Source organism: Caldicellulosiruptor naganoensis (assembly GCF_026914285.1).
Lineage (GTDB): Bacteria > Bacillota > Thermoanaerobacteria > Caldicellulosiruptorales > Caldicellulosiruptoraceae > Caldicellulosiruptor > Caldicellulosiruptor naganoensis.
The window spans coordinates 2,007,480-2,065,150 of record NZ_CP113864.1 but is presented as its reverse complement, the minus strand read 5'-3'; the positions used below and the strand labels follow the sequence as shown (position 1 = coordinate 2,065,150).

55 protein-coding genes, 2 pseudogenes and 2 riboswitches (1 of these 59 only partly in view) are annotated in these 57,671 nt (G+C 35.7%); of the genes and pseudogenes, 37 read left to right on the top strand and 20 right to left on the bottom strand.

Going from position 1 to position 57,671, the window contains the following annotated elements; genetic code table 11:
• Positions 1-268: pseudogene (locus OTJ99_RS10330) on the top strand (IS481 family transposase); it begins 936 nt to the left of the window's first position.
• On the opposite strand, the gene OTJ99_RS10325 reads toward OTJ99_RS10330, so the two are convergent.
• Positions 171-1,292: a DUF362 domain-containing protein gene (locus OTJ99_RS10325; RefSeq protein ID WP_045166294.1), complete on the bottom strand. Its 1,122-nt coding sequence runs from the start codon at positions 1,290-1,292 to the stop codon at positions 171-173. The pseudogene OTJ99_RS10330 and the gene OTJ99_RS10325 overlap by 98 nt on opposite strands.
• 217 nt (positions 1,293-1,509) lie before the next feature.
• Here OTJ99_RS10325 and OTJ99_RS10320 point away from each other — a divergent pair, with 217 nt between their 5' ends.
• The 3 genes from OTJ99_RS10320 to OTJ99_RS10310 are packed head-to-tail and all read left to right on the top strand — an operon-like array spanning position 1,510 to position 4,192.
• Positions 1,510-2,076: an anthranilate synthase component II gene (locus OTJ99_RS10320; RefSeq protein WP_045166295.1), complete on the top strand. Its 567-nt coding sequence runs from the start codon at positions 1,510-1,512 to the stop codon at positions 2,074-2,076.
• Between the two features lie 13 nt (positions 2,077-2,089).
• Entirely contained in the window at positions 2,090-3,412 is a 1,323-nt protein-coding gene (pabB, locus tag OTJ99_RS10315) for an aminodeoxychorismate synthase component I (RefSeq protein ID WP_108720947.1), read from the top strand.
• 18 nt (positions 3,413-3,430) lie between these two features.
• Positions 3,431-4,192, top strand: coding sequence for an aminotransferase class IV (locus tag OTJ99_RS10310; protein WP_045166297.1), 762 nt, complete (start codon positions 3,431-3,433; stop codon positions 4,190-4,192).
• A 163-nt stretch (positions 4,193-4,355) separates the two neighbouring features.
• Here OTJ99_RS10310 and OTJ99_RS10305 read toward each other — a convergent pair whose 3' ends face one another.
• Positions 4,356-4,961, bottom strand: a complete 606-nt coding sequence (locus tag OTJ99_RS10305; RefSeq protein WP_045166298.1) for a TetR/AcrR family transcriptional regulator — start codon at positions 4,959-4,961, stop codon at positions 4,356-4,358.
• Between the two features lie 242 nt (positions 4,962-5,203).
• Here OTJ99_RS10305 and OTJ99_RS10300 point away from each other — a divergent pair, with 242 nt between their 5' ends.
• Both OTJ99_RS10300 and OTJ99_RS10295 read left to right on the top strand, forming a co-directional pair.
• The gene (locus OTJ99_RS10300) at positions 5,204-5,902 is read left to right on the top strand and encodes a 4Fe-4S binding protein (RefSeq protein ID WP_045166299.1); all 699 of its coding nucleotides are present in this window, start codon (positions 5,204-5,206) and stop codon (positions 5,900-5,902) included.
• Between the two features lie 212 nt (positions 5,903-6,114).
• The gene (locus tag OTJ99_RS10295) at positions 6,115-8,202 is read left to right on the top strand and encodes a ribonucleoside triphosphate reductase (protein ID WP_045166300.1); all 2,088 of its coding nucleotides are present in this window, start codon (positions 6,115-6,117) and stop codon (positions 8,200-8,202) included.
• 61 nt (positions 8,203-8,263) lie between these two features.
• On the opposite strand, the gene OTJ99_RS10290 is transcribed toward OTJ99_RS10295, so the two are convergent.
• Positions 8,264-8,698, bottom strand: coding sequence for a hypothetical protein (locus tag OTJ99_RS10290; protein ID WP_045166301.1), 435 nt, complete (start codon positions 8,696-8,698; stop codon positions 8,264-8,266).
• A 202-nt stretch (positions 8,699-8,900) separates the two neighbouring features.
• Between OTJ99_RS10290 and OTJ99_RS10285 the strand changes: the two genes are divergently transcribed.
• Positions 8,901-9,851: an ROK family protein gene (locus OTJ99_RS10285; protein ID WP_045166302.1), complete on the top strand. Its 951-nt coding sequence runs from the start codon at positions 8,901-8,903 to the stop codon at positions 9,849-9,851.
• Between the two features lie 28 nt (positions 9,852-9,879).
• Positions 9,880-10,524 carry an SGNH/GDSL hydrolase family protein gene (locus OTJ99_RS10280; protein WP_045166303.1) on the top strand — a complete coding sequence of 215 codons (645 nt, stop codon included), beginning with the start codon at positions 9,880-9,882 and terminating at the stop codon, positions 10,522-10,524.
• Between the two features lie 71 nt (positions 10,525-10,595).
• Here OTJ99_RS10280 and OTJ99_RS10275 read toward each other — a convergent pair whose 3' ends face one another.
• A complete protein-coding gene (locus OTJ99_RS10275; protein ID WP_232841518.1) occupies positions 10,596-11,000 on the bottom strand; it encodes a hypothetical protein in 405 nt (134 codons plus the stop codon).
• A 292-nt stretch (positions 11,001-11,292) separates the two neighbouring features.
• On the opposite strand from OTJ99_RS10275, the gene OTJ99_RS10270 reads away from it, so the two are divergent.
• Positions 11,293-12,996, top strand: coding sequence for an IS1634 family transposase (locus OTJ99_RS10270; protein WP_045164485.1), 1,704 nt, complete (start codon positions 11,293-11,295; stop codon positions 12,994-12,996).
• A gap of 373 nt (positions 12,997-13,369) precedes the next feature.
• Here the strand turns inward: OTJ99_RS10270 and OTJ99_RS10265 are convergent, their stop codons facing one another.
• From OTJ99_RS10265 to glgB, 6 genes are all read right to left on the bottom strand, one after another.
• Complete coding sequence (locus OTJ99_RS10265) at positions 13,370-13,969, bottom strand: amidase domain-containing protein (protein ID WP_045166305.1); 600 nt, start codon at positions 13,967-13,969, stop codon at positions 13,370-13,372.
• Positions 13,970-14,305: 336 nt separating this feature from the next.
• On the bottom strand, positions 14,306-16,768 hold the full coding sequence (locus tag OTJ99_RS10260; protein ID WP_045166306.1) for a glycogen/starch/alpha-glucan phosphorylase: 2,463 nt from the start codon (positions 16,766-16,768) through the stop codon (positions 14,306-14,308).
• A gap of 30 nt (positions 16,769-16,798) precedes the next feature.
• Positions 16,799-18,232: a glycogen synthase GlgA gene (gene glgA / locus OTJ99_RS10255; protein ID WP_045166307.1), complete on the bottom strand. Its 1,434-nt coding sequence runs from the start codon at positions 18,230-18,232 to the stop codon at positions 16,799-16,801.
• A complete protein-coding gene (gene glgD / locus OTJ99_RS10250; RefSeq protein WP_045166308.1) occupies positions 18,229-19,371 on the bottom strand; it encodes a glucose-1-phosphate adenylyltransferase subunit GlgD in 1,143 nt (380 codons plus the stop codon). The genes glgA and glgD overlap by 4 nt, the downstream gene beginning before the upstream one ends.
• 19 nt (positions 19,372-19,390) lie before the next feature.
• Positions 19,391-20,566, bottom strand: coding sequence for a glucose-1-phosphate adenylyltransferase (locus tag OTJ99_RS10245; RefSeq protein WP_045166309.1), 1,176 nt, complete (start codon positions 20,564-20,566; stop codon positions 19,391-19,393).
• A 31-nt stretch (positions 20,567-20,597) separates the two neighbouring features.
• Positions 20,598-22,535, bottom strand: coding sequence for a 1,4-alpha-glucan branching protein GlgB (glgB, locus tag OTJ99_RS10240; protein WP_045166310.1), 1,938 nt, complete (start codon positions 22,533-22,535; stop codon positions 20,598-20,600).
• Between the two features lie 462 nt (positions 22,536-22,997).
• Between glgB and OTJ99_RS10235 the strand changes: the two genes are divergently transcribed.
• The 4 genes from OTJ99_RS10235 to radC all read left to right on the top strand — a co-directional run bounded on the left by OTJ99_RS10235 (position 22,998) and on the right by radC (position 25,854).
• Positions 22,998-23,384 carry a DMT family transporter gene (locus OTJ99_RS10235; protein WP_235375017.1) on the top strand — a complete coding sequence of 129 codons (387 nt, stop codon included), beginning with the start codon at positions 22,998-23,000 and terminating at the stop codon, positions 23,382-23,384.
• Entirely contained in the window at positions 23,381-23,827 is a 447-nt protein-coding gene (locus OTJ99_RS10230) for a DMT family transporter (RefSeq protein WP_235374989.1), read from the top strand. The genes OTJ99_RS10235 and OTJ99_RS10230 overlap by 4 nt, the downstream gene beginning before the upstream one ends.
• Before the next feature lie 30 nt (positions 23,828-23,857).
• The gene (locus OTJ99_RS10225) at positions 23,858-24,769 is read left to right on the top strand and encodes an MFS transporter (protein ID WP_083943583.1); all 912 of its coding nucleotides are present in this window, start codon (positions 23,858-23,860) and stop codon (positions 24,767-24,769) included.
• A gap of 392 nt (positions 24,770-25,161) precedes the next feature.
• Positions 25,162-25,854 carry a RadC family protein gene (radC, locus tag OTJ99_RS10220; protein ID WP_045166311.1) on the top strand — a complete coding sequence of 231 codons (693 nt, stop codon included), beginning with the start codon at positions 25,162-25,164 and terminating at the stop codon, positions 25,852-25,854.
• Between the two features lie 90 nt (positions 25,855-25,944).
• Here radC and OTJ99_RS10215 read toward each other — a convergent pair whose 3' ends face one another.
• From OTJ99_RS10215 to OTJ99_RS10175, 9 genes are all read right to left on the bottom strand, one after another.
• Positions 25,945-27,468, bottom strand: a complete 1,524-nt coding sequence (locus tag OTJ99_RS10215; RefSeq protein WP_045166312.1) for a LysM peptidoglycan-binding domain-containing protein — start codon at positions 27,466-27,468, stop codon at positions 25,945-25,947.
• 151 nt (positions 27,469-27,619) lie between these two features.
• On the bottom strand, positions 27,620-28,087 hold the full coding sequence (ribH, locus tag OTJ99_RS10210; protein ID WP_083943590.1) for a 6,7-dimethyl-8-ribityllumazine synthase: 468 nt from the start codon (positions 28,085-28,087) through the stop codon (positions 27,620-27,622).
• Entirely contained in the window at positions 28,074-29,282 is a 1,209-nt protein-coding gene (gene ribB, locus OTJ99_RS10205) for a 3,4-dihydroxy-2-butanone-4-phosphate synthase (RefSeq protein WP_045166314.1), read from the bottom strand. Before ribB ends, ribH begins: the two co-directional genes overlap by 14 nt.
• A gap of 5 nt (positions 29,283-29,287) precedes the next feature.
• Positions 29,288-29,866, bottom strand: coding sequence for a riboflavin synthase (locus OTJ99_RS10200; RefSeq protein ID WP_045166315.1), 579 nt, complete (start codon positions 29,864-29,866; stop codon positions 29,288-29,290).
• A complete protein-coding gene (gene ribD / locus OTJ99_RS10195) occupies positions 29,859-30,974 on the bottom strand; it encodes a bifunctional diaminohydroxyphosphoribosylaminopyrimidine deaminase/5-amino-6-(5-phosphoribosylamino)uracil reductase RibD (protein ID WP_052671532.1) in 1,116 nt (371 codons plus the stop codon). Before ribD ends, OTJ99_RS10200 begins: the two co-directional genes overlap by 8 nt.
• Positions 30,975-31,097: 123 nt before the next feature.
• Positions 31,098-31,226, bottom strand: a riboswitch (FMN riboswitch).
• A gap of 73 nt (positions 31,227-31,299) precedes the next feature.
• A complete protein-coding gene (locus tag OTJ99_RS10190) occupies positions 31,300-31,620 on the bottom strand; it encodes a hypothetical protein (protein WP_235374990.1) in 321 nt (106 codons plus the stop codon).
• 68 nt (positions 31,621-31,688) lie between these two features.
• Positions 31,689-31,820: a hypothetical protein gene (locus OTJ99_RS10185; protein ID WP_268748530.1), complete on the bottom strand. Its 132-nt coding sequence runs from the start codon at positions 31,818-31,820 to the stop codon at positions 31,689-31,691.
• Positions 31,813-32,019 (bottom strand): hypothetical protein, encoded by a 207-nt coding sequence (locus OTJ99_RS10180; RefSeq protein WP_157841378.1) that lies wholly within the window; start codon positions 32,017-32,019, stop codon positions 31,813-31,815. Before OTJ99_RS10180 ends, OTJ99_RS10185 begins: the two co-directional genes overlap by 8 nt.
• Positions 32,020-32,032: 13 nt before the next feature.
• The gene (locus OTJ99_RS10175; protein ID WP_045166319.1) at positions 32,033-32,299 is read right to left on the bottom strand and encodes a DUF4176 domain-containing protein; all 267 of its coding nucleotides are present in this window, start codon (positions 32,297-32,299) and stop codon (positions 32,033-32,035) included.
• A 208-nt stretch (positions 32,300-32,507) separates the two neighbouring features.
• Between OTJ99_RS10175 and OTJ99_RS10170 the strand changes: the two genes are divergently transcribed.
• The 24 genes and pseudogenes from OTJ99_RS10170 to OTJ99_RS10055 all read left to right on the top strand — a co-directional run.
• Positions 32,508-33,503 (top strand): LacI family DNA-binding transcriptional regulator, encoded by a 996-nt coding sequence (locus tag OTJ99_RS10170; protein ID WP_235374992.1) that lies wholly within the window; start codon positions 32,508-32,510, stop codon positions 33,501-33,503.
• Positions 33,504-33,546: 43 nt separating this feature from the next.
• Positions 33,547-35,055, top strand: coding sequence for a xylulokinase (gene xylB, locus OTJ99_RS10165; RefSeq protein WP_045166321.1), 1,509 nt, complete (start codon positions 33,547-33,549; stop codon positions 35,053-35,055).
• Between the two features lie 135 nt (positions 35,056-35,190).
• Positions 35,191-36,687, top strand: coding sequence for an HD-GYP domain-containing protein (locus OTJ99_RS10160; protein ID WP_235374993.1), 1,497 nt, complete (start codon positions 35,191-35,193; stop codon positions 36,685-36,687).
• Positions 36,688-36,749: 62 nt separating this feature from the next.
• On the top strand, positions 36,750-37,331 hold the full coding sequence (locus OTJ99_RS10155) for an ANTAR domain-containing response regulator (protein WP_045166322.1): 582 nt from the start codon (positions 36,750-36,752) through the stop codon (positions 37,329-37,331).
• A gap of 104 nt (positions 37,332-37,435) precedes the next feature.
• Positions 37,436-38,041 (top strand): gamma-glutamyl-gamma-aminobutyrate hydrolase family protein, encoded by a 606-nt coding sequence (locus OTJ99_RS10150; RefSeq protein WP_235374994.1) that lies wholly within the window; start codon positions 37,436-37,438, stop codon positions 38,039-38,041.
• The gene (locus tag OTJ99_RS10145; RefSeq protein ID WP_045166323.1) at positions 38,038-38,820 is read left to right on the top strand and encodes a mechanosensitive ion channel family protein; all 783 of its coding nucleotides are present in this window, start codon (positions 38,038-38,040) and stop codon (positions 38,818-38,820) included. The genes OTJ99_RS10150 and OTJ99_RS10145 overlap by 4 nt, the downstream gene beginning before the upstream one ends.
• A 48-nt stretch (positions 38,821-38,868) precedes the next feature.
• Positions 38,869-40,587: a proline--tRNA ligase gene (locus OTJ99_RS10140; protein ID WP_045166324.1), complete on the top strand. Its 1,719-nt coding sequence runs from the start codon at positions 38,869-38,871 to the stop codon at positions 40,585-40,587.
• 121 nt (positions 40,588-40,708) lie between these two features.
• On the top strand, positions 40,709-41,335 hold the full coding sequence (locus OTJ99_RS10135) for a cyclase family protein (protein ID WP_045166325.1): 627 nt from the start codon (positions 40,709-40,711) through the stop codon (positions 41,333-41,335).
• A 112-nt stretch (positions 41,336-41,447) separates the two neighbouring features.
• Positions 41,448-42,074: a phosphoribosyltransferase gene (locus OTJ99_RS10130; protein ID WP_045166326.1), complete on the top strand. Its 627-nt coding sequence runs from the start codon at positions 41,448-41,450 to the stop codon at positions 42,072-42,074.
• 99 nt (positions 42,075-42,173) lie between these two features.
• Complete coding sequence (locus tag OTJ99_RS10125; protein WP_045166426.1) at positions 42,174-42,698, top strand: helix-turn-helix domain-containing protein; 525 nt, start codon at positions 42,174-42,176, stop codon at positions 42,696-42,698.
• 20 nt (positions 42,699-42,718) lie between these two features.
• On the top strand, positions 42,719-43,627 hold the full coding sequence (locus OTJ99_RS10120) for a hypothetical protein (RefSeq protein WP_045166327.1): 909 nt from the start codon (positions 42,719-42,721) through the stop codon (positions 43,625-43,627).
• A gap of 114 nt (positions 43,628-43,741) precedes the next feature.
• A complete protein-coding gene (locus tag OTJ99_RS10115; RefSeq protein ID WP_235374996.1) occupies positions 43,742-44,077 on the top strand; it encodes a hypothetical protein in 336 nt (111 codons plus the stop codon).
• Entirely contained in the window at positions 44,065-44,520 is a 456-nt protein-coding gene (locus tag OTJ99_RS10110; RefSeq protein ID WP_235374997.1) for a hypothetical protein, read from the top strand. Before OTJ99_RS10115 ends, OTJ99_RS10110 begins: the two co-directional genes overlap by 13 nt.
• 8 nt (positions 44,521-44,528) lie before the next feature.
• Positions 44,529-44,621, top strand: a riboswitch (NiCo riboswitch).
• Positions 44,622-44,718: 97 nt separating this feature from the next.
• Positions 44,719-45,576, top strand: coding sequence for a cation diffusion facilitator family transporter (locus OTJ99_RS10105; protein ID WP_045166328.1), 858 nt, complete (start codon positions 44,719-44,721; stop codon positions 45,574-45,576).
• Positions 45,577-45,725: 149 nt separating this feature from the next.
• On the top strand, positions 45,726-46,214 hold the full coding sequence (gene greA / locus OTJ99_RS10100; protein WP_083943584.1) for a transcription elongation factor GreA: 489 nt from the start codon (positions 45,726-45,728) through the stop codon (positions 46,212-46,214).
• Between the two features lie 23 nt (positions 46,215-46,237).
• On the top strand, positions 46,238-47,725 hold the full coding sequence (lysS, locus tag OTJ99_RS10095; RefSeq protein WP_045166330.1) for a lysine--tRNA ligase: 1,488 nt from the start codon (positions 46,238-46,240) through the stop codon (positions 47,723-47,725).
• A gap of 113 nt (positions 47,726-47,838) precedes the next feature.
• The gene (locus OTJ99_RS10090; protein WP_045166331.1) at positions 47,839-48,840 is read left to right on the top strand and encodes an acyl-CoA dehydratase activase-related protein; all 1,002 of its coding nucleotides are present in this window, start codon (positions 47,839-47,841) and stop codon (positions 48,838-48,840) included.
• 17 nt (positions 48,841-48,857) lie between these two features.
• Positions 48,858-50,009, top strand: a complete 1,152-nt coding sequence (locus OTJ99_RS10085; protein WP_045166332.1) for a 2-hydroxyacyl-CoA dehydratase — start codon at positions 48,858-48,860, stop codon at positions 50,007-50,009.
• A complete protein-coding gene (locus OTJ99_RS10080) occupies positions 50,006-50,965 on the top strand; it encodes an acyl-CoA dehydratase activase (RefSeq protein ID WP_045166333.1) in 960 nt (319 codons plus the stop codon). The genes OTJ99_RS10085 and OTJ99_RS10080 overlap by 4 nt, the downstream gene beginning before the upstream one ends.
• A 168-nt stretch (positions 50,966-51,133) precedes the next feature.
• A complete protein-coding gene (locus OTJ99_RS10075) occupies positions 51,134-51,856 on the top strand; it encodes a M20/M25/M40 family metallo-hydrolase (RefSeq protein WP_045166334.1) in 723 nt (240 codons plus the stop codon).
• Between the two features lie 256 nt (positions 51,857-52,112).
• Positions 52,113-52,994 carry a branched-chain-amino-acid transaminase gene (gene ilvE, locus OTJ99_RS10070; RefSeq protein ID WP_045166335.1) on the top strand — a complete coding sequence of 294 codons (882 nt, stop codon included), beginning with the start codon at positions 52,113-52,115 and terminating at the stop codon, positions 52,992-52,994.
• Between the two features lie 30 nt (positions 52,995-53,024).
• The gene (gene ilvD, locus OTJ99_RS10065) at positions 53,025-54,683 is read left to right on the top strand and encodes a dihydroxy-acid dehydratase (protein ID WP_045166336.1); all 1,659 of its coding nucleotides are present in this window, start codon (positions 53,025-53,027) and stop codon (positions 54,681-54,683) included.
• A gap of 27 nt (positions 54,684-54,710) precedes the next feature.
• Positions 54,711-56,369, top strand: coding sequence for a biosynthetic-type acetolactate synthase large subunit (gene ilvB / locus OTJ99_RS10060; protein WP_045166337.1), 1,659 nt, complete (start codon positions 54,711-54,713; stop codon positions 56,367-56,369).
• Positions 56,370-56,793: 424 nt separating this feature from the next.
• Positions 56,794-56,907 (top strand): annotated as a pseudogene (locus OTJ99_RS10055) (transposase); the annotation flags it as partial.
• 48 nt (positions 56,908-56,955) lie between these two features.
• Here the strand turns inward: OTJ99_RS10055 and OTJ99_RS10050 are convergent.
• Positions 56,956-57,540, bottom strand: a complete 585-nt coding sequence (locus tag OTJ99_RS10050) for a VanZ family protein (RefSeq protein WP_045166338.1) — start codon at positions 57,538-57,540, stop codon at positions 56,956-56,958.
• Positions 57,541-57,671 lie beyond the last annotated feature (131 nt).

The window sequence follows — 57,671 nt, the reverse complement described above, 5'->3', positions numbered from 1 at the left end:
GAGGACACCATTTGAAAAGTTCAGGGACTTCAAAACTTTGGTCTCCTCCCATGTCTTTCAGTTTCCTACGTTACTTCTTGAGGATATTCTGAAGAAGGTAGGTACTTTCTATTCTCTGTTCTGTAATAAATTAGGTGGTAAATATGTCTTCACCACGTGCCGAATATTCTCTATACCTTCACAAGCTCATACTCTAAACTTCCAAGCCCAATCTCTTGAGCATGCTTTAGTGCAACTCTCCAGTCTGTGTCAGGATGAACGCTCTTAAACCTGTCAATCTTGCCATCAACTTCAATGTGTTTTGCCTTTTCAAACACAGACCCAGCTGGTGTGAATGCAGAGCTATTTACAAGGTCAACACATGCCTTGTCAAGCGCAACAGGGTCAAATGATGCTGCAATACCAATGTCTGGTGCAATAGGAATATCATTGTGTGACCAGCAGTCACAGTCAGGTGATATGTTCATTATAAAGTTTACATGAAAATGAGGCTTATCTTTGAGCACTGCATACGCATACTCAGCAATCTTTTCGCTTGCGATTGATGCTGCCTCATCCCACTTGACTGTTGCCGCTTCAAACTGGCACACTGCAACGCACTGGCCACATCCAACACACTTTTCATAGCTAATTACCGCTTTTTTCTTCTCATTCAAAGTTATAGCAAGCTGAGCACAGCTTTTGACGCACATTCCACAGCCAACACATTTTGATGTCTTTATAACCGGCTTTGAAGATGAGTGCATAAAAAGCTTTCCACCGCGGGAGCCAGAACCCATCCCGATATTTTTGATAGCGCCACCAAACCCTGTCATCTCATGACCTTTAAAGTGGTTCATTGAGATTATAATATCAGCGTCTGCAATGGCAGATCCAATCTTTGCTTTTTGTGTGTGTTTGAGGTTTACCTCAATCTCTCTGTACTCTGTTCCTTTGAGTCCATCAGCAATGATAACGTGACAGCCAAGCACAAGCGGGTTAAACCCATTTTCATACGCAGCTTCTAAGTGATCCAAAGCGTTGCTCCTTCTTCCTGTGTAAAGTGTGTTTGCATCTGTCACAAACGGTTTTCCACCGAGGCTTTTGATGAGTTTCACAATCCTTGCGACATAGTTTGGTCTTATATACGCAAGGTTTCCTGGTTCTCCAAAGTGGACCTTGATAGCAACAAACTTGTTTTTGAAATCGATTGTTTCGATCCCTGCCTTTTTCACAAGATTTTCAAGCTTGTCAAGCATATTATACCCCGGTTTGGTTTTAAAGTCTGTGAAATACACCTTTGATGCAGCCATGTTCTCTCTCCATCCCCTTTCAAAAACTTTCTGTGAGAAAAATTATAATCCTTTTTTTGATTTTTGAATAGCTCATTTTTACACAAAACTACAAATATTTTAAAACTTTTGGTATCAAGCTTCTTGCATTAATAATACAATAGCTGAAATGAAGTTTACAAGAGTGCACTTTTTTGATATAAAGTATTATATATGATACTCTTAGAGTGGGGTAAAAATGGTATTGATTATTGACAACTTTGACTCGTTTACATATAATCTATACAATTATTTTCTAAGATTAGGTGAAAAAACAATTGTAAAAAACAGAGATGAGATTGACATTGGATATATCTATAGCTTAAACCCTACATATATAGTTTTGTCTCCCGGACCGGGAAGACCTGACGATGACAGAATTCTATTTGAAATAATAGATAACTTTAAAGAAAGCAAAAAGATTCTTGGGGTGTGTTTGGGTCATCAGGCAATAGGGATGTACTTTGGTGCAAGGCTTACAAAGGCAAAAAGACCTATGCATGGGATTGTAGATACAATAGATCACGATGGAAAAGGAATTTTTAAAGGATTGAAAAATCCTTTAAATGTCACAAGATATCATTCGCTTATATTGGAAAGAAATAGCATAGACAATACAGATCTTGTAATCACTGCAAAGACAAAAGACGGTGAGGTTATGGGTATAAGGCATAAGTTTTACAAAATTGAAGGTGTTCAGTTTCATCCAGAGTCAATTGCAACTAAACAGGGTCTTTTGATGATAAAAAACTTTTTAAGAGGGTGAAAATTTGTTAAAGATACAAGTTATAAGTGATTTTGGTAAGCCATTTTGTGTATTTTTTAATTTAAAAGAGGATTTTTCTGTTCTTCTTGAGAGCAATCTCTATAACAAAAGCTATGGAAGATATTCGTTTTTATTTTTAAGACCAAAAGAGGTTTTTATATGCCAAGACCATGATGATAGCTTTGAATATTTAGAAAAGCTTTCAAAAGAAGTTTCAAAGAGAAGAAATGATTCAGATTTTATTTTCAATGGCGGGTTTGCAGGGTATTTTTCATACAACTTTGGTGTTGACTTATATAAAGTTGAAAGAAAAAGAGACTTTTCTTGTGTGTATAAAGCCTTTTTTGGATATTATGAGGATTTTATAGTCTTTGACCATCTTAGCAAAGAGATTTATATTAACCTTTCTTCGAAAAAAGACTTAGAAAAAGTAAAAGAGATTATCTGGGCACAAAAAGATTGTACGCAGTATAAAGATTTTGCAAAGCCGGTTGTCTTGTCTGTTTTGCCAAATTTTGAAAAAGAAGAGTATAAAAAGTGTGTAAAGAGGATTAAAGAATATATTTATGAAGGCGATGTGTATCAGGTTAACCTTTCACAGCGTTTTGTGTTCAAAGGAAAGTTTGACCCTGATTATTTATACTTTTGTTTGCGAAACAGAAACTTTGGTGCATACCATGCATACATAAAACTGCCAAATGCAAGCATAATTTCAACATCTCCTGAGCTTTTTTTGAGAAAAAGAGGCTCTGAGATTATAACAAAGCCTATTAAAGGTACAATCAGGCGAGGGAAAAGTGCAGATGAAGACAAGGTTTTAAAAGAAAAACTTTTTAATGATACAAAATGCCGATCAGAGCTTTTGATGATTGTAGATCTTGAAAGAAACGATTTTGCAAAAGTCTGCAAACCCTGGTCAATTGAGGTGCCAAAACTTTTGGAGGTAGAAAGCTACTCAAGTGTATTTCACTTAGTTTCAACAATAAAAGGTGAAATAAACTCTGGGGTCACGCTTTCTGACATAATTAAAGCTACATTTCCGGGTGGGTCTATCACAGGTGCACCAAAATTAAATGCGATAAAGATAATTGAAGAGCTTGAAAAAGATCCAAGAGGAGTTTACACTGGTTCTATTGGTTATATAGCAAATAATTTCAATATGGATTTTAACATTGCAATAAGAACTCTGGTTTTAGAAGGCGAAAGTAGCTATTTTAATGTCGGTGGCGGAATTGTGTGGGATTCTGATGAGGAAGAGGAGTACAAAGAGACCTTGTACAAGGGAAAACCATTTTTTGAGATATTAGGCTGCAGAGAGTTTATAGAAAATATTTGAAATGGGGGAAGTTTAAATTTGCTTTTTTCAGATAGTTTTGATACCTTTAAGTTTGGACTTTTGCCATTTGAAACAATATATTATCAAGAGGGCATACCTTACTTTTTATATGATCATTTTATGAGACTTAAAAGAGCTTTTTGGATTTTAAATCTGCCTTGCAAAATTAGGTATGAAGACTTTGAAAAAAAGGTGCTTGATTTTATCCTGTCATCTTCTAAAAGATTTGGTGCGATTAGGGTAACATATTACAAAAACACCTTGATGATTGAAGAAAAAGGGATAAGATATACAAATGAATTATTTACCCAGGGCTTGAGTCTGATAGTTGCAAGGTCAAGAAAAGATTCAAAGAATATTTTGAACTATATCAAAACATATAACATGGGTATAAATTTTATAGAAGAAATTTGGGCAAAAAAGAAGGGATTTGACAGCTGCTTATTTTTAAACCAGCAAGGTTTTATCTGCGAAGCTGCGTTTGCCAATATATTCTTCAGAAAAGGTTTTACCTTATATACCCCTCACTTGTCATGCGGGCTTTTGCCCGGAATTATGAGAAAAAAGGTGTGTTTATTAGCAGAGAAGTTAAGTTATGAAGTAAAAAAAGAGTTTTTGACTTTAGAAGACATTGCAAAAATGGATGAGTGCTTTATAACAAGTAGCATTGCAGGAATTTTTCCTGTAAAGAGGATTGATAATATTGAATTTTATGGCAGAGAATTTGCAGAGACTATTTCAAAGGAAGAATATTTCAGAAGACCGTGGAATGAGATATAAAAAAAGTTACCCAAATTTTGCATGCACATCTTTTTCCTTGTTTTTAAGTGAGCACTTGATGGCGATTGACAAAGGAAAGTTTCTTCTTTATCAGACAAAAAAAGGGAGGATGTATGAATAAATTGTGAAATGTGTGTGAATAGAAGTTAAGAAAATGTGAAAATCACTTTTCAAGAATTTTTCGAATTGTATCTAAAAGAAGTGGTTTTACCTTTTCAATTGGTGCAGGCTCTTCTTTTACAATACTTGAATATGTGATTGAACTGACAAGCTCTAAAATCATGAACACAACCATCTCAAACTCTTCTTCTGAATACTTTGTTTGAATATTTTTAAGCAGAGTCTCTTTTGCAAGCTTTATCTCAGAGAATTCTTCATTGTCAGTTATCTTTCTGAAAAATACCCATGAAAAATCCTTTTTCAAAAATCTGAATAAAAATCTATTTTTGCTCAAGTAGTCAATTATAAATTCCAAGAAATACAAGAATTTGTCTACAGGTGATGAAAATTCTTTATTTTCAATTTCTACTAAGGCTTTTTTTACAATCTCAGCGCTTTTTCTGAGTATTAACTTTTCAAGGATATCTTCTTTATCTTTAAAGTAAAGATAAAAAGTACCTTTTGCAACCCCTGCTTTTTTAACAATTTCATCTATTGCTGTATTTGTGATTCCTTTTTCAATAAATAAATTATATGCTGCCTCAAGAAGTCTGTTTTCTTTTATCAATTTTTTTTGTTCTCTTCTTCTACCTTCTTTTCTTAGAAGCATTGAGTACCCCTTTCTTTAATGAGTTTTAATATTTGCCTAATCACCATTATACCTTAATTAATTGTGTATGTAAAATCTCAACTTTTAGAAATTTCTTCTTGTGCACAATCTGAAAATGGAAAAATTAAACCATGAAAATTTTCATGAAGCTTTTCTAATTGATCTACAATACCTACCTATGGTATATATTATGCCCGAAGATGGCCACTTACAAAAGATAAGAGCAAGGGGGTATAGACAGCATGGAAGTTTTGCAGAAGAATTTGGGAAAAGGCTACCACAAGAAAACAACAAAAGTGCCCAGTTACAAGACGTTTGTTGCTCTTATTCTGCCCACAGTTATTATAACAGGCTTATTTTATCCTCTAATTGGCCTTTTTGCATTTGTGTGTATGGCAGGGGCAGTAATTTTGAGTTTCTATAAAGGAAGATATTGGTGTTATAAATTCTGTCCAAGAGGTGCTTTTTTGGATGAATTTATTTCAAAGCTCAGCTTCCAAAGGTCAGTTCCTCAAATTTTAAAATCAGTTTTTTCAAAGGCATTTTGGGTTGTATTTTTCATACTTATGATGGCTATGAATTTAATAAGAAGTGGTGGAGATATATATAAGTTTGGCAAGGGTATAGTTTTGCTTTTGTGGCTTACAACTTTATTGGCAATAATTGGCGGAATTTTATCCAAACCAAGGACGTGGTGTATTGTCTGCCCAATGGGGACAATAAGTGGGCTTGTTGGAAAAAATAAAAAGTCTTTGAAGATAGATGTAAACAGATGTGTCGAGTGCAAGCTCTGCAGCAAGAATTGTCCAATGGAAATAGAGGTTTGTTCTTTGAAGGAAAGCGAAAAAGTAAAGAGTATAAACTGTATAAGATGTGAAACTTGTGCTAATGTATGTCCAAAAAACGCCATTACAAGCTCAGAAATAAAAGCAGCATTTTAAAGAGCTGCATTTTGTTTTTTTACTTTTCTCTTACTTTTATTTCCTTAATTTCAATTATAATTCTTTTCGTTCTGCATTGACTTAAAAATGGTGTTGGAATATAATATATTGTGTTCAGGAAATGTTTTAGACACAATATATAGTGGTATAAAATCTTTAAGGCTGTTTAGAATGAGTATTTTAAAGATCGGCATGTGAAAGGGGTAAAAAAAATGATAACAAAAGTTATGAAGAGAGATGGAACAATTGTTGACTTTGACAGAAAGAAAATTGAAAATGCAATATTTAAGGCTGCAAAGGCTGTTGGTGGCTCTGACTATTCAATTGCTGAAAAGCTTACCGACCAGGTAATAGAGCTTTTGGAAAAGAAGTTTGGATACTCAATTCCTCATGTTGAAGAGATTCAGGACATAGTAGAAAAGGTTTTGATAGAAAACGGTCATGCAAAGACAGCAAAAGCATACATTCTTTACAGAAAACAACATCAGGATATGAGAGAGTTCAAAAACCTGTTTTTGGACATTGAGAATACAGTTGACCAATATATTGGGAAGACGGACTGGAGAGTAAATGAGAACAGCAACATGAGCTATTCACTGCAGGGCTTGAATAACCATATCTCAACAGCAGTTATATCTAAGTACTGGTTGAACAAGATATATCCAAAGGAAGTTGCAGAAGCCCATATTAATGGAGATCTTCACATTCATGATTTAGGAGTATTGGGTGTTTATTGCTGCGGATGGGATTTGAGAGATCTTCTTTTAAACGGCTTTACAGGTGTTGAAGGCAAAGTTGCATCAAAACCAGCAAAGCATTTTAGAAGTGCTCTTGGTCAGGTTGTAAACTTCTTTTATACTCTACAGGGTGAGGCTGCAGGTGCACAGGCTTTTTCTAACTTTGACACATACCTTGCACCCTTTATATACTACGACAAACTCACATATTCAGATGTAAAACAGGCTCTTCAGGAATTTGTATTTAACACAAACGTGCCAACAAGGGTGGGTTTCCAGAGCCCGTTTACAAATATAACCTTAGACTTGGTACCTCCTTCTACATTAAAAGATGAGCCTGTTATCATTGGTGGCAAAATAATGGATAGAACCTACAAAGAGTTTCAGCGCGAGATGGATATGTTCAACATGGCATTTGCCGAGGTTATGATGGAAGGAGACGCAAAAGGCAGGATTTTCTCATTCCCAATCCCAACATACAACATAACAAAGGATTTTGACTGGGACAGTCCAGTGGTTGACAAAATTATGGAGATGACAGCAAAGTATGGTCTTCCTTACTTCAGCAACTTTGTAAACTCTGATATGAAACCTGAAGATGCAAGGTCAATGTGCTGCAGACTTAGACTTGACAATCGTGAGCTCAGAAAACGTGGCGGGGGACTTTTTGGCGCAAATCCGCTGACTGGTTCAATTGGTGTTGTTACAATTAACCTGCCAAGAATAGGATACCTGTCAAAGTCCGAAGATGAATACTTTGAAAGACTTGCAAGACTTATGGACATTGCAAAGACAAGCCTTGAAATAAAAAGAGAGGTATTAGAAGATCTTACCAAGAAAGGTTTATATCCGTATTCAAGATTTTATCTCCGAGACATATACGCACGATTTGGGGAATATTGGAAGAATCACTTCAATACAATTGGAATTGTAGGAATGCATGAAAGCCTGCTCAACTTTATGGGTGTTGGAATTGATACAAAAGAGGGAAGAGAGTTTGCTATAAAAGTGCTTGACTTTATGAGAGAAAGAATAAGAAAGTACCAAGAAGAGACAGGTATTCTTTACAATCTTGAGGCAACACCTGCAGAAGGAACATCATACAGGCTTGCAAGAAAAGACAAGCAGATGTTCCCGGACATAATTACATCAGGCAAGGACGAGCCATTTTACACAAACTCAACCCAGCTTCCTGTTGATTACACAGATGACATATTCACAGCTTTGGACCATCAAGAAGAGCTTCAGATTCGCTACACAGGCGGAACTGTTTTGCACGGGTTTGTTGGTGAAAAGATTGATGATATTCAAGTTTGCAAAGAGATAGTCAAAAAGATTGCATACAACTATAGAATTCCATACTACACAATAACACCGACATTCTCTGTATGCCCAGACCATGGATATGTTGCAGGTGAGCACTTTAGCTGTCCGACATGCGGCAAAGAGTGTGAGGTTTACTCAAGAGTTGTTGGCTACTACAGACCCGTTCAGTGCTGGAACAAGGGTAAGCAAGAGGAGTTTAAGTTCAGAAAAGAGTATAAGATTGCGGTGAGAAGGTAAAGATGAAAACTTTACTTTAAAAACAAAGAGAGCTAATCAGATGTGTTTTTTCACACACTGATTAGCTCTTTTTGTTAAATATTGACTTGTAGATTAATTTATCTGCTATCAATACCAGATAAAACAACAAACCACTAATTGGGATACCAAAAAGATAGAAGAAGTTTTTTGTTTCAATTATTTTTAAAATGAAAATAATTACTGCTGTGCAACAGGAGATTAATAATGCTATTTTAGTTAGGTTCCATGGTCTTGTAAAGTCAGGTTTTGTTTGGACTCCAAATTGTTTCCATATATCTTCAAATCCATACCTTCCTATAAGCAATGCTAATTCGGGTAAAAACAAATAGACAATTATAACACTTAACATCAATAGCAGACCGCCAAATGATTTGTTAATAATGGAAAGAATAGTACCCCCAATAAAGCCAATAAAGGCAGGGACTAAAACGAAATATTTAAAAAAGACCTCAAATATTTTACCTATTAACTTCATAGCTTCTCCTCTATTATGTTGCAAATTTTTTTTTCATAATATCAAAAAAAACAATTCTTGTAGCTAACAAAAAATATTTAATTTTTATGCAAACTTATTATGCAAAATATCTAAAAATAGAGACTAAAAAGTATATTTTACTTAATCTCCTTTTGTTGATATAATAAAATCAAAATCTTAAGATTTAGAAAGGAGAGAGAAGGTGTATTACATAGGAATTGACTTAGGGGGAACAAATATTGCGGCTGGGATTGTTGACGAGGAAGGGAAAATTATAAAAAAAGGTTCTGTTCCAACAGGTGCACACAGACATTATACAGAGATTATGAAGGATATGGCTGAGCTTTCTTTAAATCTTGTAAAGGAATGTGGTCTTACACTTGATGATATTCATTCTGTTGGTATTGGAAGTCCGGGCACACCTGACAATGAAAAAGGCATGATTCTTTACAGCAACAACATTGCTTTTTTAAACGTTCCTATGAGAGAAGAGATACAAAAATATATTCCAAAGCCTGTTAACATAGAAAACGATGCAAACTGTGCAGCATATGGTGAATATATAGCAGGTGGCGCAAAAGGCACAAGGATTTCTGTTACAATCACATTGGGAACTGGCATTGGCGGGGGAATTATAATCGATGGGAAAATATACACCGGGGCACATCATGCAGGTGCTGAGCTTGGGCACATGGTGATTTGTGTTGACGGTGAGCAGTGCACATGTGGCCGAAAAGGGTGCTGGGAGGCGTATGCATCAGCAACTGCCTTAATTCGCATGACAAGAGAGGCTGCTGCAAGAAACATAAACAGTACTATCATGAAACTTGTAAATGGCGATATTTCAAAGATTGATGCAAAAACAGCTTTTGATGCAAAGCGAATGGGAGACAGCACTGGTGCAGCAATTGTTGATAAGTATGTAAAATATTTAGCAGAAGGGCTTGTGAATGTTTGCAATATATTTGAACCAGAGGTAATTTGCATTGGCGGGGGAGTTAGCAAAGAAGGGGAATACCTGCTTGGACCGGTAAGAGAATATGTTTACGAAAAATTCTATTGCAAACAAATAACACCTCCTAAAATAATTCCAGCTGTCTTAGGAAATGATGCGGGTATAATTGGTGCTGCGCTTTTGGCAAAGCAGATTTAAAGAACTTATAAAAGAAGGTGAGTTTTTGATGTTAATTGAAAAAGGCTCAAAACTTCTTTTTATTGGTGATTCTATCACAGACTGTGGAAGGGCAAGACCAGTTGGCGAAGGTTTGCATTGGAACAATTTGGGCAGTGGGTATGTTTCTCTTGTTTCAGCTCAGCTTCTTGCAAAGTATCCAGAAAGCAGAATAAGAGTTATCAATATGGGTGTTGGAGGAGATACAGTAAGGCATCTCAAAGCGCGCTGGCAGACAGATGTTTTAGATTTAAAGCCTGACTGGCTTTCTATCATGATAGGTATAAATGATGTTTGGAGACAGTTTGACAATCCACTTATTCCTGAGTGCCATGTGTATTTGGATGAGTACAAGTCTACCTTGGATGAGCTTATAAATCTTACAAAGCCAGACTTAAAAGGACTTGTTCTGATGTCGCCATTTATAATTGATGATAACAAAAATGATGCTATGAGGAAAAAGATGGATGAGTACAGATTTGCAATGAAAGAAATAGCTCAAAAACATAACGCTATTTTTGTAGATGTGCAAGAGGAGTTTGACAGGTTCTTAAAACATTATCATTCATATGCACTTGCGCTTGACAGAATCCATCCAAATTTAACAGGCCATATGATTATAGCCAACGCGTTTTTGAGAGCAATAGAATTTTAAACTAAAAAGGCAGGCTTTTTGGATTTCACTCTGATTTTCAGCCTGCCTTTTATAATTTAATTTTCTTTTTATCAATTTTGTGGGCCTGGGTGATAATCTAAATTTTCTGAAGTTATCTTCCACTCGCCATTTTCTTTTGCTAAATTGTAATAATAGCGAATAACAGCATCTCTATTAATTAAAAAAGTTTTTTTGGGTAATTTTTTAATTTGTTCTTCTATTTCTTTCTTTTTCTTAATAATATCCTCTTCTTTACCAGATGTTGTTTTATAAATATCAATATTGTTTATTTTATTCAACTCTGCAGGAGGAATTTTAGACTCATCTAAACCTGATAACACGGCTTTGTTTTCTTCATATACATCAACTACAACCATTGCAGTGTCTCCATTAATTTTTATTTCTAAAAATTTTATATCATTTATTTTATCTTCTGCTGTTCTAATACTTGATGAGGGATATGCTTCAGCAAGCACAGCGTTTCGGTAAACTTCTAATCTGTTTGCAAGCCATCCAGATTTGCTGCTAAAATATTTTTTGCATTCATCAGTAACTTCCTTAATCTTTTTTCTTGACTTTGTCAGTTAAGAGGTGTTTTTGAGCTAACAAAAAATAACAAAGTCTTAATTTATGCGGGTTTCAAGAAGAGAAAAATAAAAAATTTTAAAAAATGTAGGGACAAATTTTAGCTTAATATATACTGAATTTGCTTGACTTTTTAAATATTTTGTGGTACAATATAACAAACTATCTTCAAGGAGTTGCCATATGTTTGTCAAAATTACTAATGCTGGCGGTTATCAGTATGTTAGGTTAGTCGAAAATTACCGTGAAAATGGTAAAGTAAAGCAAAGAGTACTATTTAACTTTGGTAGACTTGATATTCTCAAAGATGACCCCGCTTTTAAAAACATTGTAAAAAAACTATCTGATATTGTCGCTGAAACAACTACTGAGAATGCAAAAGCTGTTACTATTGAATCTGAAGAAGATATTTCGGATGCAGTTGTAAAAAACTGGGGATACATTGTATACAGAAAGTTATGGCAGGAGCTTGAAATTGATAAGTTTTTAAAAGGGAAAGCAGCAAAAGAGAGAAAGATAAAATTTGATGTAGACAAAGTAAGTTTTTTAATGACCATACAGAGATTGATAGAGCCAATGAGCAAACTAAGAACTTATCATCAGAGAAGCAAATATTTTGGATTTGAAGAGGATATAGATTTGAATCAATTGTACAGGTGTTTAGATTTTCTTGACAGTGTAAAAGAAGATTTAGAGACATACCTGTATCAGAGAAATAAAGACTTATTTAAGATGGTAGTTGATGTAGTGTTTTATGATGTGACGACAATATACTTTGAGAGTTGTAGAGCGGATGAACTTAAAAATTTTGGGTTTAGCAAAGACAACAAGGTAAATGAAGTGCAAGTTGTATTAGGGCTTTTGGTGGACAAAGAAGGCAGACCGATAGGGTATGAACTTTTTCCTGGTAATACGATAGATAGCAAGACGATGGTAAAGATACTGAGGAAGCTGAAGGAAAAATTTAGTATAGATAAGATAATAATAGTAGCAGACAAAGGGCTTAACAGCAGAATAAATTTAAAGATGATAAAAGAAGCTGGGTACGACTATATAGTAGCAAGCAGATTAAAGAATGCAAGTAAAGAAATTTTAGATGAAGTTTTTAATGAAGAAGGATATAAAAGACTTGATGGCAAAAGATGTTTGAATGCTGAAGAAATTTATGGTGATGAATTCAAATATAAGGTATTGGAAAGAACAAATATTGTCAAGGATGAAGAGGGTAAAGAGTTCAAAATAGAAGAGAATTTGATAATAACGTATTCAAGCAAGAGAGCCAAGAAAGACAAAGAAGACAGAGAGAGATTGGTAAGAAAAGCCAAAGAGCTTTTAGAGAACAAAGGAAGCATAACAGCCTTAGAAAAGAAAGGTGCAAGGAAATATTTGAAGAAGAAATCAAAATCAGAAGAATATGTATTGGATGAGGAAGCGATAAAACGAGATGAGAAATTTGACGGTTATTATGCAATTCAAACGAGCAAAAAGGATATGGATGTAGAAGAGGTTTTAGGAGCATATCACGATTTATGGAAGATAGAACAGTCATTCAGAGTAATGAAAAGCTGTTTAGAAGTGCGACCGATATATCACTTTACAGAAAGCAGAATAAAAGGACATTTTGTGATATGTTTTTTGGCATTTTTACTGCAAAGGACATTGGAATATATTTTGAGGAGAAAAGGTAAAGGAATAAGTAGTGAAAGGATAATGGAAGCAATATATTCAATGAACTTTTTTGAAATAGAGATAAAAGGGAAGAAATATTTGATAAAGCAAAAAATTGAGGGAGAAGCTGGAGATATACTGAATGTAATGAAGATAAAGGGTCCAAAAAACTTCATGACATATGAGGAAGGCTTAGAATTTATTGGTATTAGCAAATGATGTAGTGACAAAATTGAGGTCCATATTTTGTCAATCCCAGTCCTCCCAAGCTTTTTGAGCTTCAAACTGACAAAGTCAAGAGATTTGCTGCTAAAATATTTTTTGCATTCATCAGTAACTTCCTTAATCTTTTTTTCTATTACCTCAGCAGGAATTTTTATTTCTGGTGACTTTGTATATTCAGAAGGAAAAACAAGTTTTTCCCAAATCTTCAAAGCACCTATTACTGTTTTCTTTATTTCTTGTTCATTGGTTATATCTTGATTACTTTTGACCCCGATGCTTATTAATATTGCGCCAAACAAAACTAAAATAGAGATAATTGAAACCAAAACTTTCTTTTTATACATTTTTATCCCTCCATTTCATTTTCTTATTTTGGACGAATTGCTGTTATTGTTGTTGAGGATGCTCTGTCATTATATGGTTTTAAATGCCAAATTGCATGATACGTGTCGGTTGTGTGTTGATTTTGAAGATCACCGATAATGTCCGGTCTATAAGCATCACGACCATAATCAACAACGATTGCTGCATGATCGTATGTTCCGTCAGAGTTCCAATCATAGAACAAAATATCACCTCGAGTTATATTATAATTGATATCGCTTTGTTGACTTGGTCCCCATTTGCCTAAAACTGTTCCTCTCGACGGATTTGATAAATATTTATAAAGATCATTGGCAACACTCCAAGCTGTCCCCCAGTTCCACCACCAAAGAACTTTCTCACAGTACCAACCATTTTGTTTGTCAAATGGAAGATTTCCGCCTTCATGCATTGCTTGGGACACAAAATTTGTGCAATCTGCTGAAAAACTTGGGTAATTAGGGTTTCTGTCTAATGCCCATGCATTTGCGTATGAAACTGCACCTTCTGAATTATAAACTGCTTCAGCTTTTATAGAGTAAAAACAGTTTACAATGAAAATACCAAACCTATCCCTCCCGTTATTAGTTTGATTATTTAACATGCCTTATTAAATATTAAATTAACCTTTTTTAATATATTGAAGTATTAATGGAATAATATCACCTCTTTGACAACTAATTTATTTTCATAATATCAAAAAAAAAAAAAAAAAAAATATAAATTTTTTACAAAATTCGAAATTAAATTTTATTGATTTTTACCCTTTTTATGGTTGGTTTTTAAAATAGTATATAGTTATGCACATCAATATTGCAAAGACAGATATAATCTATTGATTTGATTCTGCTGCCGTTATCTTACGTAACTTCAGCCTTCGATAACAGGTATGTTATACCATTTGTATATATCAGAACAATTAGAGAAACTAAAATAAGACCTAATCCGGGATTTCAACCCTTTTTATATGCCAAATTTCATCGGCATACTTTTGAATGGTATTGTCACTTGAAAAAATTCCAGATGCTCCTATGTTGATTATCATCATTTTTCGCCAGCGTTTGGTGTCTCGGTAGAGCTTATCAATTTTCATTTGAGCTTCGTGGTAAGAATCAAAATCTTTCAGCACAAAGTATTCATCGTTATACGTTATCAAGTGATTATAAATATCCATAAACTCACCAGATGGCACGTCAAAAAAGTTTCCGATTAATTGGTCGATGAGCCTTCTGATTCTCAAATCTTTCTGGTAAAGCTGACTGCTACTGTACCCGCCATTTTTATAGTAGTCCAAGACCTCTTCTGCTAAAAGTCCAAATATCACGATATTCTCATCACCAACTGCTTCTTTTATTTCAACATTTGCACCGTCTAAAGTTCCAAGAGTAATTGCGCCGTTCATCATAAACTTCATGTTGCCAGTACCAGATGCTTCTTTTGAGGCTGTTGAGATTTGCTCTGAGACATCAGCTGCAGGGATAATCTTTTCTGCTAACGACACACAGTAGTTTTCTAAAAATACAACTTTTAACTTGTCTTTTACATCTGGGTCTTTGTTGACCTTTTCAGCGATGGAATTTATGAGTTTTATAATCTTTTTCGCAAGGATATAACCAGGTGCTGCTTTTGCTGCAAAGATGAAAGTTCGTGGATAAATATCTAAGTTTGGATTTTCTTTTAACATATTGTAAAGATGCAATATATGAAGAGCGTTTAAAAGCTGGCGTTTGTATGCGTGAAGTCTCTTTGCCTGAATATCAAAGATTGAACATGGGTCAACAACTATGTTGTACTTGTCTTTTATATACTTTGCAAGCTTTACCTTGTTGTTGAATTTAATGTTGCTACATAGCTCTTGGGTGAGTTTGTCATCTGCAAAGTCTTTGAACTTTAGCATAAGCATTGGCTCTTTTATCCACCTGTCTGTCTGAAGACACTCAGAGATAAGCCTTGCCAGGTCTGGATTTGCCTCAACCAGCCATCTTCTGTGTGTAATTCCATTTGTTTTGTTGTTAAATTTTTCTGGATATAAGGTGTAAAAACATTTCAATACTTCATTTTTCAAAATTTCAGTATGAAGCTTTGAAACGCCGTTTACTGACTTACTTCCAATAACAGCCAAGTGTGCCATGTTTATTTGACCATCTTGAATTATAGCGACATTACAAACTTTTTGCCAATCGCCGTTTGTTTTTTCAAGCATCTCGCTGCAAAATCTTCTGTTGATTTCTTCAATAATTGTATATATTCTTGGAAGAAGGGTCCTTACCATGTCAATTGGCCACTTTTCCAGAGCTTCAGCCATTATTGTATGATTTGTATATGCCACAGTGTTAGTAGTAATCTCCCATGCTTCTTCCCAGCCCAAACCTTCTTCGTCGATCAATATTCTCATAAGCTCTGGAATGACAAGTGCTGGGTGTGTGTCGTTAATTTGTATCATTACATAGTTTGGAAGTTCATAAATTGGTTTTCCACGTTTTTTGAACGACCTTATTATACTTTGAACACCGGCTGACACAAAAAAGTATTCCTGTTTGAGCCTCAAAATCCTGTTTTGCTCGTTTGTGTCATCTGGATACAAAACTTGGGTGATAGATTGGACCATATACCTGTATTCCACAGCTTTGATATAATCACCTCTTGAAAACGAAGCAAAGTCAAATACATTTTCAAACGGCTCAGCACTCCAGAGTCTTAAAGTATTTACAGTGTTGCAGCCATATCCAATTATAGGAATATCATAAGGTATTGCCCATACAGGCTCATAGTTTTCGTGGAAGGCCTTCAGTTTTCCATCAACAATGTCAAAACGCACTGTTCCGCCAAACTTTACAATGCAAGCTCTGTCACTTCTTTTTACCTCCCACACATACTCTTCTGAAAGCCAGTTGTCAGGTACTTCCACCTGATACCCGTTTTGAATCTTTTGCTCAAAAAGACCGTAGCGGTATCTGATGCCATTTCCATGACCGGGGAGACCCATTGAAGCCATTGAGTCTAAAAAACACGCAGCAAGTCTGCCAAGGCCTCCATTTCCAAGGCCCGGCTCTCTTTCTGCCTCCTCAATCTCTTCAAGTGAAAGTCCAAGTTCATTTAGTGCCTCTTTGCACACATCACGAATTCCCAAGTTGATTAGATTGTTCACAAGAAGCTTGCCGAGCAAAAACTCAATAGAGAAGTAGTAAACTTGTTTAACATCGTTTTGTTTGTAGTATTTATTTGTTTTTAGCCATCTTTCAAAAGAATATTCCTTTATAACCTCTCCAAGCGCAAGGTACTGCTGGTATGTTGTTGCTTCTTTTGGGTCTATGGCAAAAAGTGATATTATCTTTCGCTGAAAATCATTCTTTATCTTCTCTTTGAGCTCATCTTTGCTAAGTCCTGCAATTCCACCAATCATTTAAAACTTTTCCTCCTGTTTTTTTAAGATTTATTTTAGGAGCTGTTCATAAACTCTATTGTACTCTATTGCTGAGACATTCCACGAATTGTCTCTTGTCATTGCTTGATAGACAATAGACCTCCACTGTGCTTTATCTGAGTAAATAGACAGTGCGTACTTTATAATAGCAAAAAGCTCTGCTGGGTCATAGTTTGCAAATGAAAATCCCCAGCCTTCACATGTGAACTGATTGTATGGTTTTACAGTGTCTTTAAGTCCTCCTGTTTCGCGCACGATAGGAACACTACCATAACGCATTGCAATCAGCTGAGAAATTCCACACGGTTCTACTAAAGACGGCATGAGGTACATATCAGACCCAGCATAAATCTTTCGAGCAAGTTCTTCACTGTAGCATATGTTTGCAGACACTTCAGAGGGGTATGCTGAAGCATAGTGTTTGAACATCTGCTCATAGTGATAATCACCAGCTCCTAAGATAACAAGCTGAACAGGCAGTGTTAAAAGCCTTCTTAAAATTCTCTCAATAAGATCAATCCCCTTTTCCTTTGTCAGTCTTGAGACCATACCAATGAGTACAATTTCATCTGAAACGGGCAAGTTTAACATCTGCTGGAGTCTAAACTTGTTTTCCTTTTTACGCCTTTCAAACGTATTTGCATCATAATTTACAAAGATAAATTTGTCTGTTGCAGGGTTGTAAACTTCATAGTCAATTCCATTGACAATGCCTATTAATTTATCTCCAATTCCAGACAAAAGTCCATGTAATCCTTCGCCGTATGAAAGTGTTCTAATTTCATTAGCATATGTTTTACTAACTGTTACAACTTTGTCTGCAAAGATAATACCACCTTTTAAAAATGAGATTGCATCATAGAACTTGAGTTTGTTTTCGTCGAAGTATTCATCAGGCAAAGAAAGAAGGTCATACATGACCTCTTTTGGGAATACTCCTTGATATCTTAGATTGTGGATTGTAAGTACTGTTTTTATCTTTTGGTGCTTTGGAGAGTGACTGTAATGAGCTTTCAGTAAGACTGGTATTACACTTGTGTGCCAGTCATTTACATGGATTATGTCAACATCAAAGTCAAGATGATAGATAGCTTCACAAACTGCTCTTGAAAAGTAAGAGAATCTCTCACCATCGTCGTAGTACCCATAATAGCCAGGTCTTTTGAAGTAGTATTCATTGTCAATAAAATAGAAAGGTACTCCATCAAAATTGAGATATTCAATTCCACAGTATTGATTTCTCCATCCAACAGGAACAGTAAAGTGGCAAAGGTGTTTCATCTTTGTTGAATAATCAGAGGGGATATCACCATACTTTGGCATAATTACTCTCACATCAACACCAAGCTTTCTGAGGGCTTTTGGAAGAGAGTATGCAACGTCTGCAAGGCCACCTGTTTTTGCAAACGGAAATGCTTCTGATACAGCAAAAAGTACATTCATAGTCTTTTCACCTCTTTGAGAACACTTAAATAAACTTTACTTTGTTTTTCCATCACAAGAGGATTTTTGTTATGTCCAATCAAAGTTGCGTTTGAGTCGATCACAACATTTTTGTCAAGAATCACATTTTTCAAAACTGCCCCGCTTTTGATAATACACTTTGAAAATATTATACTATTTTCTACCACCGCATCTTTTTCAATTACAACCCCACGCGAAATTATACTGTTTTTTACTTTTCCTTTAATTAAACAGCCATTTGAAATAAAAGAGTTTTCAACCTCACATGTAGAAAAGTATCGAGTTGGTGGTGAGTCGTTGGATTTTGTGTAAATTGGCCTTTCTTTTGAAAACAGCTCTGACTGAATATCAACATTTAGCATATCCATTGATACCTTGAAGTATGAAGATATTGAATTTATACACCCAACGTATCCTTTGAACTCATAAGCATTTACATTCATATTTTGGACGTTTTTGTACACAAAATCCCTAAACAAACCACAATTGCCGTTTTCCAAACAGCTTAAAATACATTCGATTAAAAATTCCTTGCTAAGCAAGAATATGTCCAAGGAAATATTAACAAGTGTCCGCCTTCCAATGTTCTTTCCGACTCCTATGACCTTTGAGTCTTGGTCTAAAATCAGGGTTGGTGCATCTAAGAAAAGGTCATCTTCATTGCTTACTTTTTTGTAAACAACTGTAATATCGGCATTTGACTCTTCATGGTATTTTGCAACTTCTTTAAAATCAATATTACAAATCATGTGTGATAAAGTAAATATCACCATTTCTTTTTTGCTGCGAAATAAGAACTCCATATTGCTTTTCAAAAGCTTTATATCACTGATTGAAGATGGGTCATAAGAATAGTTAAAGATGTAAAGACCATCTACTTTTCTATTTAAATTCCATGGCTTGCCAGTACCTACATGGTCAATGAGTGACCTTGACTTAGTTGGAGCTAAAATTCCAACATTTGTGACACCTGCATTGACAAGGTTTGAGAGGACAAAATCAATCACTCTATATCTTCCAAAGATAGGAATTGATCCTAAAGGCCTTGTTGCTGTAAGGCTTTTTAATTTACTATCGTTTTCTGTAAGGCTCACAATGCCCAAGTAATTTGTAAGCATTTTAATTTCCCCCAAAATTTTATTCTAAAATTAAATTTGAGCTTTGGTTTTTATTCTCAGGAACAACAGCAATTTTACCGGGCTTTCCTCTCACAATGCATCCTTTTGAAACCTTTGCTCCAGAGCATATAATTGCATTTTCAACAACCGCACCATCTTCAATGTGGCTATTACTGAGAATTACAGAGTTTATGACCTTTGCATTTTTACCAACGTAGACATTGTAAGACAGAACCGAGTTGCAGACCTCGCCCCAGATACAACACCCCTCAACTATCATGGACTTTTTCACATTTGCACCTGGGGCTATGTACTGAGGAGGATAGGCAATTGATGAAGTATATACCTTAAACTCATCATTATAAAGGTCTAAGCTGCAGCTGGGAGCATCTATTGGACAGCTTTCATTCAAAAGGTCCATATTTGCCTCCCAGTATGACTCAACCGTTCCGACGTCTTTCCAGTATCCTCTGAAAGGATAAGCAAATAGTTTTTCACCACCTTTTAACATCTTGGGGATAATATTTTTACCAAAATCATGGTCAGAATTTTCATCTTTTGCATCTTCTTTTAAATATCTTTTGAGTCTTTCCCAGTTGAAAATATAAATACCCATAGATGCAAGGTTGTTCTTCGGATGTTTTGGCTTTTCTTCAAATTCGTAGATTCTATTATCTTCTTTGGTGTTCATGATACCAAACCTTGAGGCTTCTTGTATCGGCACCTCAATACACGCAATTGTCACATCAGCCTTTTTCTCTTTATGGAATTTGAGCATCTCTTGATAGTTCATGGTATAGATATGGTCGCCTGACAGTACTAAAAGATACTCTGGTGAAAAAAGCTCTACAAAGTTCATATTTTGATAAATAGCATCTGCAGTTCCTTTGTACCAGTTTCCACCACTGTCATTTGTGTGAGGTGGCAGGATGTAAACACCGCCTTTTGTGCGGTCCAAATCCCATGCAGTTCCAATTCCGATGTGACAGTGCAGTGTAAATGGCTGATACTGTGTCAAAACACCGACAACGTCAATTGATGAGTTTGTACAGTTGCTGAGAGTAAAGTCTATTATTCTGTACTTTCCCCCGAACTCCACCGCCGGTTTTGCATTTGCTTTAGTAAGTTCCTTTAACCTGCTTCCTTGACCACCTGCCAAAATCATTGCTATGATTTCACGTTTAAGGCCGTTCATCTTGCACATCACCTCTATTTGTATAACAATTTTATTCATCTGTAGGTTTTTCTTTTGTATCTTCAAAAAGTTCAACTGGTTTGAAGATTAGACATGAAAGAGATGGTAATCTAAATTCAATGCACTGGGGGTATCCGTGCCAAACTTCATCAATAGTTTTTAATTTTTCTGTGTTTACTATATTATTACCACCAAATTCAGCTTTATCACTGTTAAATACTTCCAAATATATACCCTTTTTTGGCACACCTATTTTATAACTCTCATATGAAGCAAGACCAAAGTTACAAATGACAACAAGGAAATCCTCAGGGTCTTTTGAAAACCTCAAGTATGATATGACACTTTGCTCCCAGTTGTGAACATCTATCCATTTAAAACCATCCATTTTATGGTCAAGCTCCCACAAAGCTTTATTCTCTAAGTAAAATCTATTTAAACTTTTGACATAATGCTGAAGCATTCTATGCATGGGATAGTCCAAAAGTAGCCAATCCAAAGATGCATAAAATCTCCATTCAATGAACTGACCAAACTCACTGCCCATGAAAAGTAGCTTTTTGCCCGGATGTGTGTACATATAGCCATAAAGAAGTCTTAAGTTTGCAAACTTTTGGTTATATTCTCCTGGCATTTTATCAAGTAACGATTTTTTCCCATGTACAACCTCGTCATGCGAAAATGGCAGGATGAAGTTTTCTGAAAAAGCATACATTATAGAAAATGTTAGGAGATTGTGATGATGTTTTCTTTCATCTGGGTAAAATTGCATGTATTTCAGCGTGTCATTCATCCATCCCATGTTCCATTTATAGTTAAATCCCAAGCCACCATCATAAGTAGGGTATGTAACAAGTGGAAAAGCAGTAGACTCTTCCGCAATCATCAGAATATTTGGATATTTTGAAAAGATTGCTTTGTTTAGTTTTTTAATAAACTCAATTCCTTCTATATTCTCATGTCCACCATACCTGTTTTTCTGATTGTTGTTCATGTAAATTATGTGCGAGACTGCATCAACTCTTATTCCATCAATATGGTACACATCGAACCAAAACATTGCACTTGAGATTAAAAAGCTTTGTACCTGCGGCTTTGAAAAGTCAAATGTAGCTGTGCCCCACGTATAGTTTTCTCTCAAAAGCTCATCTTCATATTCATACAAGAATGTCCCGTCAAACCTGTAAAGTCCATGCTCATCTTTGCAAAAGTGAGCAGGTACCCAATCGACAATAACCCCAATTCCATTTTGGTGCATAACGTCGACAAAGTACATAAAGTCTTCAGGGCAGCCAAAGCGTGAGGTTACAGAAAAGTATCCTGTTGGCTGGTATCCCCAAGACATGTCCAAAGGATGCTCCAAAACTGGCAAAAGCTCAATGTGTGTATAGTTCATTTCTTTAAGATATTCAACCAGCATGTGAGCAAGTTCACGGTAATTATAAAATTCACCAGCTTTTTCTACAGTGCCATCCTTTTTCATTTTCCATGAAGCAAGTTGAACCTCATAAATATTGATGGGTTTGTCATAAGGAGGGGTAGTTTTTCTTTTTTCCATCCAATCTTGGTCATGCCATTCATAGTCTGGGATGTTTTTGACAATTGATGCTGTGTTAGGTCTGACTTCTGAGTAGATTGCATAAGGGTCTGCTTTTAAGACTCTTTTTCCGTCAGCACCGATAATCTCGTATTTGTAAAGCTCACCTTCCAGAAGCCCTTCGACAAACAGCCACCAAAACCCGCTACCATGTATTCTCATCATCTTGTGATTTTCGCCACACCAATTATTAAAGTCACCTACAACAGATACACTTTTTGCATTTGGTGCCCAAACACAAAAGACAGTGCCAACTTTGCCTCTGTAATTTACAACCCTGCTTCCTAAGAATTTATAGCTTTCAAAATGCTCACCTGCTTCAAATCTTTTAATATCAGACAAATATATTGTAGATTTTACTTTTTTTATCATCAGTTTTACCTCCACTGATAGGAATTTGAGGAGTAAAATAAAATTTGCACAAAGCACAGAAGAAATTAAATACAAATTAGAATAGTAAGGTTGCTAAAAATTTTTACGCATAATTATATAAACCATACAAAACACAATTTGATTATAACATTACTGTAAAATTAAAGCAATGAGAAAATCTTTTCTCTAATTTGTTTATACCCATAAAACAGAACTTTAAATTTGATTTTGACTTGACTTATGTTGAGGACTATAATAGTTATAAAAATGTAACTATTAATTTTTTAACCCAAGCTTTGATAGTTACAATTTTTTCAATAACTTATAAGTTGATAACTATAAAATGTAAAAAATTTGTCAAAAAGAAAAAGTGTTTGAAATATGAAGAAAAGAATCTTGTATTTGATAATTACTCTTATCTTTTTCAGTTCTTAGGAGGTTGTTGGAAAGACTTTGGCAGGCATGGTGAATCCATATCAGTTGAACCTTATCAAATTCTTTTTTGGTGGGCTTATTCTTTTGCCAATTGCAATAAAAAATTTACAGGACAAAAAGATTAAGCTTTCTAAAAGAGACATATTTTTTCTTGCTTTAATCGGTATAGTTAATGTAGTAATCAGGATGTCATGTTTACAATTAGGAATAAATATCACAAGAAAGGCAAGTTTAGCAGCTGTCATATTTAGTTCAAATCCGTTATTTGTAGCATTGTCAGCACATTTTATTTTGAACGAAAGATTGAATATACGAAAGATTATAGGAATGATAATTGGTATTGGAGGAATTGTAATAGTATTTTATAAGGATTTATCATTGGCAAAGATTTTATTAAGGGAATTCTTTTTATGATTTTGTCTGCAATAATATATGGGGTTTACACAACTATGGGGAAGAAATTTACACAGAGAAGTAGCAGTATAATCATGAATTCATTTTCATTTTTATTTGGAAGTATATTTTTATTGCCAATAATTCTGCTTAATCACTTTCCTCTATTTAGTATGCCGCTGAAAGCTATATTTCCAATGTTTTATTTGACCTTTTTTGTCACAGGGATAGCTTATTATACATACTTTTTAGGCATGACATATACAAGTGCAGGAGCTGGTTCTATGATATTCTTCTTAAAACCTATTTTGGCAGGTATATTTGCAAGTATTTTTCTTTCTGAAAAGATTTCTATCAACTTAATTTTAGGGACATTGGTAATACTTTTAGGAATTGGAATTGTTCAGTTTGCAGATAAAAAATCTTCGAAAATCCTGAGTAAACAGCATCCAGTTAAACCTTAACAAAATCTTGACGAAGGGAGTAGGCTCAAGGTGGCAGCATATATTGATGTTAATAATCCGTTTGCAGCTTTAAAATCTAAAAATTTTAGATATTTTTGGATAGGTCAATGTATTTCATTAATTGGAATATGGCTTCAAAATACAGCTCTTTCATGGCTTGTGCTTACTCTGACAAAGTCAGCATTTTTAGTTGGTCTTTTTAATGCGCTGCAATTTACTCCTCAATTATTTTTGTCTTTATTTGCTGGAGCAATTATTGATCATTTTCCAAAGAAGAAGTTATTGATTATAACTCAGAGCTTGCTTATGATAGTGGCTTTTTTACTTTCATTTTTGATATGGACAAAGGTGATAAATTATCCTATCTTGCTTGTATTTGCTTTAGCTTTGGGGATTATAAACACCTTTGATATGCCAGCACGGCAGTCATTTGTAATTGAACTTGCTGGTCAAGAATTGCTAATTAATGCTGTTGCTTTAAACTCACTGAATTTTAACCTTGCAAGAGTGATAGGTCCTGCGATAGCAGGCATACTTCTCAAAAATGTTGGAATGGGTGTATGTTTTTTTCTCAATGGACTGAGTTTCATTGCAGTTTTAATAGGGCTGTTTTTGATTGACGTTGGTCTAAAACCTCTGAGTGAGACAAAGAGCAGAGGAATGTTAAAAGATATTTTGGAGGGTCTAAAATATACTAAAAATAACAGAGTCATACTTCAAACTATGATATTAATTTTAATAATGAATGTTTTCATTATGAATTTCAATGTATTAATACCATTGTATACAAAATATATCTTACATAAAGATGAAGCAGGTTATGGTTTTTTGCTTTCTTCAATGGGCATAGGTGCTCTTTCAGGTGCACTTTTTTGTTGCCTCTACAAGCAGAAAACTTGCTTTAAAAAGATTGTATTTTTCATTAGTGATGTGTTTCCTTGATTCTCATTTTTATAGGAATAAATAGAGATTATAAACTTTCTTCATTTTCTGTTTGCGTCGGTAGGTTTTTTCATGATATTGTTTACAACAACAGCAAACTCAACATTATAACTTTTCTCTGCTGATGAGTACAGAGGGAGGGTAATGAGCTTATATACCTTAGTTTTTGCTGGTACAACACCAATTGGTAGTTTGATTGCAGGACATTTGCCCAGATTTTTAAAGTTGGTGGGGCATTTGTGATATGTGGTATTTTTTGTTTTGTGCTATTTATATTGGAATACTTGATTTTTGAAATTATTTTTGCTAAAGCTTGAAAAGATATATTGAGGAAATGTACAATATAATTAAAAATTGGTTACTTCTTTAAATTAATGGTGGAGAAAGATAGTATGAATAAGAATATTCACGAAGGGCACAGGCAAAGATTAAAAAGAAGATTTGTTGAAGAAGGTCTTGACAGTTTTGAAGACCATCAAGTTTTAGAGCTTCTTTTGTTTTTCAGCATTCCAAGAAGAGATACAAACGAAATAGCACACAGGTTAATTTCTACCTTTGGAAGCATTTCAAATGTATTTGAGGCTCACCCAAAAGAGCTTCAAAAAGTAGAGGGAGTTGGTGAAAACTCAGCAATTTTAATTTCTCTTATATCCCAAATAGCAAGAAGGTATCTTGCTGATAAAACGAAAAAGACATTTCAGCTTAAAAATGTAGAAGTAGCAGCAGAGTACATAAAAAGTCTGTTTGTGGGAAGAAAGAATGAGGTATTCTATGTGATATGTTTAGATACTCAGTTAAACGTTATTCATTCTGTGCCACTTTTTGAAGGGACAGTAAAAGAAGCTGTTGTATATCCACGAAAGGTTGTTGAATGCGTTTTGCGATATAACGCAAGCAGTGTGATTTTAGCTCACAATCATCCAGGCGGTTCTGTAAAGCCTTCCATGGATGATATCAAGACAACTCAAAAGATTGTAAATGCTCTTTCGACAATAGGCGTTGCTGTCAATGACCATTTTATAGTGGCAAAAGGTGAATACTACAGCTTTGCGCAAAATGGAATGCTTCCAGAGCCACAGATTTAATCTTGGTAAGGTGAAAATAAAACGCTTTAACAAAATGGGGCTGCATATATGGATTTTACATTTTTATGCAGCCCTTTTTAAGTAATTTTTTTACCTAAGCCCTGCAGCAATCGAGACTGTCAGCTGATGCTGAGGGTCAATTTGACCATCTTTGTGGCGAAGTCCATTGAATGTATACACATCAAAATGTCCATCCATTCCATTTACAATTGTATCAAGGTTTGGACCGTAGCCATATCCACCGCTTCTGTTTGCGACATTTTGATTGTAAGGAACGCCGTCCACCCCTGCGTGTGGCATGCCAGAAACTGACACGGCTATTCTTCTTCCTTTTACTTCAAGTATGAACGGACGTCTTTCCCATGAAAAGCTGCCACCAAATATCTCTTTCATAATTTGAGTGTCTTTAAGGCTCAAGGTTTCAACATCTGCATGGCTTGCACCCATTGTTCTTTTTGCAAAGAAATATTTTCCTGTCTGGATGTCAATAAACTTGCCAACGCTGCCGATGGAAAATACATAATTTCCTTGTGAAAAACAATCAAGCATTTCGACGCCATTTTCGTTTGAATGCACAGCAACTGTGTGAACCGGCACTTTTAAAATTTGTCCTGCATAGATGTATAAGTTTTGGTTTAGGTTATTTGCCAGCATAAGTTCATAGTCTGGTATTCCAAATTTTACTGCAATCGACCATATTGTATCTCCACTTTGCACCTTGTAATATGTGTAGCTTACATAGTCACCTGAAGTATCAACAGGTAGAAAGGAGTAAAAGTAGCTGCTTGGTTTTGAGGTATCTGCAATATCTTGCTTTATAGCTACTGCCCATATTGAAACATAGCCAATTCCTTTCTGTGTTGAAATTTTATAGAAATCTGCTTGCTTTCCGATAACATTTACGGTTTGCCCTTGAGTAAGATAAAATAGGTTTTGCGAAGATGAAGAAGGCGCAGCTTTTACGTACGTCCACCACTTTATTGTTCCAGTAATTTGAGCCAAATTGAGGTTCACTTTTTTTACAATTAGCTTTTGTCCCACATAGAGTGTATCATTTGTAAGATTATTAAAGCTCTTTATAGCTTCAATAGATGTTCCAAACGTTTGTGATAATATCAAGAGTGAATCACCGCTTTGAACACTGTAGACTATGTAGTTTCCATTTGGCTTGAATATCATCCGCTTTCCGGATGTATAATGACGAAATTCAAACAAGTTTAAGTAAGTTTTGAAAGCAGAGTAAGGAACACAGATTCTATTTTGTATTATTTGCATCGGTCCTTCCATGTAAAAGTTTTTTCCATTGAACATAACAACATTGCTATCGAGTTTGAATATAAGTTCATTTTGGTCAATGATAAGCTTTGATCGAAGAAAGTTATAGTCTTTTGGATCAAAAGCAAAACTTCCACCCAGTATTCTTGAAAGCTCATAAGGAGAGAGATATGCTACTGAACTTTTGTTAATAATGGTAATATAAGATGGGTTGCCATTTGCATCAAAAATTAGAGCCTCTTCTTTTTGAATACCAGAGGCAAACGAAGGAGAAACTATGACTAAAGATAAGACTATAGCAGTAGTAACAAACAGCCAAAGTCTCAATAATCTTTTCATAAAAATCCCGCCTCTTTCAAAAGTTTTAATATATTTTCATTATAAAGCCAGGTTTTTATACAGCTCAAATGAAATACTTTCCAAAGTGACCAAATGTCATTTTTAAAAGTATAAAAGAAAAGTTGGCTCTTTTATTGAGCCAACTTTTTCTCTAAAAAGAAATATTCTTCATCAAATTTGCCATCTCCAGGGCAGAGAGAGCTGCGTCAAATCCTTTGTTTCCTGCTTTTGTACCCGCTCTTTCGATTGCCTGGTCGACTGTGTCACATGTCAGAACACCAAATATAACTGGAACCTCTTGTTCTAAAGAGACGTTTGCAATGCCTTTTGAGACCTCTGCGCTTACATACTCAAAGTGTGGTGTGCTACCGCGAATCACTGCACCAAGTGCAATTATTGCATTGTATTTTTTTGACTTAGCAAGCTTTTTAGCAACAAGTGGAATTTCAAAAGCACCTGGTACGTAATATACGTCGATATTTTCACTGTCAACATCATGCCGAGAAAGACCATCCAGGCATCCTTTTAAAAGCTCATCTGTAATAAATGAGTTAAATCTTGAGACGACAATTGCAAATTTCAAATTTTTTCCACAAAAGCTTCCTTCAAAAGTTCTCAACATTATCCTCTCCTTTTATTAAGATTTCATGCTTTTTCTTTAATATTTTCGAATGTATATATTTCCTGTTATATGGATTTATAACAATCGGAATAGATATTCTCTTTAAAATCTCAATTCCACAATCCTGCAAAAAAGAAACTTTTTCAGGATTGGATGTTGCAAGATTAATTTTGCTTATACCAAAGAATCTCATAATATGCAGAGCATCGAAGTAATCTCTCAAATCATCGTCAAAGCCAAGTAGATTGTTTGCCTCATAGGTATCAAAACCTTGCTCTTGAAGTGCGTAAGCTTTAATCTTATTGGCAAATCCAATTCCTCTTCCTTCCTGGTCAAGGTAAATGAGCATGCAGTTTTTATTCTCTGCCATAAACTGCAAGAAAAATTCAAGCTGCTGATGACAGTCGCACCTCAGGCTATGGAAAACATCTCCTGTTTTGCAGGAAGAGTGTATTCGTACATTTACCGGCTGGCTTGGATTAAAAGTCTGGTTTATCAGCACAGCATGTTCTTTTTGCGAAAAATAGTTTTTGAAAGCAAAAATCTTAAACTTTCCATACTGTGTTGGAAAGTCTGCTTCAGCTTCTTTTTGCACTGTGGGCCGGTTTAATAAAATATATTTTTCAATCTCATCAATTGTAGTAACTGGTATTGAAAATCTCTTTGCCAAGCTTTTTATATACTCTTTGTTGTGACTATCTCCTTTTTCGTCTAAGATTTCAATCATCACCGCAGCAGGAAAAAGCTTTGAGATCCTGCAAAGTTCTACAGCTGCCTCTGTGTGACCTTTCCTTGTCAAAACCCCGCCTTCATGAGCAACAACAGGATTTACATGACCTGGAATTTTAAAGTCAGAAGCCGTTGCGTTTGGATTTGCAAGCTCTTTGCTTGTTTTGCTTCTCTCGATAGCAGTTATACCTGTTTTTGTGTCTTTGTGGTCGACTGTGACTGTAAAAGTACAGCTGTCTTTAGTGTTATAAGGAACGTATAAATTCAAGCGTTCTTGAATTTCTTTGTCTATGGCAACACAGAACATTCCTTTGGCGTGATTCAAAACAAAGCTTATTTTATCTGGTGTTGAAAACTGAGCAGGTAAAATTAAATCTGCTTCATCTTCACGGTTTTGGCTGTCAAATACTATAACAAATTCTCCATTTTTAAAACTTTCTATTACATTTTTCAAGCCATACATTCATATCACCTCAAATTTTCTTTCACAATCTTTGCAATGTAGTCAAATTCAATGTTTACCCAGCTACCTACTTTTTTGTACTTCAAGGTAGTATTTTCAATAGTGTGTGGAATCAAAGATATTGTAAAGTATGTGTCAAAGACATCTACAACTGTAAGAGAAATACCATCAATTGCAACAGAACCTTTTCTGATAACAAGGCCTTTAAAATCTTCAGATGGTTTTATCCCAATTATTCTGCTTTTTCCCTGAATTTTTTGCATGCAAATTGTGCCAATACAGTCAACATGGCCAAGAACAATGTGACCGCCAATTCTGTCTCCCATCTTCAAAGCAGGCTGCAGATTAACAGGCATTCCTTCTTTTAAAAATTTAAGTGTGGTCCTTTCAATTGTCTCAGGTGACAGGTCAAAGTCAAAAATTCCATTTGAGATATTTGTAACTGTCAGGCACACACCATCAACTGCTATGCTGTCACCAATTTTTGCATCTATCTTTTTCACTTCTACACTCAGCTTTACAATATCTTCAATTTTTCTCATTAAAACAACCCTGCCAACCTCTTCAACAATGCCGCTAAACATAACTTATATCTCCTTCAATAATGGTAGAGTTTTTAAAGGTTGTGACTTTTGTATTTACAAGCTTTGGGAAAAACTGTTCAAAGCCTTCTGCACCTATCACGCCTTTTGTGTTCTGTCCACCTATGAAAACATTGAATATCAATGAATACCAGTAATCCACAATTCTTTGCTTCAAAAGAAAAAAGTTCAGTAGACTTCCTCCCTCAACAAGGACTGATACTATCTTTTGCTGTGCAAGTTTTGAAAATGCATCTAAAAGGTCAAGATGACCATCTTCTGACGACGTTGCAAAAATTATTTTTATTCCTTTTTGAGAAAGAAGTTCTATTTTTTGAGTATCATTTACATTTTCACTGCACACAATGTAGGTAGAATACTCGTCAGAGGTTTTTACGATATTGCAATCTAAAGGAATTCGAAGCTTTGAATCAAGCACAACTCTTATAGGCTGCCTTACAATCTGGCCATACCTTGCATTTAAAATTGGGTTATCTGAAATTACAGTATTTACAGAGACCATTGTTGCCATATATTTTTGCCGAAGACTGTGTACAAAGATGTTTTCATCTTCAGTGTTAAACAAAAATCGCTTATTTGAAGGTGTTGCAATTTTGCCATCAATACTCTGGGCAACTTTTATGGCAATGTAGGGAATACCCTTTTTCATGTATTTAAAAAATTCTTTGTTTACACTTTCTGCTTCTTTTTCTAAAATACCTTCTATAACTTCTATTCCGTGCTGTTTTAAAATTTGTATGCCCTTGCCATTGACAAGGGGATTTGGGTCTTTGGTGGCAACTACAACTTTTTTAATGCCACTTTTTATAATTGCATCTGTGCAAGGTGGCTGTTTGCCAAAATGACAGCATGGCTCTAAAGTGACATACATTGTTGCGTTTTTGAGCGAGTTGCCATTTTTTATTGCATCCTCGATTGCCAAAACTTCTGCATGCTTTTCACCATACTTTTGATGATATCCCTTTCCGATTATTATTCCGTTTTTTACAATCACGCATCCAACTCTTGGGTTTGGCAGCACCAAAGGAGAAGCTTTCTTTGCCAGCTCAAGTGCTATGTTCATGTAATAGCTATGTGAAAGACTCCTCAAATGTTTCCTCCTTTCTACGGTGTAATTTGATGGACAAAAAACTAAAGCCTCGAAAGTGGATTTTCCACCTTCGAGGCTTTTTGGGCTTTTGACAAGATGTATAAGAAAATCATCCTTACACATCCATTCCTTCTCCCATCCGGACTGTAACCGTTGGCACCGGAATTCCACCGGTTCTGCAAAAGCCAGAAAGGCTTTTGCTCGCGGGCTTTTACCGCCAGTGGGGAATTTCACCCCGCCCCGAAGGATGGACCTTGACCGCCAAGTTATATTCAGTTTTATATTTCATTATAGTCGTAAACTTACGAAATTTCAATAGCAAAATTTACCTTATCCAAACTTTGTAGACTACAGCAAGGCTTAAGGCTAATAATGGAACGCCAAGATAAATTAGTTCGTATTTTTTGCTTGTAATTCCTACAATCAAAAACACAATTATACTCAAAATTATGCCAAAAGCTAAAAATAACCCTAAAAATTTTTTAAAATTTTTCGCAGACTTTGTTCCAAAAACAAAAGGGAAAAGAATAAACTCTACAATTAAAATCAAAAATACACCAAGAACAATTGTTCCAACTATATAAAAAGCATTTTTTTCAAGAATTGAACTAATTACAGAGCCTATTGTAGCCAATATAATAAACATATAAAAGAAAATCCTATAAATTCTCAATAATTTTTCATTCGTTTGCAGTTTTCCTCCAAAGAACTTTATTACCATCTAATATTTATGAAAACTCCAGCACCTACTTTAGCAGCAAGCCCGCCACCTATTGATATTCCGCTTGATGAAAATTTAAATTTACCTTCTGCTCCCCACGCACCAGCATAACCTTTTTTAGCCAACTTCGACAGTAATGCCACCAATACTAAACCCAAAACTTTGTTTAATTTCAATAGCAGACACCATAGCTTTTCCAATATTAATAGATGCCTCTCCATAAGCTGTAATTTGTCCTTGTTTATTAGTTCCAAAACTTGAAGCGCCAATAGAAAACAAAGAATTTTTATTTGAAGAACCACAGTAGGCTTGAACTGCATACACTTTTTATCACCCCTTATTTTAGCATTTTTCTCATTTCAAATTCAAGTTCATCCTCGTACCCTTTGAATAGTACTTTATCAATGTCTTCCTTGTTAAAGAAAATGTTGTAATCAGCCGAAAGGTTTCCCTCAGGATAAAAACAAGCAACATAATCAAATTCATGCCCTGTTCGCGAATTGAACTGTTTTCGACCATAAATCATTAATGGTTTATTTCCACCTTTTAGAACGACTACACTTCCAATTGGAAGCCATTCGCTTTCCACCTTAATCACCCCCATAACCTTTATTTCCATTTTATCAAAAAAAAGAAACGTCAATAGATGTTTTTGTAATATATAGTTAAAAATTCAAATACCTAACTTGCTATTTTTAAAAATTTTGTTGATAAACCAACTACCAATGTGATAAAGTATATAACAAAGAGAAATCGAAATCGGTTACAATATCTGATGTTTATAAAGATGAGAAAACAAAGAGAATTAGGAGGTGAAATTTTTGCCGTCAATTGAAGATGTTGCAAAAAAGGCTGGTGTGTCAAAAGCCACAGTTTCAAGGGTTTTGAACAACAGTGCAAATGTATCAGAAAAAAAGAGAAAGGCTGTGCTTGATGCAATAAAGGCTTTGAACTATACTCCAAACGTCACTGCAAAGAACTTGGCAAAGAGAAAGACTGAAACGGTTGGAATTATAATCCAGTCGCTGAGCGGTTGGTTTTACGGTGTGGTAGTTGACCTTCTTAACAATTACATATCAAAACGAGGATATGGTGCAATATTTTGCCAAATTTCAGACAATATAGACTATTTTAGATTTCTTGTTGGCAGAGTTGATGGAATAATTGTGTTTGGATACAAAACCATTAACAAAGAGTCACTGAGGCTTTTAAAAGCTAACAATGTGCCAGTGGTGCTTGCAGAGAATAATACTGAATATTCAGATGTGCCGCGGATAAATGTAAACAACTTCCAAGGAGGATACATGGCAACAAAGTATTTAATAGACAAAAGTTGTAAAAAGATTGCTCATATTTTAGGTCCGTCAGATTCTTTTGAAAGCCTTGCAAGGTTTAAAGGGTATAAGGCGGCCCTAAGTGATGCTGGAATTGAATTTGATGAAAGACTTTGCGTTGAAGGAGATTTTATGTTTCAAAAGGCATATGAGAATATCAAAAAGCTTGTCCAAACACAACAGATTGATGGCATATTTGCAGCAAATGATGTAATGGCATATGCAAGCATATATGCTTTAAATGAGATGGACATTAAGGTTCCCCAGCAAGTGAAAGTTGTTGGTTTTGACGATGTAGATATATTTGGGTTGAGACTGAGCAAAATGCCTAAGCTCACAACAGTTCGTCAACCAATTGATTTAATGGTCAAAACTGCCTGTGATATTCTTTTTGACAAAATAAATAACCCTGAGAAAAAATTTGAAAGCGAGTATGTACTGGATACTCAGCTGATTGTCAGAGAGTCTGCTTAAAGAGGATTAAAAATTATTCTTGAAAAAAGGGAGGTTGTTCCAGATGTACTTTATTGGAATTGATGTTGGAACATCAGGTACAAAGACTATTTTGACAGACTCAAAAGGGAACATTTTAGCTACCGCCACTTTTGAGTATCCTCTTTACCAGCCACAGATAGGCTGGGCTGAGCAAAACCCTGAGGATTGGTGGGAGGCAAGTGTAAAAGGAATTAAAGCTGTGCTTGAAAAGTCCAAGGTAAACCCTGAGGAAGTCAAAGCTGTGGGACTTACCGGCCAGATGCACGGGCTTGTTATGCTTGACAAAAGCTACAATGTCATAAGGCCATCAATCATCTGGTGTGACCAGAGGACAGCAAAAGAATGTGATGAGATAACCGAAAGAGTGGGAAAGGAAAGACTTATAGAGATAACAGCAAACCCTGCTTTAACAGGTTTTACTGCTTCTAAGATATTATGGGTTAGAAATAATGAACCGCAAAATTATGAGAGGACTTATAAGATATTACTTCCAAAGGACTATATAAGATTTAAACTCACAGGCGAGTTTGCAACAGATGTGTCAGATGCATCTGGTATGCAGCTTTTGGATATTAAAAATAGGTGCTGGTCTGATGAGGTGTTGCAAAAACTTGAAATAGACAAAGAACTCTTAGGTAGAGTGTATGAATCACCAGAGGTAACAGGCACAGTATCAGAGGAAGCAAGCAAAATAACAGGTCTTGCGAAAGGAACACTTGTTGTTGCAGGTGGAGGAGACCAGGCAGCAGGTGCTGTTGGAAATGGAATTGTAAGAACAGGTGTTGTATCGTCAACAATTGGCTCATCCGGTGTTGTTTTTGCGCACTTAGATGACTTTAGAATTGACCCTGAGGGTAGGGTTCATACATTTTGCCATGCAGTGCCAGGAAAGTGGCATGTGATGGGTGTGACACAAGGTGCAGGGCTTTCTTTAAAGTGGTTTAGAGACAACTTTGCTCACATCGAAAAGGCTGCATTTGAGTTTATTGACAAAGATCCTTACATTTTGATGGACCAAGAAGCAGAGCTTGCAAACCCAGGGGCAGATGGACTTGTATTTTTACCATACCTTATGGGTGAAAGAACACCAATCTTAGACCCATTTGCAAAAGGGATTTTCTTTGGGATAACTGCAAAGCATACACGAAGAGAATTTATAAGAGCTGTTATGGAAGGAGTTGTATTTTCTCTTAAAAACTGTCTTGACATCTTGGTTGAGATGGGGATTGAGATAAAGGAAATAAGAGTCTCTGGCGGTGGTGCAAAGAGCAAGCTCTGGAGGCAGATGCAGGCAGACATATTTGAGATGGATGTATGGACGTTAAATTCCAAAGAAGGTCCAGCATTTGGTGCAGCTATCTTGGCAGCAGTTGGTGCAGGAGAGTATACTTCAGTTGAAGAAGCGTGTGATGCAATGATTCAAAAAGTAGATGTTTGCAGGCCTAATCAGGAGTTGTTTGATGTTTACAGAAAGACTTATAAGCTATACAATAGTATATATCCGCGAGTAAAGGATTTGTTTAGGCAATAAATTCACTAAAAGCAACTGAACTTGATGGAGAATTCAAAAGAGGGGGCTATGAGCCCTCTTTTTTGCTATTTTTCTTAAAGGAGTTTTACGAAGTTTGTCGAAATAAATATTTATGTGAGTTTTTTGGCAGGAGGTTTGAAATTGAAGACACAAAAGAAACTATTAAAACATATTCTTGAATTTTTAGTAATTCTTTTCATCTGTTTTCCTTTGGGTATTCAAATTGCTAAAGTCTTTTGGAAACTTAAAAGTCCGATGTTTGAATATCTTCAACTTGCAAGTCTTTCTTCCGCCATGATTTTCTTTTCTATTTTCTATGTACTCAGATACGGTACTGTTTTAAAACAATATCGACTCTCTGAGAAAAAGCAAAAACTCATCATCGACAAATTAAAGGAAGAGAAAGAAACTATTGAAAAAGGGTATATTAACAGTATCCAGATGAACAAAGAAATGACAAGTATTGTAAAAAGGCTAATTGATACACAGAGAGTGCTAAAGCAAAAAAATGAGTGGCTAAGAAGCTTTTTTGAGCTTACAACAGAGATTTTGAGCCTTTCAGATGCCTATGAAGTAATCAAACTACTGGGTAGTTTTGAAAGTAAGAGCTTAGGATTTTTGAGAATTAGTGTATATTTCAATAATCAAGACAATGTATTTAAACATTTGTGTTATTTCGGGAAAAAAGACCCTGATGAAGAGTTGCTGCTAAAAAAGGCAAGGGAAGATGTCAATATTGCTTACAGAATGGAACAAAAGGACAATCTTCTTAAAATAGCCGTTCCAATGATATCAGAAGACAAGTGTGAAGGTGTTTGCTTTTTTACAATCAGATGTAACTTTTTAGAAAAGGAAGATATAAGTTATTACATAAGTGTGTGCAATTTTATAACAATAGCAATTAAAAATTCAATTTACTATTCAAATCTAAAGAAGCAGAAATTAGAGATTGAGGATTTGTATGAGAAAAGTACATATGTTAACGAAAAATTAAAAGAGACTATCGAGGAGCTAAATAAGTCAAAGGTTGAGCTGGAAAAGAAAAATGCTGAGATAGAGAGATTTTTTTATGAAATAATCCTTTGTCTTTCAAAGGCAATTGAGTACAAGGATTTGTATACAAAAGGACATTGTGAACGGGTACAATCTATTGCTTTAAAGATTGCAGATGAGCTTGGACTTTCTAAGGATGATAAAGATGTTTTAAAGGTTGCCTGTCTTCTTCATGATATCGGTAAGATTGGTATCAAGGAGGAGATATTAAATAAAAAAGAGCCTTTATTACCTCAAGAGTATGAGGAAATAAAAAGACATCCGTTAATCGGATACAACATTCTAAAGGATTTAGACTTTATGAAGAGAATACAAAAAGTTATCTTGCAGCATCATGAAAGGGTGGATGGCAAAGGTTATCCGTATGGCTTGAAAGACGATGAGATTGATTTGTTGGCAAGAATAATTTCTGTTGCTGATGCATATGATGCTATGACATCTGACAGGCCTTATCGCAGAGCTTTTACTAAGGATGAGGCTTTGAAGGAACTTCAAAGATGTGCAGGAAGCCAGTTTGATAAAAGTATTGTAGAAAAACTTCTTAGTTTGGCACAAAAAGGAATGGTGATGTTTTTATAGAAAGAAGGTGTGAGGTGTGGTAAAATTATTTGAGATAAAATTAAAATGGAGTATGAGATAAAATGTATAAAGTAATTTTGGCTATAAGAAATCAAAAACTATTTGGTACTGTGAAAAGTACATTGATAGAAAATGGATATTCAATTGCGGACACAACATTAGATTTTTCTGACTGTCTCAGAAAAATAAGAGTGTTAAAGCCTAATATAGTAATTATGGAGTATGGATTTAGTGTAGGAAGTATGGTTGAGATGGTAAATATCCTTAAGAATGATAGAATATGTCCTGTTGTTATACTTGCAAACCAAGCCCAAAAGTCGAATATAGAAAGTGTGATTTTCGAGGATGATGAATTTAATGTATTTTTATACAGTCCATTTAACAAATGGGCTTTCATATCTTTTGTTGAGATGGTAATCAAAAACTGGATAAAACTTAGGAAATTAGAAGAACATATAAGAAAACTTCAGGATGATTTGGAAACAAGAAAACTTGTTGAAAGGGCAAAAGGAATTTTGATGAAGGAGCTAAAGCTTGATGAGGAACTTGCAATGAGAAAACTTCAAAAACTTAGTATGGACCACCAAATGCCTATTAAAGAAGTTGCAAGAAGAATCATAGAATGGAAGATGAACAATAAGTAGTAGAGGCCTTTAGAGAATAAAGGTATTAGTTTTTGGTGGTTTTGACCTTGAAAAATCACGCCTTTATGTTGTAAGCAGCTATTTAGAGGTTTTGCTGAGCTTAAATGCCAAGGTTATTATCTTTCCACTCAGCGAGCTTGCAAAGGGAAATAATTGAGGAGTACATAAATGAGTGTGACTGTGTACTTTTTTGTGGAGGTGAGGATTTACATCCAAGGTTTTATAGAAAAGAGCCAGAAAGAGGAATAAGAAAGATAAATCTTCTTCGAGATGAAATTGAGATTGAAGCGATGAAGCTTTCATATGAGCAAAACAAAAGAGTTTTGGCAATATGCAGAGGTATTCAGGTTATGAATGTTGCTTTTGGTGGTACCTTAAAGCAAGACATAGATAAAGAAGGCTATATAAGCCACTTTCAAGATATGGACGGCAGGTTTGGTTATCACACAGTAGAAATTAAAGGAAAGATTTTAAAGGAGATTTTTAAACATGAAGAGATTTTAGTCAATTCATTTCATCATCAGGCAATTGAAACTGTAGCTCAAGGCTTTTTGGTTGAGGCAACAGCAAAAGACGGAGTGATAGAGGCTATCTCGAGACATGATAGGGACTTTTTTGTGGGTGTGCAGTGGCATCCTGAGCTGATGTGGAAGCAAGATGCTTTGCAGTTTGAGCTTTTCAAAGAGTTTGTCAAGGAGTGCGCAGAATGAATTTTCAGAAAATTGGAGAACTTTTACTAAAATACAGCGGAAAGATAATCTATTCTATACTCATAGTAATAGTTGGATTTCTTGTTTTGAAAATTGCAAACAGGATGCTTGAAAAGTGGAAAAATAGAGAAAAAAGCAGTGTAATTCCATTTAATCAAAAACGGATAGATACTCTTGCGGCACTTTTTAAGAGTATTGTAAAATACTCTATATACTTTATTATGATTGTGCTTATACTTGAAAATTTTAATGTCTCAATCAAAACAATATTAGCAGTAGCTGGAATTGGAGGTTTGGCAATAGGTTTTGGGGCACAAAGCCTTATTCGAGATGTCATAGCAGGACTTTTTTTGATAATTGAAGATCAGCTATCTGTTGGTGACTATGTGACAATTGACGGGCGAAGTGGAATTGTAAAAGAGATGGGAATTAAGACCATCAAGATTCAGGACTTTAACGGTTCAATCCATATTATACCAAATGGCTCAATAGGTGCTATTACAAACTGGTCAAGGTACAATTCTAAAGCAATTGTTGATGTGAAATTAAACACAAAGATGAGCTATGACGAGGTTTCTCAAAAACTAAAAGAGGTGTTTGAGGAAATTGAAAAAGAGTTTAAAGATGACATTGTAACACCGCCACAGATTTTGGGTATTGTTGATACTAACTGGATAGAATACACTTTAAGGATTGTGACAGAAACCAAACCACTTAAACACTGGGATGTTGAAAGAGAGATGAGAAAGAAAATTATAGAAAAACTATTTTTAAACTAAGTCTTTCTACTACAAAACAAAATTTAAGAAAGGGGAAAAAGAAAAGATATGAAAGTATCTGAGCTTTTCATGCCAACAATGAAAGAGATACCTTCTGATGCCGAGATAGAATCACACAAACTTATGCTTCGATCTGGTTTTATGAGGCAGCTTTCATCAGGTATTTACGTTTATCTACCACTTGGATACAGAGTTTTGAGAAAAATTGAAAATATAGTGAGAGAAGAGATGGACAGAGCAGGTGCTCAAGAAGTACACATGTCAGCTCTGATGCCAAAGGAACTGTGGGAAGAGTCTGGCAGGTGGGCAGTTTTTGGCCCTGAGATGTTTAAGATAAAGGACAGAAATGAAAGGGAGTACTGCCTTGGACCGACTCACGAAGAGGCTTTTACTTACATTGTCAGAAATGAGATTACATCTTACAGAGACCTTCCAAAGATTCTGTATCAGATTCAAACAAAGTTTAGGGATGAGAGAAGGCCAAGATTTGGTGTTATGCGCTGCAGAGAGTTTACAATGAAAGATGCATACTCTTTTGACATAGATGAAAGAGGCTTGGATATATCTTACAAGAAGATGTATGATGCATATGTTCGAATATTTAAAAGATGCGGACTTGATGTAAAGATTGTTGAAGCTGATACAGGTGCAATGGGTGGATCAAACTCACATGAGTTTATGGTACCATCATCTGTTGGTGAGGCAGAGATTGCATACTGCAAGGCGTGTGGGTATGCTGCAAACTTGGAAAAGGCAGAGTGTTTGGATGAACCTGTTGAAAATACCGAAGAGATAAAGCAAATGCAAGAGGTCTACACTCCAAATGTAAGGACAATTGAAGAGCTTGTGAACTTTCTTAATATAGATGCAAAAAGATTTGTAAAGACAATGATATACAGGGCAGATGACAGGTTTGTCGCAGTTTTAGTTCGAGGCGACAGGGAGGTCAATGAAACAAAGCTCAAAAACCTTTTAAAGGCAAATGAGATTGAGCTGGCGAGTGCTGAAGATGTCGAGAGGATAACTGGTGCAAAGGTCGGGTTTGCAGGTCCTGTTGGACTTTCAATAGAAATCTATGCTGACAATGAGGTAAAATATCTCAAAAACTTTGTAGTAGGTGCTAACAAGACAGATTATCATATAAAGAATGTAAATCTTTCGGATTTTAAAGTAACAAAGTTTGCAGACCTCAGGAATATAACACAAGACGATCTTTGTCCAAAGTGCCGTTCTCAAAAAGTGACAATTGAAAGAGGAATTGAGGTTGGTCATATATTCAAGCTTGGCACAAAGTACACAGAAGCTTTTAATTGTGTGTACACAGACGAAAAAGGCGAAAAGAAACTTATGATTATGGGCTGCTATGGGATTGGCATCAACAGGACTGCCGCTGCTATAATTGAGCAGATGCACGATGAGGACGGAATAATTTGGCCAATTACTGTTTCACCATATGAGGTAATTGTGGTGCCTGTAAACATAAAGGATGAACAGCAAAGCAAAATAGCGTTTGAGATTTATGAAGATTTGCAGAAAAAAGGCGTTGAGGTTTTAATTGACGACAGAGATGAAAGGGCTGGTGTTAAGTTCAAGGATGCAGATTTGATAGGAATTCCGTTTAGAGTAACAATTGGAAGGAAAATAGCAGATGGGAGGATAGAGGTGCGAAACAGAAGAACAAAAGAGTCGGTTGAGGTAGACATAGAATCAGCAGTTGAGTTTATTTTAAATCTAATAAATGAAGAAAAGGCAAGATACGAGGTGTAAGTGAATACAAATGTTAAGACAGTAAAGGGAGCATTGATTGGCACTTTTCAGTGCTCCCTTTTGTTTTTATAGCTATTTTCGTTACTTTACAAAAAATTAAAAGAAAGGAGATTTGAATAATATGAAGATAATCGATGTAAGCCTTGACATCTCCAATGAGACCATTTCATTTCCAGGTGATCCAAAAGTTGAAGTAAAAAGAGTTTTTGACATCACAAAAGGTGATATTGCAACAGTGAGCAAACTCTCTTTGTCTTCACATACAGCAACACATGTAGACGCACCTGCACATTTTATAAAAGGTGGGCTGACAGTTGACAAAATTCCTCTTGAACACCTGATGGGTAAGGTAAAGGTTTTTGAGGTGCCAAAAGAGGATAGGATAACAAGGAGCTTTCTTGAGAAAAAGCATATAGAAAGAGAAAAAGCTATATTTTTCAAGACAAAAAACTCACAGTATTTAAATTCAAGCAAATTTTACGAAAAATATACGAGCCTTTCGCTTGATGCAGCAGAGTATCTCATAGAAAAGGGAGTAAAAGTTGTAGGCATTGATTACCTCTCAATAGAAGAGTTTGGTTCGGAAGATTATTCTGTTCACAAAAGCCTTCTTTCAAGTGGAATAATAATCATTGAAGGCTTAAGTTTGCTTAATGTTTCAGAAGGTGAATATGAGTTTATAGCTTTGCCCTTGAGAGTAAAAGGTTGTGATGGTGCCCCTGCAAGGGTAGTTTTAATAGAAAGATAGATATTGTACCATATTATACCATTTAAAAAGGCACCAGTTTGGTTAAATAAATATTAAGGTGTCTTTTTTATTACTGTAAATGGTTTGTCGAGGAAAAGGAGTGAATTTAAAAATGTACTTTAAAGATAGAGTTGACGCAGGAAGGAAATTGGCAGAAAAATTAAAATCATTCAAGGAAAGACAAGATGTAACTCTTTTTGCAGTTCCAAGAGGTGGAATAGTTGTTGCAAAAGCGATTGCAGATGACCTTAAACTACCTTTAGATATTGTCTTGGCAAAGAAGATTGGAGCGCCTTTTAATGCTGAGTTTGCTATTGCAGCGGTTGATATAAACGGAGATATTGTTTTAAACAGTGAGTATGTAGAATATTTTTCAGTGAAAGAGGAGTATATAGAACACCAGAAGGAAAAGGTTTTGAACAGCCTCAAACAACAGCTTATCAAGTACAGAGGAAAGCTGGAGTATGAGAGTTTAGAAAATAAAATAGCAATAATAGTTGATGATGGGATAGCAACAGGTGCAACCACAAAGGCGTGCATAAGATTTCTTTCAAAATTAAATCCTAAACAGATTTATATTGCAACTCCAGTGATTGCTCCGTCAACCCTAAAAGAACTTGAAAAAGAGTGTGATGACATTTTTTATCTTATCAGCAGAGAGCCTTTCTATGCAGTTGGTCAGTTTTATGTTGACTTTTCAGAAGTTTCAGAAGATAGTATTGAAGAGCTTTTGAGCTAAAAATTTTTAAGAGTTGTGTGCACAAAAATGTTAACATAAAGAGGGTTTTTGTGGTATTATAAAATCAACAAGACCATGTTGGTAAAGTGGGATGAAAAGATGGATTTTTACAGGATAGGTGATAAAGTTATAAGCCTTCAGAAGATAATTGATGAGGTTAAAAGAATTCTTGATTTGCGTCAAAAGGGGCTTTCACAAATAGAGGTTGCTGAAAAGCTGAAAGTTGACAGGTCATTTATTTCAAAGCTTGAAGGTCTGGGTGAGGTTAGAAAAGGCAAAAATATAGCAGCAATAGGCTTTCCTATAAAGAACAAACAAGAGGTTGAAGAAGTTTTGCAAAGTTATGGAATAAACTACTATCTATTGATGACAGAAGAAGAGAGAAATAATTTCATAAATTCGCTTTCTGCAGCACAGCTTCTAAATATTATGGGAGAGTATATAAACAACTTCAGAAGTTTTGATATTGTGATTGCAATGGGTTCAGATTTCAGGCTCAATTGGTTTAAAGCATTTTTGGATTGTGAGGTCATAACAATTCCCCTTGGGAAATCTCCTCTAAAGTATGATGTTGAAATAGATATAGAGACTCTTAAAAAGATTTTGGATACAATTACACAGTAGAAAAGAGGCGATGATTTTTTATGAAAAGGGTAGTAAGTGTCAGTATTGGTTCAAGTAAAAGGAATCACAAAGTTTTTGCAAATATCAAAGGGGTGGAATTTGAAATAGAGAGAATTGGGACAGATGGAGATATAAAAAAAGCAATTGAGATTATAAAAAGTCTTGATGGAAAAGTAGACGCATTTGGCATGGGCGGAATTGACATTGTACTTTATGGCGGGGGGAAAAACTACGTAATCAGAGAGGCTATTCCTATAAAAAATGCTGCAAAAAAGACACCACTTGTCGATGGTACAGGTGTTAAAAATACATTTGAAAAATGGGTAATAAAATACCTTCAAGAAAACAATATCATAGACTTCAAAGGGAAAACTGCTCTTGTTGTATGTGCGCTTGACAGATACAAACTTGCAGAAGGGCTTTATGAGGCAGGTTGCAAACTCTTGCTTGGTGATGCACTGTTTGCACTTGGAATTCCTTTTATGATCAAAAGCTTAAAGACCTTTTACTATTTGGCTGCCTTGCTTGTTCCGTTTATTATTAAACTTCCGTTCAGTATGCTATATCCTAATGACGATAAAAAAGAGCAAAATCCCAAAAAATTACAGAAATATTGGAAATACTATGAAATTGCAGATATTATAGCAGGTGATTATAAATACATTCAAAAGTACATGCCAGATAGTTTAGAAGGCAAGATAATAATCACTAATACTATTACAAAAGAGGATGTTGAGGACCTCAAAGCAAGAAAACTCAAAATGCTTGTTACAACAACACCGGAGTTTGATGGCAGGTCATTTGGTACGAATGTTGTTGAGGCAATATTGGTGGCTCTTACTGGTAAACGGCTGGAAGAGATGAGCCAGCAGGAGGTAGAAGATCTTATAAAAGAAATTGATTTTAAGCCAAGGGTAGAAATATTCTAATTAGTAGATTAAGATTTAAAGTTTGGGCTGATTGAGATTTATACAGTTACGTTTTTATTACATCACAATGAGAAGATATTTTTAAAAGGGTGCTCTAAGTACCTGCCAAGGAGATTGAGAAATGTTGTTGTCAAGAGAGCTTTACCAAAGTATGAAGAGTATATAAGATATTTAAATGGCATTGAGACAAAACTTGAGTTTTTTGTTTTTCAAAACAAAGAGCACATGGGCAAAAGATCTTTAAAGATGTACAATTATATCCTTCATCAAAGGTCAAATAATGCAATATTTCTGAATAACCCTTTTACTGAAAATATTCACATTAACTGTTATCTTGCATATTATGTACTAAAAAATATTTTCAAAAAGTATGGAATAACTCTAAAAGAAAAAAGGATAGGGATTATTGGAATAGAAAGAGCAAAAAATCAGGACTTTTGTATGAAATAGCTGAGCAGGTAGAAGTTTTAAACGTCTTTTCTGCATCTTCACATTTCACAAGGATTGCTGATGAGCTTTTAGGCGAGTTTGGAACTGTATCAATCAGGGTTTTTGACTATGAGGAGATTTTAAACCAAATGGATATTGTTTTTGTATTTGAAAATATAGAATACAAATCTTACAGAGGTAAAGGAGTAATCTGCTATCCAGAAAAAGGGATTGTTGAAGATGGGATGTTTACAAAAAGTTCTATTTCACCAGGAGACATCAAGGTTGATTTTCTTCCTTTAAAAGACATTGTTGAGTATGATATAATGCCTTTTTGTAATCTTCCACCTGCTATAATAGGAATCTTGAACGAAAAGCTGCTTTTTACTTCTATTAATAGCTTCTCAGATGCAAAAAGTATATTTACAAAAAACCTTTTTGATGTTAAAATAAAGCTCAAGTAAAAGTGAATAAAGTAAAAGGTGGTCAGAAAAGAGCAAGAAGTTTGCTCTTTTCGGGCCTGAGCAAAATCAGGCAGCAGGAGGCAAAATCCTGCGGGACCCATGTTTTTATAAAAACATGAGTCTTCGCAGGATTTTTTATATTATTTTAAGAAATTCTTTCATAGAAGCCTGCATAGAAAGGGGTTTGAAGGGTATTATATGGATAAGCAAAAGGCTGCACTTTTATCAGTTTTTTCAAACACTGCACTGATTTTGTTTAAACTTGTGGCCGGCGTAATTATGGGTTCGGTTTCAGTTATATCAGAGGCTATTCATTCAGGAATTGACCTTTTGGCAAGCATCATAGCATATTTTTCAATAAAGCAGGCGAGGAAACCTGCAGATAGCGACCATCCTTTTGGGCACGGCAAATTTGAAAATGTCTCTGGTGCGTTTGAGGCTATTTTGATATTTTTAGTAGCCGTAATGATAATATATGAAGCAATAAAAAAGATAATAACCAAAGGAAAAATTGAAAATATTGAAGCAGGGCTTGCTGTGATGCTAATTTCGGCTGTTGTAAATCTTTTTATATCTTCGAAGCTATTTAAGGTTGCAAAAAAGACAGACTCTATTGCGTTAGAGGCTGACGCAATGCATCTTTATACAGATGTATTTACTTCATTTGGTGTGTTTTTAGGACTTGTTGTGATTAAATTTACACATATATACATTTTAGACCCACTGATAGCTATAGCTGTTGCATTGATGATAATAAAGGCTTCTATAGACCTTACAAAAAAAGCTTTGTGTGACCTTGTTGACAAGAGCCTTCCTCAAGAAGAGATAAAAGTAATAGAGGATATTATCAAGAAATACTCTCAAGTGACAAGCTATCACAAGCTCAGGACAAGAAAGAGCGGTGACAGAAGAGAGATTGATGTTCATATACGAATGGAGAACTCAACACCTTTGATTGATGCCCACAATCTTTGTAATATGATTGAGGAGGAAATTAGAAAGGCTCTGCCAAACTCTTATATAACGATTCATATAGAGCCAGAGGATGAAAAGTGAAATCTCAACTTTTCTTTCTTGACATAAAAAGTCCTTTGATTTATAATTGTCAAAAGTTAAAATGTTCAAGCATAAATTATATATCAACAAACTAAAATTAATCTTAAAAGTGAGATTTCAATTTCTTTATGAAAAAAGGGGAGGAAAAAATGGCAAGAGAAATGGATACAGCAAAATTTCAACTTTCGCGTGAGGCTTATGAAAAGTACTTAAAAGAGCTTGAAAATCTAAAGACTGTTAAAAGAAGAGAGGTTGCTGAGAAGATAAAGGTTGCACGTTCATTTGGTGACCTTTCCGAAAACTCTGAGTATGATGAAGCAAAAGCAGAACAGGCAGCTTTGGAAGAGAGGATTGCTTACTTAGAAAAACTTATAAACAATGCAAAGATAATTGACAAAGATGAAGTTTCAACTGACTTTGTAGGAATTGGTACAAATGTAAAGATTCAAAATGTAGATACAGGTGAAATTGTTGAGTATTCCATTGTTGGCTCAAAAGAGGCAAATCCATTTGAGTTTAAGATTTCTGATGAGTCACCTGTGGGCAAAGCGTTAATGGGCAAAAAAGTTGGAGAAGTTGTGGAAGTTACTGTTCCTGCTGGAAAGTTTAGATATAAGATACTCGAGATATCAAAATAAAAAGACGGAGTTGGTGAAAGGGTATGCAGGAGTTTGAGTTTACACAGGAGGAACTAAACGAGCAGATACAAAATAGGATAAAAAAACTAAGAGAACTTCAGCAAAATAAGTACAATCCATACGAAAAAGTAAAATATGATCCTACTCATTATTCAATGGAGATTAAAGAAAATTTTGAGCAGTTAGAGGGTCAGTTTGTTTCTGTTGCGGGAAGAATACTGTCAAAAAGGGGTCATGGCAAGGCTTCGTTTGTTGACATTTTAGACTCAAAAGGAAAAATCCAGATTTATATCAAGATTGATGAAGTGGGTGAAGAGAAATACCAAGAGTTCAAAGAATACTATGATATTGGTGATATCATAGGTGTCAAAGGTGAGGTTTTCAAGACAAATAAAGGCGAGATTTCAATCAAAGCAAAAGAAATTGAGATGCTAACAAAGTGTTTGAGACCTCTTCCTGAAAAGTGGCATGGCCTTAGAGATGTCGATACAAGATACAGAAAGAGATACCTTGATTTGATTGTAAATCTGCAGGTAAGGGATACATTTATCAAAAGAAGTTTGTTTATTCGTTCAATCAGAAAATATTTGGATGACAGAGGCTTTTTAGAGGTAGAAACGCCGGTTTTGAGCCCAATTGCAGGTGGTGCTGCTGCAAGACCATTTATCACTCATCACAACGCACTTGACATTGACCTTTATCTTAGAATAGCACCAGAGCTTCATCTAAAGAGGCTCATTGTTGGCGGGTTTGACAAGGTCTATGAGCTTGGCAGAGTTTTCAGAAACGAAGGCGTCTCAATAAAGCACAATCCAGAATTTACAACAATTGAGATTTACCAGGCTTATGCTGATTACAAAGATATGATGAATCTCACAGAGGAGCTAATAACAACTGTTGCAAAAGAGGTTTTGGGAACGCTAAAAATAACATATCAAGGGCAAGAGATTGACCTCACACCGCCTTGGCAAAGGCTTACAATGATTGAGGCAATAAAGAAATATGTAGGAGTAGACTTTACACAGGTATCTTCCATAGATGAAGCAAGAAAGATTGCAAAAGACCTTGGTATTGAAATTGAGGAAAACTGGCAGATAGGACATATTATAAACGAGGTATTTGAACAAAAGGTTGAGGACTTTTTAGTTCAGCCGACATTTATTATGGACTATCCAGTTGAGGTATCGCCACTTGCAAAGCGCAAGAAAGACAATCCACAGTTTACAGAGAGGTTTGAGCTTTTCATAACATGCAGAGAAATAGCAAATGCTTTTTCAGAGCTAAACGACCCATTTGACCAAAGAGAGAGATTCTTAGAGCAGCTGAAAGAGAGGCAAAGAGGTAACCAAGAAGCTCATATGATGGATGAGGATTTCATAGAAGCATTAGAGTACGGAATGCCACCAACAGGTGGGCTTGGCATTGGTATTGACAGGCTTGTGATGCTACTTACCGATTCTTACTCTATCAGGGATGTTTTGCTCTTCCCAACCATGAGACCAAAAGACTAAACAAGAAAGGGGCAGTTGTTTTTTTACAAAAACTGCCCTTTTTTTAGACACCCTTTTGGGATTGTGTTATAATAAGATAGGACATTTAAAAGACTAAGAAGGAGATTCATCGGATGAAGATAGCAATTCCGCACGCACTTTTATACTATTACTATTTTCCTCTTTGGGACACATTATTTAGAGAACTTGGTTTTGAAGTTGTAGATACAGGAATAACAAACAAGGATATACTTGACAAAGGGTCAAAAGCTGCTGTTTCGGATATTTGCGCGCCAATTAAGATTTTTACTGGACATGTAATAGAAGGACTTGAAAAGGCAGATTATGTATTTGTTCCAAGATTTGCACGAATAAAAAAACCAGAGTACTTTTGCCCAAAATTCATGGGGCTTCCTGATATAATTGAGGGCACTGTTGAGGGAAGCAGTGGCAGGATAATTTCCCCTATAATACATGAAAAAAACAACGAGGATATTAGTTCACCTAAAATATATGGTATACTGACAGAAATCTTTGGATTTTCACACAGAGAACTGAGGCTTGCTTTGAAGAAAGCTGAAGAAGTATTTCTAAGGTTTAAAAGTTTGCTCCACAGTGGACTTACTTGTGACAAGGCCCTTGAAAGCTACAGAACTCAAAGATGGGAAGAGGATTTGAAAAGGGTCAAAAAGGATGGAGAAGTGACTATAGCTGTTTTAGGATATGTGTATGATGTCTATGACTCATTTATCAGCATGGATGTAATAAAAAAACTGGAAGCAATGAATGTGAATATAAAAACCTTTGAAATGGTGCCGACAGATATTGCATATGAAAACCTCAGACACTACAGAAAAAGGCTATTCTGGACATTTTCAAACAGGGTACTTGGCGCAGGTCTTTTCTATCTCAAAGACCCAGAAGTTGATGGCCTGATTCATGTAACAGCGTTCGGATGTGGTCCTGATGCTATTGTTGGAAGATTTTTACAGTATGAAAGCGATATAGCGGGAAAGCCTTTTACCACTTTGAGGGTGGATGAGCACACAGGCGAAGGGCATATGATAACAAGATTAGAAGCATTTGTGGATATGCTAAAGAGAAAGAAATGGGCAAGGGTTTCGCATGGAATTTAGTGCGGAGGTAATTGAAGATGAAGGTTTCGTTTCCGTATATGGGTTCGACGATTGTATATAAAAAACTTTTTGAGTTTTTAGAGCATGAGGTTATAATGCCCCCAAAACCAACTCAGAGGACGATGGACTTAGGTGTAAAATACTCACCCGAGTTTGCTTGCATTCCTTTGAAGATGGTCATGGGCACATATTTGGAAGCTATTGAAAAGGGTGCAAAGGTGCTTGTGACCTCTGGTGGGCACGGGCCTTGCAGGGCAGGTTTTTATGGCGATACTCACAGGAACATTTTAAAGTCGCTTGGTTATGACGATGTTGAGCTTATAATATTCGACGCACCACAGGATAACTGGAAAGCATTTTGGAGAAATGTCCAAAAAATCCGAAATGGTGTTCCATGGCCTAAAGTAATAAACAGAATGTATACATTATACAGGTTTGTCCAGAAGTTAGATGAGCTTGAAAAAATGGTTCAAAAGATAAGACCTTATGAAATCAATAAAGGTCAGACAACTCAAGTGTGGAATGAGATCCAAGAAAAGTTTGACAAGATAAAGACACGAAAAGAGCTTTATAAGGTATATGAAGAGTGTAAAAAAATGCTTCTTAGCATTCCAACAAAAGAGGTTGATGAGAAAGACAAAATTAGAGTTGGAATTGTTGGTGAGATTTACGTTGTTATGGAAAGTTCAATTAATTTTGGCATAGAAGAGATTTTAGGCAATCTTGGTGTTGAGGTTGAAAGAAGCTTATATCTTTTTGAGTGGATAAACGACAATTTGGTCCCATGGGCACTTCGACCGAAGAGATTTAAAGAGATAATTAAAAAAGGACAAAGATATATAAAGATTCTAATAGGTGGGCATGCAGTTGAAACAGTTGGACACATTATAGACTTTAAGGAAAGAGGGTTTGATGGAATAATACACCTTATGCCCTTTGCATGTTTGCCAGAGCTTGTGACACAAAGTTTAATTCCTAAGATTTCAAAAGAAGTTGATATTCCAATTTTATCTTTGCCAATTGATGAGCAAACAGGAAAAGCAAATATGCTAACAAGAATAGAAGCCTTTGTTGACCTTTTGAGAAATAGAAAGAAAGGAAGGACAAAAGAGGTTTTTGTAAATGAGTTTCAACAACATGCTGATGAAGAAAGGGTTGTAGTGGTATGAAGAGTATTTACATAGGGGTTGATGTTGGTTCTGTGTCCACAAATGTTGTTGCGATTGACAAAGATGTGAATGTACTTTTTAAGACGTACATCAGGACGAATGGACAACCAATTGACTCTGTTAAAGAAGGTATAAAACAATTAAAAGAGAGTCTTGGAAATGTTGAGGTCTTAGGGGTTGGCACAACTGGTTCAGGCAGACAGCTTGCAGGAGCAATCTTGGGTGCGGATGTTATAAAAAACGAAATAACAGCGCATGCGACAGCCACAATCCATTTTGTTCCAAATGTTAGGACAATCTTTGAGATAGGAGGACAGGACTCAAAAATAATAATTATCAAAGACCAGATGGTTGTGGACTTTGCAATGAACACTGTATGTGCAGCTGGCACGGGTTCTTTTTTGGACCATCAGGCAGAAAGGCTCAAAATTCCAATTGAGCAGTTTGGTGACTTGGCACTGTCAGCAAAAAATTCTGTCAGGATTGCAGGAAGATGTACTGTGTTTGCAGAGTCAGATATGATTGCAAAGCAGCAGTTTGGATTTTCAAAGGCTGAGATTATAAGAGGGCTTTGCGATGCGCTTGTGAGAAATTACTTGAACAATGTTGGAAGGGGCAAAAACTTAGAACCACCGTTTGTTTTCCAGGGCGGAGTTGCAGCAAACAAAGGCATAAAAGCTGCGTTTGAAAGAGAGCTAAAAAGTGAGATTATTGTGCCTGAACACTTTAACGTTATGGGAGCAATAGGTAGTGCAATATTGGCAAAAGATTATATTGAGAAAACCAAAGCAAAGACAAAATTCAGAGGGTTTGATGCGGCAGACATTGAATTTACAACTTCGTCTTTCGAATGCAAAGGATGTTCTAACAGGTGTGAGGTTGTAAAAGTCTCAATGGAAGGAAAAGTTATTGCAATGTGGGGAGACAGGTGTGGCAAGTGGACAAATTCTTTGTAAGAATACTTTCACAGCCATGGGCAAAATCCCATGGTTTTTTGATTTTCAATGAAAAATTTTTATATATTCTCACCAAAAAAGTGATATAATAAAAGTAAAGAAACATTTAAGAAGGTACCATGCCATGTCCGAGGGGTAAGAGATTATATAAGGTCACTTCTTTTGAAGATGTGCGCGATAGAGTCCTACCCTGGCAAAGAGGAAGAGCTGAAAGAGTTTGTAGAAAATGAACTGAGTGAGATGCTGGTTTTCTATGATGATGACAAGCAAAACAATCTATTTGTTGAAAGAGGAAAAAATCCAAAAGTACTTTTAAATGCCCATCTTGACTCTGTTGGTAGCGAAGAGATGGGCAAGAATTGGATGATGGAAGTGGTTTACGATGAGAAAACCGGCAGAATAAAAGGAAATGGTACACGCCCAATAGGTGCTGATGACAGATGCGGAATTGCAATCATTTTGGCTCTTTTAAGATTTACCCACTACCAGTTCAAATTTCTCTTCACAACTTCCTGCGAAGACGAACATAGGGGAGTAATATTTTTCATTGAAAATCATCCAGAGTTTTTCAGAGGTGTAAATCTTGTGATTGGACTTGACAGACGGGGTTTTGGCGATGTTGTCTGCAGCTATGGTGGCAAAGATATATGTTTTAAAAAAGACTTGCATGACAAGGTGATTGAAATAGGCAAAAGTTTAGGAATTCCAGCAAAGAAAGAAAAAAGTCCTCACATTGCCGATATAAGATACATCGCTGACAGGTTTGGGATAAGCAGCTTTTGTCTTTCTGTTGGTTATTACAATCCTCACACCACATCTGAATATGCAGTGCTGGATGAGGTTGTCAAAACGTACGAGTGGATGTGCAGAATATTAGAATATGTGCAGTAAAGGCTTTTTTGAGGCCTCAAGTGATGAGGCCTTTTTCTTTTTTGTTATTGTATTTCTAATTTCTCTTAGGTATAATGTATAAAAATAACTTCAGGTTTTCATGTTGTCTCTTCTCAGAAGAAAAAATCATTAAAAAAATACAAAATAGTACAAAAAACATGTCGACATAAGTTTTCAGATATTATACAATAAGTAATTAATCATCTTTTAGTTTTTCCTGAAAAGATTAATAATACACATAGGGGGAAATGTTTCGATGGAAGAGAAACTTGTATACATTGATGGGGAGTTTTATAAAAAATCAGAGGCAAAAGTGTCAGTGTTTGACCATGGGTTTTTGTATGGCGATGGGGTGTTTGAGGGGATAAGAGTTTACAATGGAAAGATTTTTAAATGCAAAGAACATGTGGACAGGCTATATCAAGCAGCAAAGGCTATTTACATGGAAATTCCAATATCAAAGGAAGAGATGATTGAGGCTTTAAAAAAGACATGCAGAGTCAATAACATAAAAGATGGGTATATAAGGCTTGTTGTGTCACGCGGTGTTGGTGATTTAGGCCTTTCACCCACTAAATGTCCAAAACCAACTATTGTTATCATTGCTGACTCAATTGTTTTATATCCACAGGAAATGTATGAAAAGGGAATGAAGGTTATTACTGCTTCAACAAGAAGAAATAGTCCTCAGTGTTTAGACCCTCAGATAAAGTCATTGAACTATCTAAATAACATCTTAGCAAAGATTGAGGCAAACATGGCAGGTGTACCAGAGGCTATAATGCTCACACAAGATGGTTATGTTACAGAGTGCACGGGTGATAATATCTTCATTGTAAAGGATGGCGAGCTTATCACACCACCTGTTTATCTTGGAGCTTTGGATGGTATTACAAGAAGAACTGTGATGAAACTTGCAAAAGATCTTGGTATTCCTGTGTATGAAAAAGTGTTCACACTATTTAACCTTTACAATGCAGATGAGTGTTTCTTTACAGGCACGGCAGCAGAGGTTATAGCAGTCACAGAGGTTGATGGAAGAAAAATAGGCAATGGTGAGGTCGGACCGATTACAAAAAAACTAATGGAAGAATTCAAAAAACTTACACTTGTTGATGGTGTTGATATATATGACTAAAGTATTCTTTTAAAGGAGCTGTGAAAAATAATGAGGAGTGACATTGTAAAAAAAGGTTTTGAAAAAGCGCCTCAGCGCTCGCTTTTCAAGGCAATGGGATATACAGATGAGGAGCTTAAAAGACCTTTGATTGCTGTTGTAAATTCATGGAACGAAGTGGTTCCTGGGCATATTCACCTTGATAAGATTGCAGAGGCAGTAAAAGCAGGTATCAGACTTGCAGGTGCAACACCTATAGAGTTTAACGTAATTGGTGTTTGTGATGGGATTGCAATGGGTCACATTGGAATGAAGTACTCTCTCATCACAAGAGAACTGATTGCAGACTCAATTGAAGCAATGGTAATGGCACATCAGTTTGATGGCATGGTCTTGATTCCAAACTGCGACAAGATTGTACCAGGAATGCTGATGGCTGCAGCAAGAGTGAATATCCCAAGCATACTTATAAGTGGCGGTCCAATGCTTGCTGGCAGGATAGATAATAAAGTGTGTGATTTGAACTCTGTATTTGAAGCAGTAGGTGCGTACTCTGCTGGCAAGATTACCGATGAGGAGCTTTTTGCTCTGGAAGAGAATGCATGCCCTGGTTGTGGTTCTTGTTCTGGCATGTTCACAGCAAACACAATGAACTGTCTGAGTGAGGCTTTGGGGCTTGCTCTTCCGGGCAATGGCACAATTCCAGCTGTGATGGCAGCACGAATCCGCCTTGCTAAAATTGCTGGAATGAAGATAGTTGAGCTTGTAGAAAGAGACATAAAACCATCTGATATTTTAACAATTGAGGCATTTGAAAATGCCTTGACAGTGGATATGGCGCTTGGTGGGTCAACAAACACTATTCTGCATCTTCCTGCTATTGCGAATGAATTAGGGATAAAACTTAACCTTGATATTATAAACGACATCAGTGACAGAACACCCAACCTTTGCAAGCTTTCACCAGCAGGGCATTACCACATTGAAGACCTTTACTTTGCGGGCGGCGTTCAAGCTGTTATGAATGAGCTTTCTAAAAAAGGTTTGATTCATTTAAATCTTTTGACAGTTACAGGGAAAACTGTGGGAGAGAATATCAAAGATGCAAAAGTTAAAGATTACAATGTAATAAGACCAATCGACAATCCATATTCTGAAACAGGTGGGCTTGTGATTGTAAGAGGCAACCTTGCGCCAGATGGTGCTGTTGTCAAAAAGAGTGCAGTGCCGCCAAAGCTAATGAAGCACAGAGGCCCGGCGCGCGTGTTTGAAAGCGGTGAAGAAGTGTTTGAGGCAATCTTGAAAGGGAAAATCCAAAAAGGAGATGTTATTGTTATAAGGTATGAAGGCCCAAAAGGCGGACCTGGCATGAGAGAGATGCTCTCACCGACATCAGCTTTGGCAGGTGTTGGGTTAATTGAAGATGTTGCACTCATCACCGATGGAAGGTTTTCTGGTGCAACACGAGGCGCTTGTTTTGGCCATGTATCACCAGAGGCAGCAGAGCGAGGTCCGATTGCAGCTGTGCAAGATGGAGATATCATCTCGATTGACATAGAAAATAAAACTCTTACCTTAGAGGTGCCTGAAGAAGAAATAAAAAGAAGACTTGAAAGCCTTCCACCATTTGAACCAAAAGTGGAAAAAGGGTATCTTTACAGATACTCAAAACTTGTAAGGTCAGCGTCAACTGGTGCTATACTTGAATAAAAATCTTGGTTTGGGGGTTGTGGTATTTTGAAGCTGACAGGCGCAGAGATTATTATTGAGTGTTTAAAAGAACAAGGGGTAAAAGAGGTATTTGGGTATCCGGGCGGTGCTGCCCTGAATATCTACGATGCGCTTTATAAACATCAAAATGAGATAAAACACTATTTGACATCGCACGAACAGCACGCCTCCCATGCAGCAGATGGGTATGCAAGAGCATCTGGCAAGGTTGGGGTTGTGTTTACAACCTCAGGCCCCGGTGCTACAAATATCGTCACAGGTATTGCAACAGCTTATATGGATTCTGTTCCAATTATAGCAATAACAGGCCAGGTGCCAACAAACTTGCTTGGCAAAGACTCGTTCCAAGAGGTTGATATAACAGGTATTACTATGCCAATTACAAAGCACAATTTTATTGTAAAAGATGTAAATGTTTTAGCCGATACCATTCGACGTGCATTTGAAATTGCGCAAAGTGGAAGACCAGGACCTGTTTTAATTGATGTTTGCAAGGATGTGACAGCAGCATATGCTGAATATGAGAAAAAAGAGCCAAAGAAAATTAAGAAAAAGGTTTTTGCAACACAAGAAGAGATAGAAAAGGCGATTGAGCTTATAAATTCAAGTCAAAGACCTTTTATCTGCTCTGGCGGAGGGGTTATTTCGTCAGAGGCATCAGAAGAGCTCATTCAATTTGCAGAAAAGATAAATGCACCTGTTGCCACAACTTTGATGGGTGTTGGTGGATTTCCATCAACTCATCCGAACTATACAGGGCTTGTTGGAATGCACGGCACACGCGCTTCTAACTATGCAGTGTCACACTGCGACCTTTTGATTGCTGTTGGTGCAAGGTTTTCAGATAGAGTAATCAGCAAGGTTGACAGATTTGCACCAAATGCAAAGATTATTCACATTGATATTGACCCTGCTGAGATTGACAAAAACGTCAGCACTGATATTGCGCTTGTTGGCGATGTGAAGCAGATATTAAAGATACTGGTTGATAATATTGAGAAAAAGACAAATACTGAATGGATAGAGATGATATATGAATGGAAGAAAAACTATCCTTTGAGCTATCCAAATGATGGCAAGCTTCATCCCCAGTATGTTGTTGAGAGAATTTCTGCTCTTACCAACAACGATGCAATAATCACAACAGAGGTTGGACAAAACCAGATTTGGGCAGCACAGTTTTACAAATACCAAAGGCCAAGACAGTTTATTTCTTCAGGTGGTCTTGGTACAATGGGTTATGGTTTTGGTGCAGCAATTGGAGCAAAGATAGCAAGACCAGACAAAGTAGTAATTGATATTGCAGGAGATGGAAGTTTTAGAATGAACTGTGGTGAGCTTGCAACAGCTGTTCACTACAATATACCTGTGATAGTTGCGCTGCTTAACAATGGCGTTTTAGGCATGGTTCGCCAGTGGCAGGGCCTTTTCTATGGAAAAAGATTTTCACAAACAACCCTTGACAGGCCACCGGATTTTGTAAAGCTTGCAGATGCATACGGTGCACTTGGCATAAGAGTTACATCGCCAGATGAGGTTGACAGGGCTATTTTAAAAGCTCTTGAGTCTGGAAGACCAACTGTGATTGACTTTGTAATTGACAAGGACGAAAAAGCTCTTCCAATTGTCCCACCCGGCGCGCCAATTGATGAGATTATTGATTAGAAAAGACCAATAAATGGAGTATGATTTTTTACAGCGTTTTTTGTATTAATTATTATAGCGCGGAAATATATCAAAAAATAATAAGGTAGGAGAAGAATGGTAGAATATTATATTACCGGTATTTTTTATCTTTTTGGTTTTGGGAATTATAGATTAATTTGACTTGAAAAAAGTACTTTTAATGAGATAGCAGTATTCTTATTTGTTTTATATTTATTATATTTAAACACAATAATAACATACAAATACAAAAAAGAATAAATACATTAAAATGTAAAGTTAGAAAATCAAGTTCAAAATAAAAATAAAGATAAGAGGGGCTTTTCACAAAAAATTTGAAAAGCCCCTCTTTTAACTATATAAATATCCAAAAAGATTGTTGTCAATATTATCATTTTAACGATGAATTGATTGCTTACAAAACAAATTAGTTGCATATTTTGGTTTAACCCTCTCGGTAGTTCAATCATGGCAATTTGTTGGCACGAAGAACAAAATATCAAAAAGAGGTTCAGAAATATTGCGAAGAGTATTGTTCTGCGGTAAAAAATATATTCAAAATTTTTTAAAAACCTCTTGCTTTTAATTAGCTGGTCTTTTTTTTGTTATTAAAAAAGTTTTTTATTTGGGGTATGTTGAATATCAAGATTCCTGTAAGATAACCAAGTAAATTAATTATAATGTCTAAAATATCAAATACACCCTTTTTTGTTAAAAATTGTAACAATTCAACTATTATAATCCATACTAAAAAAATAAAAATTGTGATTTTTGGTTTATTTTTTATTCTAAAAGAAAGGTAGAAACCAGCTGGCAAATACAAAATGAAGTTTTCAATTATTTGAGATAAACCATAATAAATTATTTCATTTAAATTAAAGTTGATGTAATGTTCTGATCTGCTTAGCCGGAAAAAGCTAAGCGAAATAACTAAAACAATATAACTAGTAAATAAAATATCTAACATGAAATAATATAATTTTCCGTTAAATATAAGATGCAAGAGAGAAAACAATAAAATAGCTACAAAAACTCTCAAAAATATAAAGCTAAATGCTTCAATTGAAAAATGTAACCAGATATCATCTAAAACATAATAACATAAAAACATTGACAAAACAAGAGAACATATAACTATAAATGCATTTTTTAAGATTTCTTTAAGTTTCATAATGGTCCCCCTGCTAAAATTTCTAATATTACTTATCGTCATATACAATACCATCAAAATCTACATTATCTTTATAAGTGGACTGGAAGTATATTTTATAAGTTCCGTCAGAAAGCTCAGTAAATGGAAGT

Bases quoted from the DNA above. Each gene is read 5' to 3' on its own strand.
- OTJ99_RS10135 (WP_045166325.1), top strand. From the start codon at position 40,709: ATGAAGATAATCGATGTAAGCCTTGACATCTCCAATGAGACCATTTCA.
- OTJ99_RS10290 (WP_045166301.1), bottom strand. From the start codon at position 8,698: ATGAAGTTAATAGGTAAAATATTTGAGGTCTTTTTTAAATATTTCGTT.
- OTJ99_RS10295 (WP_045166300.1), top strand. From the start codon at position 6,115: ATGATAACAAAAGTTATGAAGAGAGATGGAACAATTGTTGACTTTGAC.
- OTJ99_RS10050 (WP_045166338.1), bottom strand. From the start codon at position 57,540: ATGAAACTTAAAGAAATCTTAAAAAATGCATTTATAGTTATATGTTCT.
- glgD (WP_045166308.1), bottom strand. From the start codon at position 19,371: ATGCTTACAAATTACTTGGGCATTGTGAGCCTTACAGAAAACGATAGT.
- OTJ99_RS10145 (WP_045166323.1), top strand. From the start codon at position 38,038: ATGAATTTTCAGAAAATTGGAGAACTTTTACTAAAATACAGCGGAAAG.
- OTJ99_RS10085 (WP_045166332.1), top strand. From the start codon at position 48,858: ATGAAGGTTTCGTTTCCGTATATGGGTTCGACGATTGTATATAAAAAA.
- OTJ99_RS10300 (WP_045166299.1), top strand. From the start codon at position 5,204: ATGGAAGTTTTGCAGAAGAATTTGGGAAAAGGCTACCACAAGAAAACA.
- OTJ99_RS10320 (WP_045166295.1), top strand. From the start codon at position 1,510: ATGGTATTGATTATTGACAACTTTGACTCGTTTACATATAATCTATAC.
- ribB (WP_045166314.1), bottom strand. From the start codon at position 29,282: ATGTATGGCTTGAAAAATGTAATAGAAAGTTTTAAAAATGGAGAATTT.
- OTJ99_RS10200 (WP_045166315.1), bottom strand. From the start codon at position 29,866: ATGTTTAGCGGCATTGTTGAAGAGGTTGGCAGGGTTGTTTTAATGAGA.
- glgB (WP_045166310.1), bottom strand. From the start codon at position 22,535: ATGATAAAAAAAGTAAAATCTACAATATATTTGTCTGATATTAAAAGA.
- xylB (WP_045166321.1), top strand. From the start codon at position 33,547: ATGTACTTTATTGGAATTGATGTTGGAACATCAGGTACAAAGACTATT.
- OTJ99_RS10175 (WP_045166319.1), bottom strand. From the start codon at position 32,299: ATGGGGGTGATTAAGGTGGAAAGCGAATGGCTTCCAATTGGAAGTGTA.
- lysS (WP_045166330.1), top strand. From the start codon at position 46,238: ATGCAGGAGTTTGAGTTTACACAGGAGGAACTAAACGAGCAGATACAA.
- greA (WP_083943584.1), top strand. From the start codon at position 45,726: ATGGCAAGAGAAATGGATACAGCAAAATTTCAACTTTCGCGTGAGGCT.
- OTJ99_RS10090 (WP_045166331.1), top strand. From the start codon at position 47,839: ATGAAGATAGCAATTCCGCACGCACTTTTATACTATTACTATTTTCCT.
- OTJ99_RS10230 (WP_235374989.1), top strand. From the start codon at position 23,381: ATGATTTTGTCTGCAATAATATATGGGGTTTACACAACTATGGGGAAG.
- radC (WP_045166311.1), top strand. From the start codon at position 25,162: ATGAATAAGAATATTCACGAAGGGCACAGGCAAAGATTAAAAAGAAGA.
- OTJ99_RS10150 (WP_235374994.1), top strand. From the start codon at position 37,436: ATGCCAAGGTTATTATCTTTCCACTCAGCGAGCTTGCAAAGGGAAATA.
- OTJ99_RS10235 (WP_235375017.1), top strand. From the start codon at position 22,998: ATGGTGAATCCATATCAGTTGAACCTTATCAAATTCTTTTTTGGTGGG.
- OTJ99_RS10260 (WP_045166306.1), bottom strand. From the start codon at position 16,768: ATGATTGGTGGAATTGCAGGACTTAGCAAAGATGAGCTCAAAGAGAAG.
- OTJ99_RS10105 (WP_045166328.1), top strand. From the start codon at position 44,719: ATGGATAAGCAAAAGGCTGCACTTTTATCAGTTTTTTCAAACACTGCA.
- OTJ99_RS10080 (WP_045166333.1), top strand. From the start codon at position 50,006: ATGAAGAGTATTTACATAGGGGTTGATGTTGGTTCTGTGTCCACAAAT.
- OTJ99_RS10280 (WP_045166303.1), top strand. From the start codon at position 9,880: ATGTTAATTGAAAAAGGCTCAAAACTTCTTTTTATTGGTGATTCTATC.
- OTJ99_RS10265 (WP_045166305.1), bottom strand. From the start codon at position 13,969: ATGTTAAATAATCAAACTAATAACGGGAGGGATAGGTTTGGTATTTTC.
- OTJ99_RS10305 (WP_045166298.1), bottom strand. From the start codon at position 4,961: ATGCTTCTAAGAAAAGAAGGTAGAAGAAGAGAACAAAAAAAATTGATA.
- OTJ99_RS10120 (WP_045166327.1), top strand. From the start codon at position 42,719: ATGAAAAGGGTAGTAAGTGTCAGTATTGGTTCAAGTAAAAGGAATCAC.
- glgA (WP_045166307.1), bottom strand. From the start codon at position 18,232: ATGAATGTACTTTTTGCTGTATCAGAAGCATTTCCGTTTGCAAAAACA.
- OTJ99_RS10215 (WP_045166312.1), bottom strand. From the start codon at position 27,468: ATGAAAAGATTATTGAGACTTTGGCTGTTTGTTACTACTGCTATAGTC.
- OTJ99_RS10325 (WP_045166294.1), bottom strand. From the start codon at position 1,292: ATGGCTGCATCAAAGGTGTATTTCACAGACTTTAAAACCAAACCGGGG.
- OTJ99_RS10125 (WP_045166426.1), top strand. From the start codon at position 42,174: ATGGATTTTTACAGGATAGGTGATAAAGTTATAAGCCTTCAGAAGATA.
- OTJ99_RS10140 (WP_045166324.1), top strand. From the start codon at position 38,869: ATGAAAGTATCTGAGCTTTTCATGCCAACAATGAAAGAGATACCTTCT.
- ilvD (WP_045166336.1), top strand. From the start codon at position 53,025: ATGAGGAGTGACATTGTAAAAAAAGGTTTTGAAAAAGCGCCTCAGCGC.
- OTJ99_RS10270 (WP_045164485.1), top strand. From the start codon at position 11,293: ATGTTTGTCAAAATTACTAATGCTGGCGGTTATCAGTATGTTAGGTTA.
- OTJ99_RS10245 (WP_045166309.1), bottom strand. From the start codon at position 20,566: ATGAACGGCCTTAAACGTGAAATCATAGCAATGATTTTGGCAGGTGGT.
- OTJ99_RS10155 (WP_045166322.1), top strand. From the start codon at position 36,750: ATGTATAAAGTAATTTTGGCTATAAGAAATCAAAAACTATTTGGTACT.
- OTJ99_RS10190 (WP_235374990.1), bottom strand. From the start codon at position 31,620: ATGTTTATTATATTGGCTACAATAGGCTCTGTAATTAGTTCAATTCTT.
- OTJ99_RS10075 (WP_045166334.1), top strand. From the start codon at position 51,134: ATGTGCGCGATAGAGTCCTACCCTGGCAAAGAGGAAGAGCTGAAAGAG.
- ilvE (WP_045166335.1), top strand. From the start codon at position 52,113: ATGGAAGAGAAACTTGTATACATTGATGGGGAGTTTTATAAAAAATCA.
- OTJ99_RS10130 (WP_045166326.1), top strand. From the start codon at position 41,448: ATGTACTTTAAAGATAGAGTTGACGCAGGAAGGAAATTGGCAGAAAAA.